52 protein-coding genes and 2 pseudogenes (1 of these 54 cut by a window edge) are annotated in these 56,643 nt (G+C 63.3%); 23 read left to right on the plus strand and 31 right to left on the minus strand.

All coding sequences use genetic code 11. The features are described from left to right. Positions 1 to 268, minus strand: partial view of a nuclear transport factor 2 family protein gene (locus tag IT775_RS14245; protein WP_212701790.1) — the 5' portion only. The gene continues 194 nt to the left of window position 1, outside the view; the window shows 268 of its 462 coding nt (coding positions 1-268); its start codon is at positions 266 to 268; the stop codon falls past the left edge of the window. 76 nt (positions 269 to 344) lie between these two features. Beyond that, the gene (locus IT775_RS14250) at positions 345 to 899 is read right to left on the minus strand and encodes a carboxymuconolactone decarboxylase family protein (protein WP_212701791.1); all 555 of its coding nucleotides are present in this window, start codon (positions 897 to 899) and stop codon (positions 345 to 347) included. A 103-nt stretch (positions 900 to 1,002) separates the two neighbouring features. On the opposite strand from IT775_RS14250, the gene IT775_RS14255 reads away from it, so the two are divergent. The 3 genes from IT775_RS14255 (at position 1,003) to acmB (ending at position 3,111) form a co-directional block, all read left to right on the plus strand. Then, positions 1,003 to 1,899: a LysR family transcriptional regulator gene (locus tag IT775_RS14255; protein ID WP_212701792.1), complete on the plus strand. Its 897-nt coding sequence runs from the start codon at positions 1,003 to 1,005 to the stop codon at positions 1,897 to 1,899. Between the two features lie 91 nt (positions 1,900 to 1,990). After that, positions 1,991 to 2,164: a hypothetical protein gene (locus tag IT775_RS14260; RefSeq protein WP_246525607.1), complete on the plus strand. Its 174-nt coding sequence runs from the start codon at positions 1,991 to 1,993 to the stop codon at positions 2,162 to 2,164. After that, positions 2,086 to 3,111: a methyl acetate hydrolase AcmB gene (acmB, locus tag IT775_RS14265; RefSeq protein ID WP_246525597.1), complete on the plus strand. Its 1,026-nt coding sequence runs from the start codon at positions 2,086 to 2,088 to the stop codon at positions 3,109 to 3,111. The genes IT775_RS14260 and acmB overlap by 79 nt, the downstream gene beginning before the upstream one ends. A gap of 115 nt (positions 3,112 to 3,226) precedes the next feature. On the opposite strand, the gene IT775_RS14270 is transcribed toward acmB, so the two are convergent. Beyond that, positions 3,227 to 3,760 carry a winged helix DNA-binding protein gene (locus tag IT775_RS14270; protein ID WP_246525599.1) on the minus strand — a complete coding sequence of 178 codons (534 nt, stop codon included), beginning with the start codon at positions 3,758 to 3,760 and terminating at the stop codon, positions 3,227 to 3,229. Positions 3,761 to 4,019: 259 nt separating this feature from the next. Between IT775_RS14270 and IT775_RS14275 the strand changes: the two genes are divergently transcribed. The 6 genes from IT775_RS14275 to IT775_RS14300 are packed head-to-tail and all read left to right on the plus strand — an operon-like array spanning position 4,020 to position 9,445. Continuing rightward, the gene (locus tag IT775_RS14275) at positions 4,020 to 4,982 is read left to right on the plus strand and encodes a TRAP transporter substrate-binding protein (protein WP_373049812.1); all 963 of its coding nucleotides are present in this window, start codon (positions 4,020 to 4,022) and stop codon (positions 4,980 to 4,982) included. A 51-nt stretch (positions 4,983 to 5,033) separates the two neighbouring features. Next, positions 5,034 to 5,582, plus strand: a complete 549-nt coding sequence (locus IT775_RS14280; protein ID WP_212701794.1) for a TRAP transporter small permease — start codon at positions 5,034 to 5,036, stop codon at positions 5,580 to 5,582. Between the two features lie 7 nt (positions 5,583 to 5,589). After that, entirely contained in the window at positions 5,590 to 6,885 is a 1,296-nt protein-coding gene (locus IT775_RS14285; protein WP_212701795.1) for a TRAP transporter large permease, read from the plus strand. Then, the gene (locus tag IT775_RS14290) at positions 6,885 to 7,649 is read left to right on the plus strand and encodes a 5-oxoprolinase subunit B family protein (RefSeq protein ID WP_246525601.1); all 765 of its coding nucleotides are present in this window, start codon (positions 6,885 to 6,887) and stop codon (positions 7,647 to 7,649) included. Before IT775_RS14285 ends, IT775_RS14290 begins: the two co-directional genes overlap by 1 nt. Further along, positions 7,646 to 8,659 carry a 5-oxoprolinase subunit C family protein gene (locus IT775_RS14295; protein WP_212701796.1) on the plus strand — a complete coding sequence of 338 codons (1,014 nt, stop codon included), beginning with the start codon at positions 7,646 to 7,648 and terminating at the stop codon, positions 8,657 to 8,659. The genes IT775_RS14290 and IT775_RS14295 overlap by 4 nt, the downstream gene beginning before the upstream one ends. Before the next feature lie 3 nt (positions 8,660 to 8,662). Further along, complete coding sequence (locus tag IT775_RS14300; RefSeq protein WP_212701797.1) at positions 8,663 to 9,445, plus strand: LamB/YcsF family protein; 783 nt, start codon at positions 8,663 to 8,665, stop codon at positions 9,443 to 9,445. Positions 9,446 to 9,586: 141 nt separating this feature from the next. Here IT775_RS14300 and IT775_RS14305 read toward each other — a convergent pair whose 3' ends face one another. Beyond that, positions 9,587 to 10,021, minus strand: coding sequence for a helix-turn-helix domain-containing protein (locus IT775_RS14305; RefSeq protein ID WP_212701798.1), 435 nt, complete (start codon positions 10,019 to 10,021; stop codon positions 9,587 to 9,589). Between the two features lie 74 nt (positions 10,022 to 10,095). Here IT775_RS14305 and IT775_RS14310 point away from each other — a divergent pair, with 74 nt between their 5' ends. Continuing rightward, a complete protein-coding gene (locus tag IT775_RS14310) occupies positions 10,096 to 10,611 on the plus strand; it encodes a DUF2938 domain-containing protein (RefSeq protein WP_212701799.1) in 516 nt (171 codons plus the stop codon). Positions 10,612 to 10,724: 113 nt separating this feature from the next. Here the strand turns inward: IT775_RS14310 and IT775_RS14315 are convergent, their stop codons facing one another. The 13 genes from IT775_RS14315 to IT775_RS14375 form a co-directional block, all read right to left on the minus strand. Then, complete coding sequence (locus IT775_RS14315) at positions 10,725 to 12,125, minus strand: amidase family protein (protein ID WP_212701800.1); 1,401 nt, start codon at positions 12,123 to 12,125, stop codon at positions 10,725 to 10,727. Between the two features lie 265 nt (positions 12,126 to 12,390). Beyond that, complete coding sequence (locus IT775_RS14320) at positions 12,391 to 13,239, minus strand: alpha/beta fold hydrolase (RefSeq protein WP_212701801.1); 849 nt, start codon at positions 13,237 to 13,239, stop codon at positions 12,391 to 12,393. Beyond that, entirely contained in the window at positions 13,236 to 14,294 is a 1,059-nt protein-coding gene (locus IT775_RS14325) for a branched-chain amino acid ABC transporter permease (protein WP_212701802.1), read from the minus strand. The genes IT775_RS14320 and IT775_RS14325 overlap by 4 nt, the downstream gene beginning before the upstream one ends. 9 nt (positions 14,295 to 14,303) lie before the next feature. Then, positions 14,304 to 15,296: a branched-chain amino acid ABC transporter permease gene (locus IT775_RS14330; RefSeq protein ID WP_212701803.1), complete on the minus strand. Its 993-nt coding sequence runs from the start codon at positions 15,294 to 15,296 to the stop codon at positions 14,304 to 14,306. Next, a complete protein-coding gene (locus IT775_RS14335) occupies positions 15,293 to 16,015 on the minus strand; it encodes an ABC transporter ATP-binding protein (protein ID WP_212701804.1) in 723 nt (240 codons plus the stop codon). The genes IT775_RS14330 and IT775_RS14335 overlap by 4 nt, the downstream gene beginning before the upstream one ends. Continuing rightward, positions 16,012 to 16,788, minus strand: coding sequence for an ABC transporter ATP-binding protein (locus tag IT775_RS14340; RefSeq protein ID WP_212701805.1), 777 nt, complete (start codon positions 16,786 to 16,788; stop codon positions 16,012 to 16,014). The genes IT775_RS14335 and IT775_RS14340 overlap by 4 nt, the downstream gene beginning before the upstream one ends. Positions 16,789 to 16,849: 61 nt before the next feature. After that, positions 16,850 to 18,052: a substrate-binding domain-containing protein gene (locus tag IT775_RS14345; protein ID WP_212701806.1), complete on the minus strand. Its 1,203-nt coding sequence runs from the start codon at positions 18,050 to 18,052 to the stop codon at positions 16,850 to 16,852. Between the two features lie 168 nt (positions 18,053 to 18,220). Continuing rightward, positions 18,221 to 19,342, minus strand: a complete 1,122-nt coding sequence (locus IT775_RS14350) for an ABC transporter permease (RefSeq protein WP_212701807.1) — start codon at positions 19,340 to 19,342, stop codon at positions 18,221 to 18,223. Then, a complete protein-coding gene (locus IT775_RS14355) occupies positions 19,339 to 20,262 on the minus strand; it encodes an ABC transporter ATP-binding protein (protein ID WP_212701808.1) in 924 nt (307 codons plus the stop codon). Before IT775_RS14355 ends, IT775_RS14350 begins: the two co-directional genes overlap by 4 nt. Further along, the gene (locus IT775_RS14360; protein ID WP_212701809.1) at positions 20,259 to 21,209 is read right to left on the minus strand and encodes an HlyD family secretion protein; all 951 of its coding nucleotides are present in this window, start codon (positions 21,207 to 21,209) and stop codon (positions 20,259 to 20,261) included. Before IT775_RS14360 ends, IT775_RS14355 begins: the two co-directional genes overlap by 4 nt. Positions 21,210 to 21,349: 140 nt before the next feature. Next, entirely contained in the window at positions 21,350 to 22,204 is an 855-nt protein-coding gene (locus tag IT775_RS14365) for a class III extradiol dioxygenase family protein (RefSeq protein WP_212701810.1), read from the minus strand. 3 nt (positions 22,205 to 22,207) lie between these two features. After that, positions 22,208 to 22,567, minus strand: coding sequence for a protocatechuate 4,5-dioxygenase subunit alpha (locus IT775_RS14370; protein ID WP_212701811.1), 360 nt, complete (start codon positions 22,565 to 22,567; stop codon positions 22,208 to 22,210). Between the two features lie 13 nt (positions 22,568 to 22,580). After that, positions 22,581 to 23,465 carry an amidohydrolase family protein gene (locus tag IT775_RS14375; RefSeq protein WP_212701812.1) on the minus strand — a complete coding sequence of 295 codons (885 nt, stop codon included), beginning with the start codon at positions 23,463 to 23,465 and terminating at the stop codon, positions 22,581 to 22,583. 142 nt (positions 23,466 to 23,607) lie between these two features. Here IT775_RS14375 and IT775_RS14380 point away from each other — a divergent pair, with 142 nt between their 5' ends. Next, a complete protein-coding gene (locus tag IT775_RS14380; RefSeq protein WP_212701813.1) occupies positions 23,608 to 24,819 on the plus strand; it encodes a LysR family transcriptional regulator in 1,212 nt (403 codons plus the stop codon). Between the two features lie 128 nt (positions 24,820 to 24,947). Further along, a complete protein-coding gene (locus IT775_RS14385; protein ID WP_212701814.1) occupies positions 24,948 to 25,892 on the plus strand; it encodes a Gfo/Idh/MocA family oxidoreductase in 945 nt (314 codons plus the stop codon). Between the two features lie 54 nt (positions 25,893 to 25,946). Here IT775_RS14385 and IT775_RS14390 read toward each other — a convergent pair whose 3' ends face one another. From IT775_RS14390 to IT775_RS14400, 3 genes are all read right to left on the minus strand, one after another. Beyond that, the gene (locus IT775_RS14390; protein ID WP_212701815.1) at positions 25,947 to 28,415 is read right to left on the minus strand and encodes an ATP-binding protein; all 2,469 of its coding nucleotides are present in this window, start codon (positions 28,413 to 28,415) and stop codon (positions 25,947 to 25,949) included. A 165-nt stretch (positions 28,416 to 28,580) separates the two neighbouring features. Continuing rightward, entirely contained in the window at positions 28,581 to 29,750 is a 1,170-nt protein-coding gene (locus IT775_RS14395) for a DUF1501 domain-containing protein (protein ID WP_212701816.1), read from the minus strand. A 3-nt stretch (positions 29,751 to 29,753) separates the two neighbouring features. Then, positions 29,754 to 31,118 carry a DUF1800 domain-containing protein gene (locus IT775_RS14400; protein WP_212701817.1) on the minus strand — a complete coding sequence of 455 codons (1,365 nt, stop codon included), beginning with the start codon at positions 31,116 to 31,118 and terminating at the stop codon, positions 29,754 to 29,756. Between the two features lie 163 nt (positions 31,119 to 31,281). On the opposite strand from IT775_RS14400, the gene IT775_RS14405 reads away from it, so the two are divergent. Beyond that, positions 31,282 to 31,794 (plus strand): acyloxyacyl hydrolase, encoded by a 513-nt coding sequence (locus IT775_RS14405; protein WP_212701818.1) that lies wholly within the window; start codon positions 31,282 to 31,284, stop codon positions 31,792 to 31,794. A 184-nt stretch (positions 31,795 to 31,978) separates the two neighbouring features. Here the strand turns inward: IT775_RS14405 and IT775_RS14410 are convergent, their stop codons facing one another. The 9 genes from IT775_RS14410 to IT775_RS14450 form a co-directional block, all read right to left on the minus strand. Then, a complete protein-coding gene (locus tag IT775_RS14410) occupies positions 31,979 to 33,052 on the minus strand; it encodes a BMP family ABC transporter substrate-binding protein (RefSeq protein WP_212701819.1) in 1,074 nt (357 codons plus the stop codon). A gap of 47 nt (positions 33,053 to 33,099) precedes the next feature. After that, positions 33,100 to 33,906, minus strand: a complete 807-nt coding sequence (locus tag IT775_RS14415; RefSeq protein ID WP_212701820.1) for an ion transporter — start codon at positions 33,904 to 33,906, stop codon at positions 33,100 to 33,102. Beyond that, a complete protein-coding gene (locus tag IT775_RS14420; RefSeq protein WP_212701821.1) occupies positions 33,893 to 34,813 on the minus strand; it encodes an ABC transporter permease in 921 nt (306 codons plus the stop codon). Before IT775_RS14420 ends, IT775_RS14415 begins: the two co-directional genes overlap by 14 nt. After that, a complete protein-coding gene (locus tag IT775_RS14425; protein ID WP_212701822.1) occupies positions 34,813 to 35,892 on the minus strand; it encodes an ABC transporter permease in 1,080 nt (359 codons plus the stop codon). The genes IT775_RS14420 and IT775_RS14425 overlap by 1 nt, the downstream gene beginning before the upstream one ends. 36 nt (positions 35,893 to 35,928) lie before the next feature. Next, positions 35,929 to 37,446, minus strand: a complete 1,518-nt coding sequence (locus tag IT775_RS14430; protein WP_212701823.1) for an ABC transporter ATP-binding protein — start codon at positions 37,444 to 37,446, stop codon at positions 35,929 to 35,931. Continuing rightward, positions 37,443 to 38,390, minus strand: coding sequence for a xanthine dehydrogenase accessory protein XdhC (gene xdhC, locus IT775_RS14435; RefSeq protein WP_212701824.1), 948 nt, complete (start codon positions 38,388 to 38,390; stop codon positions 37,443 to 37,445). Before xdhC ends, IT775_RS14430 begins: the two co-directional genes overlap by 4 nt. Then, positions 38,380 to 40,746 (minus strand): xanthine dehydrogenase molybdopterin binding subunit, encoded by a 2,367-nt coding sequence (gene xdhB, locus IT775_RS14440; protein WP_212701825.1) that lies wholly within the window; start codon positions 40,744 to 40,746, stop codon positions 38,380 to 38,382. Before xdhB ends, xdhC begins: the two co-directional genes overlap by 11 nt. Continuing rightward, positions 40,743 to 42,137: a xanthine dehydrogenase small subunit gene (gene xdhA / locus IT775_RS14445; RefSeq protein WP_212701826.1), complete on the minus strand. Its 1,395-nt coding sequence runs from the start codon at positions 42,135 to 42,137 to the stop codon at positions 40,743 to 40,745. The genes xdhB and xdhA overlap by 4 nt, the downstream gene beginning before the upstream one ends. A gap of 178 nt (positions 42,138 to 42,315) precedes the next feature. Beyond that, positions 42,316 to 42,792, minus strand: a complete 477-nt coding sequence (locus IT775_RS14450) for an SRPBCC family protein (protein WP_212701827.1) — start codon at positions 42,790 to 42,792, stop codon at positions 42,316 to 42,318. Positions 42,793 to 42,906: 114 nt separating this feature from the next. On the opposite strand from IT775_RS14450, the gene dnaE reads away from it, so the two are divergent. Further along, positions 42,907 to 46,413, plus strand: coding sequence for a DNA polymerase III subunit alpha (dnaE, locus tag IT775_RS14455; protein ID WP_212701828.1), 3,507 nt, complete (start codon positions 42,907 to 42,909; stop codon positions 46,411 to 46,413). Between the two features lie 271 nt (positions 46,414 to 46,684). Here the strand turns inward: dnaE and IT775_RS14460 are convergent, their stop codons facing one another. Continuing rightward, positions 46,685 to 46,879: a SlyX family protein gene (locus tag IT775_RS14460; RefSeq protein WP_212701829.1), complete on the minus strand. Its 195-nt coding sequence runs from the start codon at positions 46,877 to 46,879 to the stop codon at positions 46,685 to 46,687. Between the two features lie 120 nt (positions 46,880 to 46,999). Between IT775_RS14460 and IT775_RS14465 the strand changes: the two genes are divergently transcribed. The 4 genes from IT775_RS14465 (at position 47,000) to hisG (ending at position 51,293) form a co-directional block, all read left to right on the plus strand. After that, positions 47,000 to 47,800: a crotonase/enoyl-CoA hydratase family protein gene (locus IT775_RS14465; protein WP_212701830.1), complete on the plus strand. Its 801-nt coding sequence runs from the start codon at positions 47,000 to 47,002 to the stop codon at positions 47,798 to 47,800. Positions 47,801 to 47,957: 157 nt separating this feature from the next. Beyond that, positions 47,958 to 49,523 (plus strand): histidine--tRNA ligase, encoded by a 1,566-nt coding sequence (hisS, locus tag IT775_RS14470; protein WP_212701831.1) that lies wholly within the window; start codon positions 47,958 to 47,960, stop codon positions 49,521 to 49,523. After that, entirely contained in the window at positions 49,516 to 50,601 is a 1,086-nt protein-coding gene (locus IT775_RS14475; RefSeq protein WP_212701832.1) for an ATP phosphoribosyltransferase regulatory subunit, read from the plus strand. Before hisS ends, IT775_RS14475 begins: the two co-directional genes overlap by 8 nt. Next, the gene (gene hisG, locus IT775_RS14480) at positions 50,598 to 51,293 is read left to right on the plus strand and encodes an ATP phosphoribosyltransferase (protein WP_212701833.1); all 696 of its coding nucleotides are present in this window, start codon (positions 50,598 to 50,600) and stop codon (positions 51,291 to 51,293) included. The genes IT775_RS14475 and hisG overlap by 4 nt, the downstream gene beginning before the upstream one ends. Before the next feature lie 199 nt (positions 51,294 to 51,492). Here the strand turns inward: hisG and IT775_RS14485 are convergent, their stop codons facing one another. Next, positions 51,493 to 51,924, minus strand: coding sequence for a DUF1489 family protein (locus IT775_RS14485; RefSeq protein ID WP_212701834.1), 432 nt, complete (start codon positions 51,922 to 51,924; stop codon positions 51,493 to 51,495). Positions 51,925 to 52,122: 198 nt separating this feature from the next. On the opposite strand from IT775_RS14485, the gene IT775_RS14490 reads away from it, so the two are divergent. The 5 genes and pseudogenes from IT775_RS14490 (at position 52,123) to IT775_RS14510 (ending at position 56,593) form a co-directional block, all read left to right on the plus strand. Continuing rightward, the gene (locus IT775_RS14490; protein ID WP_212701835.1) at positions 52,123 to 54,387 is read left to right on the plus strand and encodes an adenosylcobalamin-dependent ribonucleoside-diphosphate reductase; all 2,265 of its coding nucleotides are present in this window, start codon (positions 52,123 to 52,125) and stop codon (positions 54,385 to 54,387) included. Positions 54,388 to 54,813: 426 nt separating this feature from the next. Then, positions 54,814 to 55,017 carry a hypothetical protein gene (locus tag IT775_RS14495; protein ID WP_212701836.1) on the plus strand — a complete coding sequence of 68 codons (204 nt, stop codon included), beginning with the start codon at positions 54,814 to 54,816 and terminating at the stop codon, positions 55,015 to 55,017. A gap of 202 nt (positions 55,018 to 55,219) precedes the next feature. Beyond that, positions 55,220 to 55,381 (plus strand): annotated as a pseudogene (locus IT775_RS14500) (transposase); the annotation flags it as partial. Next, positions 55,382 to 55,708: pseudogene (locus IT775_RS14505) on the plus strand (integrase core domain-containing protein); the annotation flags it as partial. A gap of 507 nt (positions 55,709 to 56,215) precedes the next feature. After that, complete coding sequence (locus tag IT775_RS14510) at positions 56,216 to 56,593, plus strand: thermonuclease family protein (protein WP_212701837.1); 378 nt, start codon at positions 56,216 to 56,218, stop codon at positions 56,591 to 56,593. Positions 56,594 to 56,643: the final 50 nt, after the last annotated feature.

Genomic DNA, 56,643 nt, shown 5'->3' on the forward strand with positions numbered 1-56,643 from the left:
AGGCATAGCGCACGGCGATGCGGTTGCCCCCGAACGCCCAGAGCTCCTTGATCAGGCGATAGTCAAGTTCGCGCGCCCATTTCCGGGTTAGAAAGGCCTCGATCTCGGCGCGGCCAACCGGGAATTCGATGCGGTTGCGCCAACGGCTGTCCGGCGTATAGGCCAGCGCGACCTTGGCCGGATCGCGGGAATTCCAGCCGTCCTCGGCAAGGCGGACCTTTTGCTTGGCGCTGTCTTCGGTGAACGGGGGAAGCGGGGGACGGGCCATCGGTGCCTCCTTTCTGTTTTGCTTGAGGGGTGTTGAGAGGTCCGCGGCCGGGCAAGCCCCGGCCGCGGTACAGAGATCAGGCCGCGAGTTCGTTGGCATCGACCGCGGGGAAGTCGATCTCGGTCTGGGCGAGTTCGTTCAGGTAATTAGTCCAGGTGTTCAGCGCGACGTGCTGCACGATCTCGATGATCTGGCCGTCGTCATAGCCGGCATCGCGGACCGCGCGCAGATCCTCTGCATCGACCCGGCCACGCGCGGCGGTCACCTTTGCGGCGAACCGCACGGCGGCGTCGGCCTTGGCATCATGCGAACGGCCGACGCGGTTGGCCGCGATTTCGGCGTCGTCGAGCTTGGCGAGGTTCTTGCCGAGATAGGTGTGGGCCGAAAGGCAGTAGCTGCAGCCGTTGATCTGCGCCACGGCCAGCGCCACGCGTTCGCGGGTTGCGGCCGGCAGGCGACCCTTGCCGAGCGCGCCGGACAGGCTGAGATAGCCTTCCAGTGCGACCGGGCTGACGCTGACAAGGCGGAACAGGTTCGGGACCGTGCCCAGTTGCTTTTCGACGGCCTGCAGCAGCGGCTGCGAGGCTTCGGGCGCGGTGGCGATGTTGTCGGGATAGGCGATGCGGGACATGTGAAAGCTCCTCTGCTTGCTTCGTGAGGAGGATTTACGCGCTTCCAATAATTGGCAGTAGATCATATAGTTGAGATAAAGGCTTCCAGAAATTGGAAATAAGATGACTGACCGTCTTGAAACCATGTCCATCTTCGTGCGCGTCGTGGACGAAGGCAGCCTGACCGCCGGTGCGCGCGCGTTGCGGATGCCGATCGCCACCGTCAGCCGCCGGATTTCCGAACTGGAAGCCAAGCTCGGCGCCGAGCTGTTGCTGCGCTCGCCGAGGGGACTCACACTCACCGACACGGGCAGAACCTATGTCGCGGCCTGCCGCAGAATCCTGGAAGACGTTTCGGAAGCCGAACGCAATGCGTCCGGCGAATTCACCGCACCTCGGGGAACGCTGACGATGACCGCTCCCATCGTCTTTGGCCGATTGCACGTACTGCCGGCGGTGAACGCCTTCCTGCGGGCTTTCCCGGATATCGACGTCAGGCTGGAATTGACCGACCGCCCGGTGAACCTGCACGAGGAACACCTTGACCTGGCGGTGCGTATCGGGCCGCTTGCGGACAGCATGTTCATCGCCCGCAAGGTGGGCGAGGTGCGTCGGATCGTATGCGCCAGCCCTTCCTACCTTGAGCAACGCGGAACGCCGAAGGTGCCCGAAGACCTGGCCCGTCTGGACGGCATCATCTTCCAAAGCCTCCTGTCGCCGCAGAACTGGCGGTTCGGATCGGGGCGGCAGGAAAGATCCGTTGCGGTGCGGTCGCGGTTGATCGTGAATACCGCCGAAGCGGCAATCGATGCCGCCGTTGACGGGCTGGGGTTTACCCGCGTCCTGTCGTACCAGGCGGCCACCGCGATCAAGGCGGGGCGGCTGGCGGTCCTTCTGCAGGATTTCGAACCCGATCCCTGGCCGGTCCACCTTCTCTATGAACCGCGGGCCTTGGTCCCGCAGAAGCTCCGCGCGTTCCTCGATTTCGCCGCGCCGAGGCTTGCGGCCGGTTTGGCGTGACACGGCCCGGGCAGGTGGGCTTCGCACCGTGCAATTGACCGATATTCGGTTTCGGCTAATCTGATCGCGGAGACACCGGAGGAGCAGCAAGATGCTGGAGGAGGCGCTTGCCCTGGATGCGAACGGGACGCCGATCTGCGATGATTGGCCGACCCATTCGCAGGATTGGGACGAAGTTCAGGAGTTTTGCCGGACCGTCTACATGCCCTACCGGGTGCGGCCGCTGGAGCGCTGCAATGTGTCGAGGAAGGGCTTCTCGACCTAGATGCCCCGGCCAGGGAATACGCACCTGCAATTGGCGAACTCCAGGTGATCGACGGTTTCGACGCTGCCGGCGCCCCGGTGCTGCGTGCGCCCAAGAGCGATGTCACCACCCGGCAGCTCATGCTGCACACGGCCGGGTTCGGTTATGATTTCTTTAACGAAACCTACAAGCGGTTGGCGGAAGAACACGGTCAGCCTTCGGTGGTCACCGGGTCGCGCGCGGCGATCGAAACGCCGCTGTTGTTCGATCCGGGCGAGCGTTGGGAATACGGCGCCAACATCGACTGGGTCGGTCAGGTGGTCGAAGGCATCCGCGGCAAGCGTCTTGGCGATGTGATGGCCGAACGTGTCTTTGCCCGGCTGGGCATGGACGACATTACTTTTACCCGCAGCGACGGCATGAAGGCCCGCACCGCCACCATCCATGCGCGCGATGACGACGGCAGCCTGACGCCGATGGATGATTTCGCGCTGCCTGACGACCCCGAGGTGCACATGGGCGGGCATGGGCTTTACGGTACGGTGACCGACTACATGAAATTCATCCGCATGTGGCTCAACGACGGTGCCGGACCGAATGGCCGGGTGCTGAAGCCCGAAACCGTGGACTGGGCGGTGAAGGGCGGTTTGGTGCCGCCGCAGAAAGTGACCATGCTGCCCGGCGTGATCGCGAACCTATCCAACGACGCCGAATTCTTCCCCGGCCAGCAAAAGGATTGGTCCTACACCTTCATGATCAATTCGGAAGAGGCGCCGACAGGTCGGCCCGCGGGATCCATCGGTTGGGCGGGGCTGGCAAACAGCTACTACTGGATCGATCGCGAAACGGGCGTCGGCGGCTACTGGGCGACGCAAATCCTGCCCTTTGCCGACCCTATCTCCTTCACCGGGTACATGGATTTCGAAACCGCGGTCTACGCGGCGTTGAAAACCGCACGCGCGGCATGACCTGAGCTTCAGCGACTTTTCCGGGCGGGCCGGTTGGGGCCGCCCGGCGGGGCACACCGCGTGCCCGGCACGTCCGTTCCGCCCTTTGGCGTTCGGCTTGCGTCCGATAGAGGGATCACAACGATGCGGCGGCCCGGCTGGCCTGGTCGTACTGGCCGGACAGCGTTCTCAGGCTGCGGGCGATTTCGCGCAGTTCGGAGCCTTTGAAATCGGTGGGGCCGACCGCTTCGAGAAGGCACTGACGGCGGACGTCGCGATAGGCCCGGCACAGGTCGGCGCCGGTGGGCGAGGTCGAGTAGAACACTTCCTTGCCGCGCTTTTCCGATATCACCAGCCCCGCCTTGAGCAGCTTTCGCAGCGCGTAGTTAACGGTGTGCGTATCTTCGATGTTGAGCAGGAAGCAGATGTCCGAAAGCCGCTTTTCACGGTCGCGGTGGTTCACGTTGTGCAGGATCAGGATATCCAGAGGATTGAGCTCGGGCTGTCCGGCGGCGGTCATGCAACGGGTCATCCAGCGGCTGAAGGCGTTATAGGCGATGATCAGGCCGAATTCGTATTCCGACACTTCCCAGCCTTCACCCTCGGCAAGGTGGCGTGAGGAAACGATTCTACGGTCATCCTGCGATCCGGTCATCTTCAGCTCCTGCATAAACTTTGCGATTTATTGATAAATTATGCAGGAAAATTGTCCCAAACAAGGGGCTGTTTGTGTCTCAAGGCATGGTCTCGTTGCCGGTGTTTTCGCGTAAGCTACTGATAATTATTAGTTTACTTTGCGGCTGTCGGAAAAGGAAGCCGGAGAGAGATTGAGAGCATTATGATAAAACGTTGACAAATCGTCATCGTTTGGATGAGCATGACGTCACCAATAAAGTCTGAAGTCCAACGGAGTGAGAGAAATGACCTTCATGAAAAAGATCGGCGCCGCCGCATTGGCCGTCGCCTGTGCCACTTTACCGGTTCATGCCGAAACCTGGGATATGCCGACGCCCTATCCGGACGCGACCTTCCACACCGCGAACATCCATGACTTCGCCAAGGACGTCGCCGACAAGACCGGCGGTGCGCTTGATATCAAGGTGCATTCGGCGGGGTCGCTGTTCAAGCATCCGGAAATCAGCAAGGCCGTTCGCAGCGGTCAGGTTCCGATCGGCGAATTCTTCCTGTCGCTGCTGAACAACGACAACCCTGCATTCGGCGCGGATTCCCTGCCGTTCCTCGCGACCAGCTATGGCGACGCGGAAAAGCTCTGGGCCGCCCAGAAAGACACCATCGACGCGCTTCTCGACAAGCAGGGCCTGATGGCGCTTTACGCCGTGCCGTGGCCGCCGCAGGGCCTTTACACGACCAAGGAAATCAAGACGGTCGACGACCTGAAGGGCATGAAGTTCCGCACCTATAACGCGACCCTCGAACAGTTCGCAACGCTTGCCGGTGCCGCTCCGACGCAGGTCGAGGTGCCGGATATCCCGCAGGCCTTCACCACCGGCCGGGTGGAAGCGATGATCACTTCGCCCTCGACCGGTGCGAACTCGAAAGCGTGGGATTTCCTGTCGCATTACACCGACATTCAGGCGTGGCTCCCCAAGAACATCGTCGTCGTGAACAAACGTTCGTTCCGCCGTCTGGATGACGCGACCCAGAAAGCCGTTCTCGAAGCGGCGGCCGCCGCAGAGGCGCGCGGCTGGGAAATGAGCAAGGCCGAGACCGCCGCGAAAGTCGCCGTGCTGAAGGAAAACGGCATCACCGTGGTCGAACCTTCGGCCGAACTGATGGACGGTCTGAAGGCAATCGGCGCGCAGATGCTGGCGGACTGGAACGCCTCGGCTGGCGCAGAGGGCGAAACCCTGCTCAACGCGTATCAGAACTGAATGAAGACCGCGGGCGGCACTGCCGCCCGCACCCTTGCGGAGGATGGAAACATGCGCCCGATTTTGACGGCACTCTACAGACTGAGCGGCATCGTGGCGGCGCTTTGTATTCTTTCGATAACCGGCCTCGTCTTCGCGCAGGTATGCCTCAACCTCATTGACAAGGTTGCGGCCGCGATGACCGGGCAGGCGATCGGCCTGACCATTCCGTCCTATTCGGATTTCACCGGTTTCCTTCTGGCCGCCTCCACCTTCCTCGGACTGGCCTACACGCTGCGCGAAGGCGGGCATATCCGGGTGACGCTGGTCACCGGGCTGCTGCGCAACAAGGCCCGGCGCCGGGTCGAAACCGTGGTCATTGCCCTTGCGCTGGCGATGGTCGCCTATGCCACGGTCTACATGGGGCTGCTCGTCGCCGAAAGCCATGAATACGGCGACCGGACCTCGGGCATGATTTCGCTGCCGCTTTGGGCGGTGCAGCTGCCGGTTGCCGTGGGGCTTGGCGTTCTGACCATCGCCCTGCTGGACGAATTGATCTGTAACCTGATGGGTCTGCCCGCCTCGTACGAAGGCAAGGGCGAGAACCTGCTGAACGAATGAGCCGGCCATGAGCGTTCTGACCCTTTCTATCATCCTTTTCGTGCTGCTTTTCGTCTTCCTCGGCTCGGGGCTTTGGGTGGCGCTTTCGCTGCTGGCCGTGGGCATGTCGGCGATGATGCTGTTTTCCGATGCGCCGCTGGGGCTTGTCATGGCCACGACGATCTGGGGCCACGGCAATTCCTGGGCGCTGGCCGCGTTGCCGCTGTTCATCTGGATGGGTGAAATCCTGTTTCGCTCGCGCCTGAGCGAAGACATGTTCACCGGATTGGCGCCGTGGATGAACCGGCTTCCGGGGCAGCTCCTGCACGTGAATATCTTCGGCTGCGGGATCTTCGCGGCGGTGTCGGGATCGTCCGCGGCAACGGCTGCGACGATCGGGAAACTGTCGATCCCCGAACTTTCCAAGCGCGGATATCCCGAAAAGATGGTGATCGGTACGCTGGCGGGATCGGCGACGCTGGGCCTTCTGATCCCGCCGTCGATCATTCTCATCGTTTACGGCGTGGCGACCGAGCAATCCATCGCGCGCCTGTTCGTGGCAGGTATCCTGCCGGGGCTTTTGCTGGTGTCGCTGTTCGTTGGATATGTCGCGCTCTGGGGGGTGATGAACCGAGGCAGCCTTCCGGCCGAAGGCACGCGCTATACCTTGCGCGAAAAGCTCTATCATTCCCGCCGCCTGCTGCCGGTGATCGGCCTGATCGCCGGGGTGATCGGGTCGATCTACGCAGGGATCGCATCGCCGACGGATGCAGCCGCCGTTGGGGTGGTTCTGGCACTGGTCATGTCCTGGTCGTCCGGATCGCTGACCCGGCAGAGCTTTTTCGAAGGCCTGATGGGCGCGATGGTCACGTCGTGCATGATCGCCTTCATCCTTGCCGGGGCGTCGTTCCTGACCGTCGCGATGGGTTTTACCGGCATTCCGCGCCTGCTGGCCGAATGGATCGGCGGGATGGGGCTGTCGACCTATACGCTGCTGGCGGCGCTGACCGTGTTCTTCGTGATCATGGGCTGTTTCCTTGACGGGATTTCGGTTGTCGTCCTGACCACGTCGGTGATCATGCCGATGGTACTGAAGGTCGGGATCGATCCGCTGTGGTTCGGCATTTTCGTGGTGATCGTGGTGGAGATGTCGCAGATCACGCCGCCGGTCGGTTTCAACCTGTTCGTGCTGCAATCGCTGACCGGCCGCAATATCCTGACGGTGGCGCGGGCGGCGTTGCCGTTCTTCCTTCTGATGCTCGTGGCGCTGGCGATTATCGTGGCCGTGCCCGAAATCGTAACCTTCCTGCCGGAAAACATGTGATGGCCGATACGGCGACGAAAAACACGATGGAGCGGGGCCTTTGGCCGCGCATCCGGACCGTCGGGTTCGACGGCATGCTGGTGAGCTTCGGCGACCGGCTGAGCGAACCGGCGAACCGCGCGGCGTTGGCCTTCCGCGCGGCGGTGGAGAAGGAAAACTGGGAAGGTGTCGAGGAAAGCTCGACCTCCTTGCTGTCGTGTTTCCTGCGTTTCGATCCGCTGGCGCGCAGTCATGCGGAGATCGAAGCCCAGTTGCGCCAGCTTCTTGGCCGCACCGACTGGTACGCCGAAGCCCTGCCCAAAGGGCGCCGCTTGTGGCGGATACCGACCGTTTACGGCGGCGATTTGGCGCCGCAGCTTGACGAGGCCGCCGCGGTGGCCGGGATCACGCGCGACGAAGCGATCCGTTCGCTGTCGCAGGCGCGGGTGCGGGTGCAGACGATCGGTTTCGCGGCCGGGCAGCCCTATCTTGGCGAATTGCCGGAACGCTGGGACATCCCGCGGCAGCAGGCGCTGACCCCGCAGGTGCCCGAGGGCGCGCTGGCAGTGGCGATCCGGCAGCTTGTCCTGTTCTCGGTCACCACCCCGACGGGATGGCGCCATGTCGGTCAGACCGCGATCCGCCTGTTCCGTCCCGAAAGCGAAACGCCCTTCGTCTTGCGCCCGGGGGACGAGGTGATGTTCCCGTCGGTGTCGCGAGAGGTTTACGAAAACATGCGTACCTCGGGGCCGGATGGCGGCGCAGAGTTCGAGGCGTTGAAATGACCGGAAAACTGACCATACGCAGGGCGGGTCCGGTGTTGACCGTGCAGGACCGGGGGCGGGGCGGTTACCTCGCCTACGGGCTGTCGCGCGGCGGCGCGGCGGACCTCACGGCGCTTGCCGAGGGCGCGGCCCTGATGGGGCAGTCGGCCGATCTGGCGGCGCTTGAAATGGCGGGGTTCGGAGGCGAATTCGTGACGGACGTCGATACGCGTATCGCGCTGACCGGGGCCGAGATGAGCGCGAGAATCGACGGCACGCCGGTGGCCTGGAACGTCAGCCACCTGTTGCCGGCGGGGGCCGTTTTGTCGATCGGCGCGGCCAGAACCGGCATCTACGGATACCTTCATGTCGGCGGCGGCTTTGATCTTGATCCGCGTTTGGGGTCGCGCGCGACGCATGTGTCGGCGGGGATCGGGGGGATCTTGCAGTCGGGCGATACGCTGCGGATCGGGGCCGACAGGTCCGACGAGGTGGGCAAGCTGCTGGTGCCCGAGGACCGCTTCGGCGGTGGCGAGGTACGGGTGCTGCCCAGCCTGCAAACCGACCTGTTCTCGGAAGACATCCGCGCCGCCTTCGAAAGCACCGCCTTCCACCGGGACATGCGCGGCAACCGCATGGGCGTCAGGATGAATTTCGACGGCCCCGGTTTCCTTGTCGAGGGCGGCTTGAGCGTGTTGTCCGAGGTGATCGTGCCCGGCGACATCCAGATCACCGGCGACGGCGCGCCGTTTGTCCTGATGGCGGAATGCCAGACCACCGGCGGCTATCCGAGGATCGGCACCGTCCTGCCCTGCGATCTTGCCCGGGTGGCGCAGGCCCAGCCGCAAGCGGTTCTTCGGTTCCGTTTCGTGACGATGGCCGAAGCGGTCGAAGCCGAACGCCGCCACGATGCCAATCTGCGTGCTCTCAGGGGCAGGCTGACGCCATTGGTGCGCGACCCGCGCGACATGCATGATTTGCTATCCTATCAACTGATCAGCGGCGTCATCGCCGGCAACGAAGAGGACTGAGCCATGACACTTTCTGTCGATTTGAATGCCGATATGGGCGAAAGCTTCGGACCGTGGGTCATGGGCAACGACGCGGCGCTTCTCGAAGTGGTCAGTTCGGCCAATGTCGCCTGCGGCATGCATGCGGGCGATTGGGATACGATGGGCCCGACCATGTCTCTGGCGGCGAAGAACAACGTGGGTATCGGCGCGCATCCCGGATTTCCCGATCTGCAGGGGTTCGGCCGCAACCGGATGACCATGCCACTCGACAGCCTTGCCAACCTCGTGCGCTACCAGCTGGGCGCGGCGCAGGCGATCGCGCGCTCGGTGGGGGCAAAGGTGCGCCATCTCAAGCTGCACGGCGCGCTTGCCAACATGGCGTCCGAGGACAAGGACATGGCGCTGGCCTGTTACCGGGCGGCGCTCGATGTCGACCCTGACCTGATCATCATGGTTCTGGCCGGAACGCAGCAGAACGCGGCGGTCGAGGAATTGCAATGCCGCGCCGCCTGCGAAATCTTTGCCGACCGGGCCTATAACGACGACGCGACGCTGGTGGATCGCAGCCAGCCCGGCGCCGTCATCCACGATCCCGACCGCGCGGGGCAAAGGATGCTGGAAATGGTGAAGGCGGGCGCGATCATCACCGAAAGCGGCAAGCATATCCCGACCCGGATCGATACGATCTGCCTGCATGGCGACACGCCGACCGCGGTCAAGATCGCGCAAAGCGTGCGCGGCAACCTTGAAGCCAACGGCATCAAGATCGGGCAATTCGCGGGGCATCCTTTCACGGCGGATTGAGGGCAACACCAGTGTGCTGGTGCCGGGGGAACGTCGATTCCTCGGTTCCAAGACCTTTCCGCAGTGATGTCAGGCCCGCTCTGGCCGGTTGCGCGCTGTCGGCGGGCCCCAGTTGCGATAAGCCCCAGGTGCCGTCTTGGGTCAGATGGCGGATCGGCCGGGCACCCGCGATGTTCTCCGGCGTTTCGCATAGCGCGCCAGGGCGGTGCGCATCAAGCGGCGGAAGCTCGGGCATTCAAGATGGCTCGGCGCTGTGCAATTCGCCACGTGACGCAGACCATCGCGCAGCGCCGTCAGTTCCTTGATGCGCAGGTCAAGCTGATCGGCCTTCTCGCTCAATTTGCGGTGTTCGATCCTCGGCTTGTCTTCGTAGCGCAGCATCTCGGCGATTTCCGAGAGCGTGAAACCCGCGATCTGTCCGAGTGAGATCAGGGACAGGCGGGTCAGGATATCGGGTTCGAAAATGCGCCGCAGCCCCCGTCGCCCGGCCGCCTGTATCAACCCCTTTTCTTCGTAATACCGTAGTGTCGAGGCGGGGATGCCGCTTTTCCTTGCGACCTCGGCGATGTCCATCATCAGGCTTGACCTCAAGTTGACTTGAACTGGCATACGACCGGGCATTACTTGATTCTACAAGGGAAACCGATGCGATGATCCTGACTGACCCCGATCGATATCCGATGCTTCTGCAGGCTGTGATTCTTGGCATGGGGGCGACCCTGTTCATGGATCTCGTCGCCAGTGCCCGGCGCCGTTTTTTCAACACGCCCTCGCTTGACTACGCGTTGGTGGGGCGTTGGATCGGGTACTTGCCGCGGGGCGTGTTCATTCACCGTCCCATCGTCAAGACCGCGCCGGTCACGGGCGAAAAGGCCCTTGGCTGGGGCACGCATTACCTGATCGGAATTGTTTTCGCCGCGTTGTTCCTGATGATCGAAACGCCGGATTGGCCGGGCAGGCCCGAACTGCTGCCATCGCTGGGGTTTGGCCTGCTGACCGTCGCCGCCCCGTTTTTCCTGCTTCAGCCCTGCCTGGGCGCCGGGATCGCGGCAAGAAACACACCGCATCCATGGCTGGCAAGGTTGAACAGCGCCACCGCCCATTTGTCCTTCGGGCTGGGGCTATGGGTCACCGGCTGGGTCATGGCCCTCGCGGTATGGGGCTGAATGAACGGATCGCGTTGCCGCGATGCTCGGCCGGGTTCTGAACGCGACCTCCCTCAAGGCATGCCGCAGGGAACACACCAGCGACCGATCCACTAGACTTGCCCAGCGGGGCTTCAATCCCAGTCCGGATCCGCCACCGCAACGGGCCTACCTGCGTTTTCGATATCGGTACCCGCTGCCAGCAGGATGTCTTCGCGGAAGCGCGGCCCGACCAGTTGAACGCCCACCGGCCTGTGGTCCGCTTCACCGGTATCGACGGCAAGCGATGGAACGCCGATCGCCGGGAGCGCCCGTTGCGTCAGCTGGGCCTCGAACACTGCCGCGAAAGCGTCTTGCGAACTGACATCCTGTTGCTGGGTGAAGGGTAATTCTCCCGATACCGGGCAAATGAGGATCGGGTAGTCCTGAAGGAACAATTCCCACTGCCGCACCAACGTGGCCCGGGTTTGCAGCGCCTTCATCAATTCGTCGAATCCGACTTCGCCGATATCCTTGGACATTTGCTCGAAGACGAACCTGGCATCGGGATCCGCCTCGCGGTCGATCATGTCCCGTGCCCCGAATTGGGTATCGGCCATCCACAGGCGCGCGTTGATCTCGGCGGCGGGCTGCATCGGGGGGCAGTCGATTTCTTCGACCGTCCAGCCGGCGGCCCTCAGTTTGTCCGCCGCATCGTACAGGGCCGCACGGACTTCGTCCGCGACGGGCATGCCGTCCGGCGCGACCGTCAACGCCGCACGTTTGGGGAAATTCCCGCCTGTCATCGGTGCGGAGACGTACCACGGATCGCGTAGATCCGGCGCCGTCATGGCGGCCATCGACAGCCGGATGTCGGAAATGCTGCGGGCGATCGGCCCGGAAACCGCCATCAGCTGCGCTCCGATGAACCGGTCCGGCGCGCTGGCATTGTAGGCCGGAATTCTGCCAATCGTCGGGCGCAAGCCGTGCAGACCGCAGGCATAGGCCGGGTAGCGGATCGAACCCGCGATATCCGTGCCGTGACCTATGGCGCAAAGGCCGGCGGCCACCGCCGCTGCCGCGCCGCCAGAGGAACCGCCGGGGGTGACCGCCTTGTTGCGCGGATTGAGCGTCTGGCCATGCAGTTCGTTCTTGGTGAACCAGCGCAACGAAAAGGCCGGCGTGTTGGTGCGTCCGACGATCACACCGCCTGCCTTGCGCAGGTTGGAAACCACCGGGCTGTCATGTTCTGCCACCAGGTTTTCCTGCAGCCTGAGCCCGTTGGTGGTCGCATGTCCCTGCTGATCGACATTCACCTTGATCGTCAAAGGGACCCCGCACAGAACGCCCGGGTCTTCGCCGCGCGAAATCGCGTCATCGACTTCTCGTGCCGCCTGCAACGCTTCTTCGGGGAATTCCTGCACCACCGCGTTTATCTTCGCATTCACATCGGCGATGCGCTGCAGATGCGCCTTGGTCACTTCCGTCGCCGACAGTTTCTTCGTTCGGACCGCTGCCGCGATTTCGGTCGCCGTAAGTTTCCAGACTTGTTCCATCCCACATCTCCTTTGCCTGCACCGGCGAAGATTGCACGTATCGTTTCTTTTGGACAGAGACAGAAACGAGAAGCCGGTCCGCGAACCGCTCCGCAGCAGTTTCTCGAACATGCGAACCGCGGCGGCCGTTCCGCTGGACACCCGGTCCGGGCAAACAGGCCGCTGGATTTTACGAACGGCCCGCCCGCCGATCCTCTGCATGCCCAGCGGATAAACGAAAAAGCCGCCCCACGAAGGGGCGGCCCGTCCTGGCTTTGTCTTCGGCTCAGCTTGTCAGCTTTTTCAGCAAGCCGGCGATCAGTTCAGCGTCTTCCGGATTGGCCAGGTTCGGCGCGTGGCCGCAGGCGGGGAACAGGCTGGCTTCGGGGTGCGGGCCGGTGGCCATCATCTTGGCCAGCAATTCGTCGGTCAGAAGATCCGACTGCGTCCCTTGAAGGATATGGGTCGGCGCGGTGATCCGCTCATAGAACGGCCAATTTCGGATCTGGTCGGGAATGGCTTCGAACGCGTCGATGATCCGGGGATCGTAATGCAGGGTCAGCTTGCCGTCGCCGCGCCGCCGGACCGAGGTTTCCGCCATACGCTGCCAGAATCCGTCCGGCGCCGGACCGAACGGGGCATAGACACTGCGCAGCCAGGTTTCGGCCTCGGCCATGCTGAAAAATTCGGGCAACGCACGGGCATAGGTGATGATCCTCGCCAATGCGTCATCGGGGATTTCCGGCGCGATGTCGTTGATGATGAAGGCGGTGATCCGGTCAGCATACGCGCCCGAGGCCACATGCATCCCGATCAGCGCCCCCATCGACGTGCCGATCCACGCGGTTTTTTCGATACCGTAGTGGTCCAGCATCGCTTCGGCGATCCGGGCATAGTAGCTGGTGACGTATTGTTCGTAGGGCTTTTCGGCCCAGCTCGACAATCCACGCCCGAGCGTGTCGGGGCAGATCACGAAATAGTCCCCCGACAACGCCAGCGCGAGTTCGTCGAAATCGCGGCCGTTGCGTGCCAGTCCGTGCCACATGATCAGCGGCGGCGAAGACGGATCGCCCCATTCCATCACGTGAATGTCGTGCCCCATCAGAGGCAGGAATACCGAGCGCGGGGTGTTCATTTCGCGTCTCCCTTGTTGATGATGGTCCCGGCAATCCCGGAGGGGAAGAAATAGACCAGCAGGATGAAGATGATGCCGAGCCACAACAGCCAGCGTTCGGGGGTCAGAAGTTCGGGCAGGACCGGCACGGCGGCCACGGCTCCGGCGGCGGCCTCCATCAGATCGCGCAGGTAGTATTGCGCCAGCACCAGGGCGCTTGCGCCGATCACCGCGCCCCACATCGTGCCCATGCCGCCGATCACCACCATCAGCAGGATGTCGATCATGATCGCGAAGCTGAGCGCGGTGTCAGGCCCGGTATATTTCAGCCACACCGCATAGACCGATCCGGCCAGCGACGCGGTGACGGCGGCGATGCAGAACACGGCGGTGCGGTAGGCCACGACCTTGTAGCCGATGCCCTCGGCGCGCGCTTCGTTCTCGCGGATCGCCTTGAGCACGGTGCCGAGCGGCGATCCGGTGATCCGCAGCATCATCCAGAACATCAAAGCGGCGGTCACGAAGACGAAGTAGTAAGCGGCCAGCTTGCCGTTGAGCTTGACGCCAAGCAGCCGGATGACTTTGCCGTCGTCGTCGACCATCAGCTTGGTGGCGGTCTTGAAGATCGCCGGGGTCTTGTAGGTGATCCCGTCCTCGCCGCCGGTGAGCCCCGACAGTTGCTGTGCCAGCACCAGCACGACCGAAGCCGCCGCCAGCGTGATCATCGCGAAGAAGATCGCCTTCACCCGCAGGCTGAGCATGCCGATCAGCACTGCGACCACCAGCGACACCACAACGCCCGCCAGCGCGCCGAGTCCCAGGGCGCCCCAGCCCGCGCCGATATGTTTCAGCGAGATCGCCGCGCCATAGGCGCCGAAGCCGAAGAACATGGTATGGGCGAAGGAGACGATGCCGGTATAGCCGATCAGCAGGTCGTAGCTTGCCACCAGCGCGATGAACACGGCGATGCGCGCGGCGACTTCCAGCGATCGCACGTCCTGAAACAGGAACGGCGCGAACAAAAGCACGGCCCAGATCAGGAGCGATGCGGTTTTAACGGTAAGAGTGCCTTTCATCGCAACCTCCTATTTCACTGCCGGGGCCAGCCCGGAGGGCCGCCACAGCAGGATCAGCATCATCAGGATCATGGTCGAGGCGAGCGCCAGTTTCGGCGCCAGGAAGCCGACGTAATTGTCGGCCAGCCCGACCATGATCGCGCCCAGAAGCGTGCCCTGGATCGATCCCAGCCCGCCAATGATCACCACGATGAACACCACCACCATCAGCTCCGCCCCAAGCGAGGGCGTGATCAGCGTCTCGTATCCGGCCCACATCGCGCCGCCCAAGGCGGCCAGCGCCGAGCCGACCATGAAGACACCGATGAACAGCCGGTCGACCTTGAAGCCAAGCGCCTCGACCATTTCGCGGTTTTCGACGCCCGCGCGGATCAGCAGCCCGATCCGGGTGCGGTTCAAGAGCAGGTGCAGCCCGACATAGACCAGCGCGCCAAGGGCGAAGGCGAACAGCCGGTACAGATCGACCGAGGCGTCGCCGATCAAGAGCGACCCTTCCAGGAAGGCCGGGCGCGGCACGTTCAGCGGCGATCCGCCCCAGCTGGCCAGTATGATCTGTTCGGCGACGATCAGCGCCCCCATGGTGATCAGAATCTGGCGCAGGTGGTCGCTGTAGACGGGTTTGACGATGACGCGTTCGAAGAACCAGCCCCCCGCCAGGCCGAAGGCCAGTGCTGCGGCCAGCGCGCAGATCAACGCCAGCAGGTTCAACAGCACGCTGTCGGCCCCCAGCCAGCCGCCAAGCGCGGCCAGGACCGAGGCGGCGACGAAGGCACCGAAGGAAATGAAGGCCGAATGGCCGAAGTTCAGAACGTCCATCAGCCCGAAGACGAGGCTGAGCCCTGAGGCCATCAGGAAAATCATCATCCCCATCGACAGCCCCGCCACCGTCAGGGTCAGCCAGCTTGACGGTGCGCCGATCAGGATGAAGGCGACAAGCGCCATGGCGACGGGCAGCAGGAACACCCCGCCTGCGCGTGAAATAAGCTCGGACAGCCCGGTCATTTGGCTTCCTCCTCGAACATGGACAGGCTGAGCAACCGGTCCTGCAATGCCTTGTCGGCGACGAAATCGGTCATGGTGCCGCGATGCACCACGCGGCCATCATCGATCACCGCCATGTCGCGCCCGAGCGAGCGGGCGAATTCGAAATTCTGTTCCACCAGCAGGATCGTGGTGTGTTCGGAAATTTCCCGGAACGCCTCGGCCATCGCGTTGACGATGGCGGGGGCCAGCCCCTTGGTCGGTTCGTCGATCAGGATCAGTTCGCGCGGCTCGATAATGGCGCGCGACACGGCGAGCATCTGTTTCTGCCCACCCGACAATGTGCCCGCCTGCTTGTCCCAGAACTTCTTCAGCGCCGGGAACAGGTCGTAGATGCGTTCCAGCCGGGTCTGGTCGAACTTGCCGTTGGCGGTGGCCAGGACCATGTTTTCGGCCACCGTCAGCCCGCCGAAGATGCCCATGTTTTCGGGCACGAAGGCGATGCCGTGCTTGGCGATATCCGACGGGTGCAGCCCGGTGATGTCCTCGCCGCGGAACCGCACCGAGCCGGGATTGGGCTTCCACAGCCCCATGATCGAGCGCAAGGTCGTCGTCTTGCCCGCGCCATTGCGGCCCAGCAGCACGAAAACGCCGCCTTCGGGCACGTCGAGAGTTACATCATGCAGGACCGAATACTGTTCGATCTTGGTCTGCATGTTCTGAAGACTGAGAAGGGTCATGTGGTGGCGTCCTCCGTGGCGCCTGCGGTGCCGAGATAGACATCGCGCACGATCTGGCTCGACATCACTTCGTCGGGCGCGCCGTCGGCGACCAGCCGGCCGTTGTGCAGCACGATGATCCGGTCGGCCAGCGCGCGCACCACGTCCATCTTGTGTTCGACCAGCAGAACGGTTTTCGACTTGTCGTGCTTGATCTCGGCGATCAGGTCCAAAACGTCCGGCGCATGGTCGAGGCTCATGCCCGCCGTGGGTTCGTCGAACATGTAGATATCGGGTTCCATCGCCATCAGCAGTGCCACTTCCAGCTTGCGTTGATCGCCGTGGGGCAGGGACGAGGCCGGTTGATTTGCCACCGCCTGCAGCTTGGTGGCCTCAAGATAACGTTCGGCGCGCGCAGTCAGTTCGGTGAACCGCCCGACGGGGCGGAAGAACCGCGCGCCTTCGCCGGCCTGCGCCTGCACGGCGAGGCGGATGTTTTCAAGAACGCTGAGCTGCGGAAACAGGTTGGTCAGCTGAAAGGCCCGCCCGATCCCGTGGCGGGCGCGTTTCGAGGCGGGGAACCGGGTCATGTCGATCCCGTCCTTCACCACCCGCCCGGCGGTCGGCATCAGCTGCCCCGAGATCATGTTGAAGAAGGTTGTCTTGCCGGCCCCGTTCGGGCCGACGATCACCGTCAGTTCGCCCGGGTTGAAAGCGCAGGATACCGCATCGACGGCAACGTGCCCGCCGAACCGGATCGTCAGATCCTCGGTGAGAAGCGATGGATGTGTCATAATAAGAAGTCCAGGGTGCCCCGGCCCGCCGAAGCGGGCAGGGGTTGTGATGGAAACGGGCTCAGTTGTTGCGGCCGACCGGAATGTCCATCTCGCTCGCCTCGATGATGCGGACGCGCTCGGGGATCGCCCAGTCGACTTCGGGATCTACCTTGATCTTGAAGTGGATCATCGACTGCAGCGCCTGGTGGTCTTCGGGGCGGAAGGTCATTTCGCCCTTGGGCGTGTCCCAGGTCATGCCTTCCATCGCGGCGATCAGGCCCTCGGCGTCGATGGTTTCGGCGGTTTCGATCGCCTTGACCACGGCCAGCGCCGCAGCCATGCCACCTGCGGTGAAGAAATCGGGCGGGGTGTCGAAGCGTTCCTGATGGGTCTTCACCAGCCACTCATTCACCGGGTTGTCATAGGCTTCGTAGTAGTAATAGATCGCGCCTTCCATGCCGGGCACGCGCTTGTAGGTGGTCAGCGCGGGCAGGATGTTGCCGCCGGTGGAAATCTTGATGTCGAAGCGTTCAGGCTGCATCGCCAGGATCTTTCCCATCGGGTCTGACGCGCCGGCGACGTAGATATAGATGATCTTGCGGCCCGGCTTGTCCTTCAGCGCGTTGAACATGCGTTCGGTGGCGGCGGTGAAATCGGTGGCGTCGGTGGGCACGTATTCTTCGGTCACCACGTGGGAGCCACGGCTTTCAAGCGCCGATTTGAACGCCGCGATCCCGTCACGGCCGAAGGCGTAATCCTGTGCCAGCGTCGCCACGTAAAGGTCGTCGCCGGGGTTCAGCGCCAGCGCCTGAGCCTGCGCGTCCATCGACGAATTGCGCGAGGTCTTGAACACGTAGCGGTTCGAATCCGGCCCGGTCAGGCTGTCGGCCACCGCCGGTTCCACGATCAGGATGCGTTCGTATTCCTCGGCGATCGGCAGCATGCCGACGGTCACGCCCGACGAGGTACCGCCGACCGCGATCAGCGCGTCGTCATCGCCATAGGCCTCGGCCAGCAGGGTGCGGGCGATGTCGGGCTTGAACTGGGTGTCCTTGTGGATGATCTCGATCGGGTGGCCTTTGACCTCCATCGTGCCGCCGGTGGCGTATTCCAGCCCCAGCTCGAAACCGGTTTCGCTTTGCCCGGAATAGACTTCGAAGCTCGATCCCGAGGTGCCGTGGATCAGCGCGATCTTGATCGGATCCTTGTCTGCCGCCTGTGCCGGCACGGCAAGGGCAAGCGTTGCCCCCAATGTGGACAGCACTTTGGTTAATCTGTTCATTTGACTTCCTCCCGTTGACGTCCCACAGCCCACTTGGCGCGGGACAAAAAGCGTCTGCGGCGAGCATTCCAAACCGGTCTTTCGAAAACAAGTTGGTGAAAACACGCAATGGTATTCACCTACTTGGGCAGGCGTCGCGGGGGGGCGGGGCACGATGCGGGGGCGTTGCTAGTCCAGCGTCCGGCGGAACCGCAGCAGGGCCACGATCGCCAGGATCAAGGTGAACAGGCCAAGCGCCGCGAACGGGCCGGCGACCGTCGCCGGTTCCGCCCCTTTCAGCATCACCGCGCGGATCAGGCGCAGGAAATGGGTCAGCGGGAATACCTCGCCCAGCACCTGCGCCCATTGCGGCATGCCGCGATAGGGGAACATGAAGCCCGATATCAGCAGCGACGGCAGGAAGAAGAAAAAGGTCAGCTGCATTGCCTGCATCTGGGTGCGCGACAGGGTTGAAATCAGGTAGCCGAGGATCACCAGCGCCAGCACGAAGACAAAGACCCCGGCCAGAACCAGCGGCAGCGAGCCGACAAAGGGCACGTCGAAGACCAGCTTGGCGGCGATCAGAACCACCGCCACCTGAACCGCGCCGACGGCCAGGAGCGGCATGATCTTGCCCAGCATGATTTCCAGCGCGGTGGCGGGCATGGCCAGCAGGTTTTCCATCGTGCCGCGTTCGATTTCGCGGGTCAGCGCCATCGCGGTCATCATCACCATGGTCAGTTGCAGGATCACCCCCAACAGGCCCGGCACGATATTGTACTGGGTGATGCCTTCGGGATTGTAGCGGCGATGCACGAGGATTTCGACCGGCGGCGCCGGTGGCGAAAATCCCGCTTCGCGCTGCAGCGCGGACCGGGCCACGGTGGACAGCGTCGATATCGCGCCCGATGCGACCGAAGGGTCGGTTGCGTCGGCCTCGATCAGGATCGTCGCGCCGTCACCCCGTTCGACCCGGCGCCCGAAATCCGACGGCACCGTCACCACGAAGGACACGTCGCCCCGGGTGATCATTTCCTCGGCCTCGGCCATGGTGGTGCCGATGGCGGTGAACCTGTAGTAGCCGGTCAGTTCCAGCGCCGACACGATGGCACGGGTGAACCTGTCCTGCGTCGGCGCGACCAGCGCGGCGGGCAATTCCTTGGGATCGGTGTTGATGGCGAAACCGAACAGCATCAGCTGCATCAGCGGCACGCCTAGCATCATTGCGAACGTCACCCGGTCACGGCGCATCTGGATGGTTTCCTTGGCCAGAAGCGCGCGCAGGCGCATGAGGGAAAAGAACCGGTTCATTGCATGTTGTCCTCGGACCCGCCCATCAGCTGAATGAAGACATCCTCAAGGCTGGTCTCCGCCGGCCCCGCGATGCAGCCGGTCCGTTTCGCCGCCGCCTCCACCGAGGTCTTCAGCGCCACCGCGTCGCGCCCCACCACATGCAGGGTGGCGCCGAACGGGGCGATCTGGTCGACACCCGGCGCGTTTTTCAGCGCCTTTGCCGCTTCGCTCACCTGGTCGCCGGTGACGATCATCGTTGTCAGGTTGGCATTGCGCAACACCTCGGCCACGGTGCCCTGGGCGATCAGATGACCATAGGAGATATAGGCGATCCGGTGACAGCGTTCGGCCTCGTCCATGTAATGGGTCGACACCAGCACCGTCAGCCCGTCATTGGCGAGGGTGTGAATCTCGTCCCAGAATTCGCGCCGCGCCTTGGGATCGACCCCCGCGGTGGGTTCGTCCAGCATCAGAAGGTCGGGTTTATGCATGATGCAGGCCGCCAGGGCGAGCCGCTGTTTCCAGCCGCCCGACAGCTTGCCGGCCAGTTGATCCTTGCGGCTGCTCAGCCCCAGGTCCTCAAGCGTGTCGCGCACCACCTGCCGTTTCGGTTTCATGCCGTAAAGCCCGGCGACAAAGTGCAGGTTTTCGGCGATAGTGAGGTCTTCGTAGAAGGAAAACCGCTGTGTCATGTAACCCACCCGGCGCTTGATCGCGCGGCGGTTTCGGCGAATGTCCTGGCCCAGAACCGAACCATCACCCGCGTCGGGTTCCAGCAACCCGCACATCATCCGGATCGTGGTGGTCTTGCCCGACCCGTTGGGGCCGAGGAACCCCATGATTTCACCCTTGCGCACCGACAGCGACACGTCGTTGACGACGGTCTTGTCTCCGAACCGCTTGGTCAGCCCGGTCACGGTGATGGCATTGCCGTTCATTCGTCCGCCCCGGGCAGGGCGACATCGACGATCTGGCCCGGTTTCAGGTCGCTGTTGCCTTCGGGGCGCGCCTCGACCAGGAAAACGAGCTTCTGGCGGTTCTGCACCGAATAAAGCTCCGGCGGGGTGAATTCCGGTTCGTCCGAAATATAGCTGATCCGCGCCTGCGGGCGGTCGGTGCAGCCATCGCAGTTGACCTGCAGCAGGTCGCCCACCGCGATCTGCGAATAAAACGCCTCGGGCACGTAAAAGCGCAGTTTCACCGCCCCGTCCGCCAGCACCGACAGCACCGGGGCAGAGGGCCCGGCGATTTCGCCTTCCCGGCGGATGACGTCGACCACGGTGATCGGTTCGGACAGCGACAGGCTGCGCTGTTCCAGCCGCCACGACACCTGATCGCGCGCCGCCTTGGCCGCGGCGACGGCGGCTTCGGCCTGCGCGATGGCCTGGGGCCGGGCGGGCAGGCGGGCCACGGCCAGTTCGGCCGACACCTGCGCGACGCGGGCCTCGGCCACCTGCGCGGCGGTGACGGCATCGTCACGCTGGGCATCGGTGACGACGCCGCGTTCGGCCAGCTGGATCATCCGTTCGCGCGCCCGCTCCGCTTCTTCCGCCTGTAACCGGGCGGAGGCGAGCGTCGCCTCGATCACCTCGATTTCCTCGCGGCGGGCGCCTTCCAGCAGGTTGGCGAGCTGCGATCGGGCCTGCGCCAGATTGGCATCTGCCTGGGCCAGGGCGATCTCGGCGTCGCGTCGTTCCATTTCGACCAGCACCTGACCAGGTTCCACCCTGTCGCCGCGCGCCACCGCGATGTCGCTGATCTGGGCCGTTTCCACCGGGGCGACAAGGGTGAATTCGCCTTCGACATAGCCCGAGGCATAGGGCGCTTGCGGCTCACATGCGGCGAACAGCAGCGTCATGAAGGGTATGGCGCAAAGCAGGCTCATCTGCGGGTCCTTTCGATCATGGGCCGAGGGTGCCGGTGAACCGCTTGGCGATCAAGGCCGTATTCGCCCGTCCGGGGGCGGCAAACAAAAACGGCGGACCAAAGGCCCGCCGTTTCCGGTGTTCGGTGATCGCGAAGAGATCAGTCGACACCGTCGCATTCCAGCAGCATCGTACCGGCCCCGGTGTTCGAGATCGGGATGTGATAGTTCTTGTGCAATGCCTTGACGTTGTCGCCAAGTGCGCCGCGCATCATCATCCACATCAGGAATTCGGTGCCCTGCGCGCCGGCCTTTTCGACCAGCTCCATCCGGGTGATCTTGGTCAGCTCTTCCGGATCGTCGATGATCTTTTCCATGCAGTAGGTGTCGAATTCCTTGTTGATGAATCCGGCCCGTTCGCCGTCGAGCTGGTGGCTCAGACCGCCGGTGCCAAGGATCACGACCTTGATGTCCTCGGGGTAGGATTCGATCGACGCACGCAGCGCCTTGCCGAAGTCCAGCGCCCGTTTCAGGGTCGGGATCGGGTGCTGCACGGTGTTGGCGCTGACCGGGATCGCGCGCGGCATGTTCGGGTTGGCATGCGCACCGCGCCAGAACAGCTGCATCGGCACGGTGAAGCCGTGGTCGACGGGCAGTTCCTGGCACGAGGTGATGTCGAATTCGCGCGCCACCATGCCTTCGATGATGTGCCAGCTCAGCTTCGCGTCACCGGGGAAGGGCGGCAGCTGCGGGATGCCCCAGCCTTCGTCCTCGTTCACGTATTCATGCGCGGCGCCGATCGCGAAGGTCGGCATCTTGTCGAGGAAGAAGCCAAGCCCGTGGTCGTTGTAGATGTTGATCGCGACGTCCGGCTTGTGCTTGTCGAGCCATTCCCAGACCGGCGGGTAGCCGTCGAAGAAAGGTTTCCAGTACGGATCGTCGTACATTTCGTTGGCAATCGCGTTGCCGACGGCGGGAATGTGGCTGGTTGTCAGCCCTCCGATAATCTTGGCCATGGATCAGTCCCCTTGCCTCAGCAGTTTTTCCTTGAATTCTTCGGTGGTCATGCCGGTCTGCTGCGCGCCCACGTCCTGCACGCTCAGCTTGTAGATGCCGGCCAGCTTGGCGAGGTAGTAGATGTTGCCCCCCGCCGCGATCATCGCCAGCACGTTCTTGTCACGCACCGCTTGCTTCTGTTCGTCGTTCAGCCCGAATTTTTCCATGTAGGCTTCGGGGTCGGCGACGAAGGCGTCGCGGGCATCGGCCCGGTTGAAGGAAAAGCACATCTTGTTCAGCGCATATCCCTTCATCGCCATTTCACCATCGAAAATGGTGGTGCCTTCGATGTGGACGTGATGATCGAGTTCATCCAGTTCCATTTGGCGTCTCCTTTCAGGTGTTCGTTTCTTCGGGCCAGTAAAGCCGCATCGGGTTGTCGATCAGCAGCTTGCGGCGGGCCTCTTCGGTCGTTGCGATCTGCGGGATCACGTCTACCAGCTGGCCGTCATCCGGCATGTGCGATTTCATGTTCGGGTGGGGCCAGTCGGTGCCCCACAGAACGCGGTCGGGGAAGGAATCGACCAGGCGCTTGGCAAAGGGCACGACGTCTTCGTAGGGCGGCCCGGCGACTGTCAGACGCTCGGGGCAGCTGACCTTGACCCAGATGTTTTCGTTGTCCGCCATCAGGTCGGCGAAGCGGTCGAAATCGGGGTGGTCGGCGCCCTTGGACACGTCGGGGCGGCCCATGTGATCGACCACGATGATGCCCGGCAGGCTGGTCAGGAACGGCGTCAGTTCCTCCAAGTCGGGGGCTTCGAAATAGACCACGATATGCCAGCCCAGCTTGGCGATCCGTTCGGCGATGCCGGTGAACACCTCCTTGGGGGTGGCATCGACCAGCCGCTTGACGAAGTTGAACCGCACGGCGCGCACGCCGGCCTTGTCCATCGCGTCGAGTTCTTCGTCGGTGACGTCGGGCGACACCACGGCCACGCCGCGCGCCAGATCACCGGCGGTTTCCAGCGCGTCGACCAATGCGGCGTTGTCGGTGCCATGGCACGACGCCTGCACGATCACGTTGCGGCTGAAGCCCAAGTGGTCGCGCAGGGCGAAGAGTTTTTCCTTAGGCGCGTCGCAGGGAGTGTACTTCCGCTTCGGCGAATAAGGAAATGTATCGGCAGGTCCGAACACGTGGCAATGCGCGTCTACCGCGCCTGCGGGCGGGGTGTAATCCGGCACCTTCGGACTGGGGTGGAAGGGACGATAGTCTGCGTCCATGGGTTGAAGTCCTCGCTATTCGTCGTCGGGGCGTTTGCCCGGCCTGTGGCGAACATAGGTATCCGGGCACCGGAACCCCAGTTCATTCCTTGTTGGTTGCGATTTGAAAATGTTATAGGAGTTTGGAAAAAGGGGAAATGGCATGGATGCGACGCTGCCGAATGTCCGGCATCTTCTGGCGGTGCACGAAGTCGCCGCCCATCACCGGATCAAGGATGCCGCCAAGCAGGTGCACCTGTCGCAGCCGGCGGTGACCCAGGCGGTGGCAAAGCTGGAACGCGACCTCTCTGAGACGCTGTTCGACCGTCGCCCCGAAGGCATGTTCGCGACCGAGGCGGGCAAGCTGTTCCTGCACCGGGTCGAACGGGCGCTGGATCTGCTGAAGGAAGGTGAACGGCAGGCAAGGCGCAAGTCGCCCGAACCGGGGCGGCGCGATTTCCACCGGCTGACCACGGCGACCCAGCTTCGGGCGCTGACGGCGGTGGCGCAGACCGAAAACTTCAGTCATGCCGCCCGCCAGATCGGCGTGTCGCAACCCGCCGTGCACCGTGCCGCAAAGGATCTCGAACGGCTGTCCGGCATCACCTTCTTCGATCCGGTCCGGCGTGGCGTGCAACTGACCCCCGCGGCCGAGGCGTTTGCCTATTACGTCCGGCTGGCGGCGGCGGAAATGCGTCAGGGCCGCTATGAGATCAGCGCCCTGCAGGGGCAGGATTCGACCCGGATCGTGGTCGGGTCGCTGCCGCTGTCGCGGCCCTCGCTGCTGCCGGCGGCGATGGACCGGCTGCTCAGCGGTTCGGAAGGCCGGGTGCAGCTGCATTGCGTCGATGCCCCTTACGAAACGCTGTTGCGCGACCTGCGCTTCGGCGAATTGGATTTCCTTGTCGGCGCGCTGCGCAAGGCCGCACCGGCCGAGGACGTGGTGCAGGAACCGCTGTTCGAGGACCGGCTTTACGTGGTCGCGGGGCGGGGGCATCCGCTGACCCGGCAATCGCGGCTGAGCCTTGAGGACACCCTGAGCTACCCCTGGATCGCGCCGCCCAAGACGACGCCCAGCGGCAGCTACCTGTTCGAAATCCTGAAGATTCCGCAACTGCCCAACACGCCGGTACGGGTGGTCGCCAGTTCGCTGGCGCTGGTCCGCGGGTTGATGATGCGGGGCGATTACCTGACCATCATGTCGCGCCGGCAGGCGGAAATAGAAGTGGAAACCGGCACCGTGGTGACCCTGCCCATCGATCTGAAGGACAGTGCCCGTGCCATCGGCCTGACCTACCGCGCCGGATGGGAACCGACGCCGACCCAGACCCGCTTCATGGACTTGATCCGCGACGAGGGCCAAAAGTGGCAATAACAGCCGGTCTATAACAAAAATGAATTTTGCTGGTCGTTGTTTCAAATTCCACCCCGGCACGTCACTGTGGTAGCTGCAGGGATGACCGAAGCTGCGGCAAAGGCCGCACTGATGACGGAGAGATTGGCATGAGAATTTGCGTTGCGGGCGCCTATGGCGCCTTTGGCATGAAACACCTGGAAGCGCTGGATGCGATCGAGGACGTGACTGTGACCTCGGTGATGGGGCCGACCGCGGAAAAGATCGAAGCCCTGGCCAAGGACCGCGGCATCGGTCACTGGGCGACCACGCTGGAAGAATGCATCGCACGCGATGACGTGGATGCGGTGATCCTGGCAACGCCGACACAGTTGCACGCTGAACAGGCGATTATGACGATGCGGGCGGGCAAGCCGGTCTTCATCGAAATCCCGATGTCGGATTCTCTCGAGGATGCGCGCCGCATCGCCGAGGTGCAGAAGGAAACCGGCCTGACCTGCATGGCCGGCCAGGTGCGCCGCTTCAATCCCAGCCACCAGTGGATCAAGAACAAGATCGACGCCGGCGAATTGAAGATCCAGCAGATGGACGTGCAGACCTATTTCTTCCGCCGTTCCAACATGAACGCCAAGGGCGAGCCGCGCAGCTGGACGGATCACCTGCTGTGGCACCACGCCTGCCACACCGTCGACCTGTTCCAGTATCAGACCGGCGAAGTGGCGTCGGAAGCCTATGGCCTGCAGGGTCCGAAACATCGCGAACTGGGCATCGCAATGGACATGTCGATCGGGATGAAAACGGAATCGGGCGCGATCTGCACCCTGTCGCTGAGCTTCAACAATGACGGGCCGCTGGGCACGTTCTTCCGCTATATCTGTGACAACGGCACCTATATCGCGCGCTACGACGACCTGTATGACGGGTATGAAAACCAGATCGACCTGTCCGATGTGGCGGTATCCAACAACGGGATCGAGTTGATCGACCGAGAATTCATCGCCGCGATCCAGGAAGGCCGCAAGCCCAATGGCGATTGCCACGATGTCCTGGCGGCGATGGAAACGCTGGACCGGATCGAACGCAGCATGAGCTGAGGAAGTGTTCCAGGACAATTCAGGGGCCGGTGCATTGCGCCGGCCTTTTCTTTTTCAGGACACGCTGCCCCACCGGGCCTTCCGCGCCGCCAGCGCGCGCTCGATCGCTTCGGCCAGCACCTTGCGGCGGACAGGCTTCATCAGGCGGATTTCCATGGGGTCCACTTCGCCTCCGATCGCATCGGCATCGCGGGCATAGCCGGACAGGAAAATCACCGGCAGGGTCTTGTCTATCTGGCGGATTTCCCGCGCCAGGTCGGTGCCCTGCAAGTCGCCGGGCATCACGATATCGGTGATCAGCAGATCGAAACCGGGGTCTTTCCCGAACAACTCCAGCGCCGTGTCGCCGTTGCGCGCGGCCGCGACCTTGTGGTTCAGCCGCTCCAGCGTCGCGGTCAGGATGGTGCGCACGCCTTCATCGTCTTCGGCAAGCAGGATCCGTAGCCCTGGAACCGGACCGGAAACGCGCGATCCGTCCGCCCGGCCCGACGTGGCTTTTTTCCCGTCCAGTGCCTTGAAGTACAACTTGAACGTCGTGCCCTTTCCCGGTTCCGACGTGACCCGGATGGTGCCGCCCGATTGCTTGACGAAGCCCTGAACCATCGACAGGCCAAGCCCCGATCCCTTGCCAGGATGCTTGGTCGAAAAGAACGGTTCGAAAATGCGGTCCATATTGGCCTTGGAAATCCCTTCCCCGCTGTCGGAGATGGTCAGAACCACGTAGGCGCCGGGATCGATGTCGTCGCCGTGCCGTTTCAGGGCCTGGGCATCCAGCTTTTCAAGCGCCGTGGAGATCGTCAGTTGGCCGCCCTTGGGCAACGCGTCGCGGGCGTTCACGATCAGGTTCAGAAGCGCCGAGGCGGTCGATCCGCGATCGACCCAGATCCGCGGCAACAGCATGGCCAGGTCGACCCGGACATCAATCGTCGCCGGCAGCGTCCGCCCGGCCCAGGCCTTGGTTTCCTGCACGACTTCGTTGAGGTCGACAACCTCGGGATTGAGCCGCGCCCGGCGGGCGAAGCTCAGCATGCTCTTGGTCAGGTCGGAACCCCGGTCCGCGGCCTGGATCGCGGTGGCGACGAGGCTCAGCCGGTCGTCGTCTTCGACGTCTTCGTCCTCGAGATCGTCGCGCAGCAGTTCCAGGCTGCCACGCACCACGGCCAGCAGGTTGTTGAAGTCATGCGCCACGCCACCGGTCATGAGGCCGATGCTTTCCTGCTTTTGCGCCTGGCGCACCAGTTCGGCCTGCCGTTCGAATTCCTCGTCGCGCTTGTGCTGCTCGGTGATGTCGACGACGAAACTGTCGCGTCGCATGGTGCCGTCGGGCTGGGCGGTCAGGCTGCCGCGGCCTTCGAGCCATTTCTCTTCGCCCGCCGGGGTGGTGATCCGCCATTTGAAATGCCAAGGCGTCAACGTCTTGGCCGCGCGATCTATTTCCGCCTGCAACCCGGGCAGGTCGTCGCGGTTGATGGTGTCCCAGATCGTCGTCTGTTCCTTCATCACCGTGTCCCTGTCGAGCCCCCAAATCTCGATGCACCTGTCCGAGATGAAGTCGATGATCTGGCTGCCGTCCGGGAACATTTTATACGTGATATAGGCGCCGGGGACGTTTTCCATCACGCCCTTCAGGTGGCGGGCGGTGGTATCCATCTTCTGGATCGTCGCCTTCCTGGATACTGCCAGCGCATTCGCCGTCACCATCGGAACGAGGATCAGCAGGCAGACGACGATCAACAGCAAGAGATCGGTAAGCGGCGGGCGCTGCGCCGCCTTCCATCCGCCGGCGGGGCGGGCAAAGAGCGTCCAGTTGCCGCCGGGAACCAGAACCTGTTCCACGATGGACGTGTCCGTCGCCAGGTCAAGCGGGCCATGGATCATGTCCACCGGGCCGAACCTGCCATGATCGACCGCCATCGCCACCTCGATCCCGATCCCGGGATCGCTCATGCCGGATTTCGCGAGGAAAGCATTCATGTCGAAGACCAGCGACAACAGCCCCTTGAAACGCACGGTATCTTCGCCGGAGGCATAGACCGGAACCCGGAAAATGAATCCTTTGCCGCCCTGGACAAGATCGACCGGACCGACCAGCACGATCTGTCCGGTGTCGCGCGCCTTCACCACCGCGTCGAACTGGTCCGGCACCGTCCGAAAATCCAGCCCGATCGCCTGTTCATTGCCTTTGACCGGGTGCACCCGAGTGATCACCATATCGGGCGCCCAGGCGATATTCACGACCTCGGGCAGGTCAGTGAATATTTCCGAAACGATGCGGCTGAATTCGGCCTGGGTGATGTCCTGGGTGCGGCTCAGGATCGAAGCCAGCCCGCGGCTCAGATGAATGCCGCCATCAATCTGGCTTTGCAGCCGCGCCCGCAGGGTGTCGGCCCTGTCGACCACCTGTGACTTGACGTCGTGTTGGGCCTGGACGCGGGATTGATGTTCGAAAACGGAGGCCAGAAGTCCGACGGCGATGATGGCTACAAGAGACGGAAGATAACTCAGTAAACTGTTTTTTTGCATCTGCTGCCTTTTTCAACCGCCTCACGATGTGCAGCCGTGCGGTAGGTACCAACGCATTTTTAGCTAAATCAGTTCCGCTGTGCATGCAAAGATTCTCTTGATCTTCCCGCATGGGTTGCGGCCGGGCCGTGGCGCTTGAAGGGCCGTTTACCTGCTTGGCCGGTGTCAGCTGAAATGAAGCAATCCCTTGTGGGGCAGAACACCGCTGCTGTTGGGGAATACCTTGTCCTCGACGAAATGGCGTTCCAGATCGAGATGGTCGATCAGAACTGCCTTGAACATGCTTTCATACGCGTTTTGCGAGCGCGCGGCGCGTTCGTCGAGCAGCGAGGTTTCGTTCAGGCCGGGCCAGTGGCCGACGATCCGTCCGCCGCGCACGGCACCGCCCGCCATGATGGCAAGCCCGCCACTGCCGTGATCAGTGCCCTGGCGATCGTTTTCCTCTGCGGTGCGGCCGAATTCGGACACCACCACCACCGCGGTGCGGCGCCAGATCCGTTGGCCCAGACCTTGCTTCAGCGTGATGATGCCCTCGGCCAGCTGCCCCAACAGCAGGTTCAGCCGCCGGGCCTGATCGAAATGGGTATCCCAGCCCTGCATTTCCATCACCGCGATGCGCGGCCCGTCATTGCGCGACAGTTGTTCCGCGGTCACCGTGGCGGCATCTGTGAAATTTTCCGTGTCGGGCCGGGTTTTCGGATCGATCAGCGCCGCCGCATCGGGGGCGCCGGTCTGCAGCGCGTCCAGAAACAGCGGGTCGCTGCGGTACATCTGCCCGATCTGGAACAGGAAATCTTCGTCCAGTGATGCCGGTTCGCTTTCGTCCCAGCTCTGGACCGGCGCTTCGCCCCGAAGGATCAGCGGGATCGACGGGCCGAGCGACAGGGCCAGTTTCCGCTGCCCCGGTTGCAACCCGAGGATGGCGCGGTTCAACCATCCGTCGCGCGCGCCATAGGGTTTGCCGCTGCCGTTTTCCAGCATGTTCTGGGCTTCGCTGTGCGACTGGTCGCGATAGTGGCGCGCGGCGGCAGGCATGAACAGAAGCTCGCCCTCGCTGTACAGCGGCCTAAGCGGTTTCAGCGCCGGATGCATGCCGAAATAGCCGTCCAGATCCACCACCTTGTCGGCCATCGTCAGCGCCAGCGTGGGGCGCAGTCTGCGGTATTCGCTGTCGGCATAGGGCGGCAGGGCGTGCAACCCGTCGAGCCCGCCACGCAACAGGATCATGATCAGCCTGCTTTCGATGCGGGGCGCGGCAGTGGCACCGCGTCCGGCGGCAATGGCCGTCATCATGCCGGCGCCGGACCCTTTGAGAAAGAAACGTCGGTCGAACATCGATTACCTCCGTTGGAATTCGGGACTGGCAAGGATCATGGCGATCGCCCTGTCGCCCGAGGGCGCCTGATCGATCCAATCGCGGGTCGCCTGCTGCGCCACCGGGCCGATGGTGTTGCGCAGCACGGTTTCGGGATAAAGCGTCGCGGGCAGGCCCGAGGCGAGACCGCGCAGCCATTCGATGCGCTGCATCAGGGCCTCGGGGCCAATCCAGTCCGCGCTGCGGTCGCTCCATCCTGCCGGGCTGGGCGCGGTGAACGGGACCTGCCCGAACAGGTGCAGCGGTTCCATGACTTCCTGCGCGCGGGGGCGGGTTCGGCCGGTGGCGCGAAAGGTGGCGATCACCAGTTCATAATGGGTCTTCACTTTGGGAATGGCGTTTTCCCATACTTCTTCCAGATCGATCAGCGCGGCGGCGACGGCGGCAAGGTCGCCCTCGGTCCTCTGGAACACCGCGGCGATCCTGTCGACCGCACCCGAGGGCGGATCGTCATGTACGAAATGGCGCACCAGTTTGGTCGCGATGGTGCGCGCGGTGGCGGGATGGTGGGCCAGCATGTCGAGGAGCGCGACACCTTCCTGCAGACCGTTTTCGGCATAGGTCCTGCCCAGCACCTGCTTCGGTCCGGGCTGATGGAAATCATGCTTGAACTCGAACCGGCCATGCACCGAGCGGGTGTCGCCATCGGGGCGCAGGCCGCCATGGCTCCAGCCGCTGAGCGCCTGTGCCAACCCGGTCACATCCTGAGCGGTAAAGCCTGCTTCGGACCCCAGCGTGTGCCGTTCCAGGATGGTGCGGGCCAGGGTTTCGTTCAGCGGCGACTGGTCCTGCGCCGCGCGGTCTCCTTGCCGGCCGGCACGCGATTGCGGCCCTATCGATCCGGTGTTGCCAAGATAGCTGATCATGCACGAATGACTACAGACCGCCTTGAGCATGTCGGAAAACCTGCCGAATACGTGCGGCCGGATCGCTTCGCGTTCATAGGCGGGGATCGCCGGGCCGACGATCCGGTTGCTGCTTGAGACGCTGAAATGGTTTGACCAGAACATCACCATCCGTTCGACGAAGGGCGTGTTCGACCCGATCATCACCTGTGTCCGGGTAGCGATTTCGGGGGTGGAATACCTGCGATAGGCCGCGTCGAGCGTGGTTTCCAGCGCTTTCGGGCCGGTGCGCCTGGCGCGGTGGATCTCGGTCATGATGCTGTCGGAATCGCGGAACCGCGCCAGCGCGCGGGGCAGGGGCGGGCGCCGCTTGATTTGCGACCTGAGCCAACCGCGCGGATTGCCGGCCATCCGGCCGGCATCTCCCGGCGCGGCGCCCAGCCCGAAACGGTTCAGGGCGATGAAACTGGCGATGTCCTTCATAAACGGTTTCCCATTTGTCTCGGCGCGGGAAGTGCGCTTTTTACACAACGCCCCGCGCCAAAATTCCGGTTTCGCATGCGACATGCACAAATCGGGCCGTTTGCGCGGGTGACATTCAGATTTCCCTGATCTACCCCTAGGGGGATCGAAAAGGAGCGCATCGATGGACGGGACTTTTGCTGTTCTATTCCTGCTGGCCGGGCTGGGGGATATGAAGATGAACCATTGTGACGACGGTTGCCTGGCGCAAAACCCGCTGCCTGCGCGGATCGCGGTTTCCGGCGGCGATGTGCAGTTCCAGAACGATAGTATCGGGCAGGAGCTTTATCTCCGCTACGACATGAAGACCGCTTATGGCCCGTTCCAGCCCGCCTTCGGTGCCTCGGTCACCGATGGCGGCGACGCCTGGGTCGGTTTCGGCGCCGTTTGGACCGGACATTTCGCGCGCGAACGCGGCTATGTTCAGCTGCATCTGATGCCGGGGCTTTACGCCCAGGGCAGCGGCCCCGACCTCGGCTACCCGGTCGAATTCCGTTCCGGCGCCGAGATCGGTTACGAGACCCGCAACAGGCTGCGCATCGGGCTGAGCTACGATCACCGCTCGAACGCCGATATCAAGGCCGTCAATCCGGGGCTGGAAACGGTGCAGTTGCGGGTCAGCATCCCGCTGCGATAGCGCCCTGCTTTCGGGACAGTCCGTTCAATCGAAGCTGTGATCGCCCGCATCGTGTCCGGCGACCCTGCCGGACTGATCCAAACATGGGCATGAGGCTGCGCGGCATCGGCTTTATGCGTTGCATCCCGAAACAGAAAAGCCCCGCCTGCGGGCGGGGCTTTCCGAAACCAAAGGGCCGAAGCGCTTATTGCGGGATCGTGCCTTCGATGCCTTCGACGAAGAAGTTCATGCCGGCGAGGGTGCCGTCATCGGCGGTTTCGCCTTCGGCCAGCCAAACGCTGCCGTCCTGCTTGTTCAGCGGGCCGGTGAACGGGGCGTATTCGCCGCTGCTGAGCGCTTCCTTCAGCGCCAGCGCCTCGGCCTTCACATCGTCCGGCACTGCCGAGGAAATCTCGCCGATCTTGACCATGCCCTTTCCGATGCCGTTCCAGGTGTTCACGGTTTCCCAGCTGCCGTCCATCACCGCCTGGGTGCGCTCGATGTAATAGGGCGCCCAGTTGTCGATGATCGAGGAAACGCGCGGCGACGGAGCGTATTCGGCCATGTCGGATGCCTGGCCGAAGGTGATCACGTTGCCGGCGGCCTGCGCGGCGGCCTGCGGTGCGGTCGAATCGGTGTGTTGCAGGATCACGTCGGCGCCCTGTTCGATCAGCGCCTTGGCCGCGTCGGCTTCTTTCGCCGGATCGAACCAGGTGTAGGCCCAGATGATCTTGAACTGGACGTCCGGGTTCACCTTCTTGGCGTGGATATAGGCCGAGTTAATGCCGCGGATCACTTCGGGGATCGGGAAGGAGGCGATGTAGCCGATGGTGTTCGACTTGGTCATGCGGCCTGCAATGGTGCCCTGCACGGCGCGACCTTCATAGAAACGGGCCGAATAGACCGACACGTTCGGCGCGGTCTTGTAACCGGTGGCGTGTTCGAATTTCACGTTGGGGAATTTCTTCGCCACGTTGATGGTCTGGTCCATGTAACCAAACGAGGTGGTGAAAATCAGGTCGGCGCCTTCCAGCGCCATCTGGGTCATCACGCGTTCGGCATCGGGGCCTTCGGGCACGCTTTCGACGAACACGGTTTCGACCTTGTCGCCGAAATGTTCTTCCACGGCAAGGCGGCCTTGGTTGTGTTCATAGGTCCAGCCGCCATCGCCCACCGGACCGACAAAGACGAAACCGACCTTGGTCTTGTCTTCCGCGATACCGGCAGTGGCCAGGCCCATCGCCATGGCCGCGCTTGCAAGCAGTGTTCTTCTTTTCATGTTGGATTCTCCTTTGTCAAACTCAGTTGTTTCTTTTCAAATCGTGATCAGCTTTTCGAAATCGGCATCTTCTTCTTGCGCGCCTTTTCATCGCTGCTTTCCATTTTTTCCAGGCTTTCCTCGATTTCTTCGATGTCGCGCCCGACAAGGGCCGAGGTGATGACACCGGCCGGCACCGCGAACACCCCCATCCCCATGAACAGGATGAGCGAGGTGAACAGCTTGCCGCCGATCGTCACCGGGATGGCGTCGCCGTAGCCCACCGTGGTCAGGGTGACGATCGCCCACCACAGGCTGGCCGGGACGGAGCTGAACGCCTCGGGTTGGGTGTCGTGTTCAAAGAAATAGATGCCAACAGCGCTGATATAGACGAGGAAAAGCGCGATGACATAGAACAGCGCCAATTCCGCCCGGACGCTGTTGAAGGCCCGGGCGAGGCGCCGCAGGGCGCGGCTGTAGCGGATGATCTTGAGAATCCGCACCATCTGCATCAGCCGCAGCAGCCGGATCGCGGCGGTGCCGCCTACGGTCATGAACAGGCTGGGCATCCAGGCCAGCAGGTCGATGATGCCCCAGAAGGACAGGATATAGCGGAACGGGCGTTCCGCCGCGAAAATCCGCAGCAGGTATTCGACCATGAAGATCGTGACGGCGGTGCGTTCGAACCAGAGCAGGATGATCCGCGCATGATCCGGCAGGTCCGGCATGGTCGAGGCGGCAAAGGCCAGCGCCGTCATCACGATCAGCGTATGCAGCGCCACGGCCACGCGGTGGCCGAAGGCCTTGTCCTGCCCGTCGAGGATATCGCGTATCCGCCGCCGGGTGGCGCTGTCATGTGCCTTAAGACCCAGCATGGAATCCTTTCCCGAGCGACGCCGGAGCGCGCGACCGGTCCGCCGACATGATCACCAGCACCAGGATGGTGATCAGGTAGGGCGACATCGCCAGGTATTCCACCGGGATGGCAACGCCCGCCGCCTGCAGGTTCAGCTGCAAAACGCTGACCCCGCCGAACAGGCAGGCGCCCAGCAACACGCGCCACGGCTTCCAGCTTGCGAAGACCACCAGCGCCAGCGCGATCCAGCCGATCCCGGCGGTCATTCCTTCGGTCCATTGCGGCACCCGGATCAGGCTGATGTAGGCGCCACCCAGACCGGCGCAGGCGCCACCGAACAGGATCGCCAGCACCCGGATACGCACCACCTTGTAGCCAAGCGCATGCGCCGCGTCGTGGTTTTCGCCCACCGCCCGCAGGATCAGCCCGGCGCGGCTGTATTTCAGCATCGCCCAAACCCCCAGCGTCAGGAAGAACGCCATGTAGACCACGAAATCCTGGCTGAACAGGATCGGACCCAGCACCGGGATGTCGGACAAGATCGGGATGTCGCCCTTGGGAAAGGCCGGCGGCTTGACCCCTTGGTAGTCCTGACCGATCAGCGCCGACAGGCCAAGGCCGAACAGCGTCAGCGACAGGCCCGAGGCCACCTGGTTGGCCATCGCGAACTGTGTCAGCAGGGCGAACAGCAGCGACAGCACGGCGCCGCCCCCCGCCGCCGCGATCAGCCCCACAACGGGCGACCCGGTATTGACCGCGATGGCGAAACCGCAGATCGCGCCGGTGATCATCATCCCCTCCACGCCGAGGTTTAGCACGCCCGCCTTTTCCACCACCAGTTCGCCGATGGCGGCCAGCAGCAGCGGGGTCGCGGCCACGATGAGCGAGGCCAGAAGCAGGATCGGATTGATCGAAGACAGGTCCATCACGCCACCTCTTTCTGGCCGAGCCGGATGCGGAAATTGGTCAGCATGTCCACCGCCAGCAGGAAGAACAGCAGCATCCCCTGGAACAGCTGGATCGCCGCCGCCGGCAGGCCCAGCTTGGACTGGGCGATATCGCCGCCGATATAGGTTAGCGCCATCAGCGCGCCCGCCAGCAGGATGCCGATCGGGTTCAGCCGGCCCAGGAAGGCCACGATGATCGCGGTGAAACCGTAGCCGGCGTTGAAATCGATGCTGATCTGGCCTGAGGGACCGGCGACTTCGAACAGCCCCGCCAGCCCGGCCAGCGCGCCCGAGGTGCCAAGGCAGATCAGGATCAGACGGTTCGGGTTCACCCCGGCGAAACGGGCCGCGCGCGGCGCCTCGCCGGTCAGCCGGATCTGGAATCCCAGCATGTGCCGGTTCAGCAGCACATAGGCGAAGATCACCGCGATGAAGGCCGCGACCACGCCCCAATGCATGCCCGCGTTCTGGTGAATCCAGCTGTTGGCGCTGGCATAGTCGTTCAGGTTGCGCGATCCGGGAAAGCCAAACCCTTCGGGATTTTTCAGCAATCCCAGCGACATCGACGCCAGCAATTGCTCGGCCACATAGACAAGCATCAGCGACACGAGGATTTCATTGGTGCCGAATTTGACCTTCAACAGCGCCGGGATCATCGACCAGGCCCAGCCGCCAAGCGCCCCCGCGATCACCATCAGCGGGAAGATGTACCACGCTTCCATCGGGTAGAAGGCCAGACCCACACCGGCACCGGTGATGGCGCCGATGATATATTGACCCTCGGCACCGATATTCCAGATCCCGGCCCTGAAACCAAGGCTCAGACCGATGGCGATCAGCACCAGCGGCGCGCCTTTGACCAGAAGTTGCGGCCGGTAATAGAAGGCGAATTCGGAAAACAGCGGATCCCAGAAAATTGTCCGGATCGCGACGATCGGATCCTTGCCGAGAAAGGCAAACAGGACGCCGCCCGCGATCATCGTCAGTGCCACCGCCAGCAGCGGGGTCAGATAGGTCCAGAATTGCGACGGCTGGGGCCGTTTTTCAAGCTTCAGCACGCCATTGCCCTTTCGTCTTTCATTCGGTGCAAGAGGTCAAACATGCGCGACCTCCATCCCGTGGGCCCCGCCCATCATCAGCCCGATCTCGTCCACGCTCAGATCCTTGGCCAGCCGGATGTCCGACAGGCGGCCTTCGTTCAGAGCGCCGAAATGGTCCGAGATTTCCATCAGTTCGTCGAGGTCCTGGCTGATCACCACCACCGCGGCACCGCCCGCGGCCAGGTCCAGCAAGGCCTGCCGGATCGCCGCCGCCGCCGCGGCATCGACGCCCCAGGTCGGCTGGTTCACCACCAACACCTCGGGGCGCTGCATCACTTCGCGGCCGATGACGAATTTCTGCAGGTTGCCGCCCGACAGTGACCGGGCGGCATTGTCGGGCCCCGGCGTACGCACGTCGAACCGTTCGATGATCGCCTCGGCGAAGCTTTTCGCCTTGCCCCATTTCAGGAAACCGCGGTTTTCCAGCCCTTCGCGCACCGACCCGGTCAGCAGCGCGTTCTCGATCAGACTCATGTCGGGGGCGGCGGCATGGCCCAGCCGTTCCTCGGGCGCGGTCAGCAATCCCAGCCGCCGCCGCGCCACCGGGCCCAGCCCGCCGATCGGTTTGCCGTCCAGTTCGACCGCGCCGGGCGCGGTCGGGATTTCGCCCGACAGCGCGGCCAGCAATTCGTCCTGTCCGTTGCCGGCAACGCCGCCAAGGCCCAGAATTTCGCCTGCGCGCACTTCCAGGCTGATATTCTTCAGCGAGGTGCCGAAGGCCGAGGGCGAGGCGACCGACAGGTCATTGATCTTCAGCAGAACCGGACCGACCGTGCCGCCGGCGCGCTCGGGGACGAGCAGGCTCGACCCGACCATCATTTCGGCCATGTCGCGCGCCGTGGTGTCGCGTGGGACGCAGTCGCCCACCACCTGTCCCAGCCGCAGGATGGTTGCGTTGTCGCAAAGCGTTCGGATTTCTTCCAGCTTGTGGCTGATGTACAGGATCGCGGTGCCTTCGGCCGACAGCTTGCGCAGGGTTTCGAACAGGATATCGACCTCCTGCGGGGTCAGGACGCTGGTCGGTTCGTCCATGATCAGCAGCTTGGGGTCCTGCAGCAGGCAGCGGATGATCTCGACCCGTTGGCGTTCGCCCGCGGACAGATCGCCGACGATGCGGTCCGGGTCCAGCGGCAGCCCGTACATTTCCGACACCTCCCGGATCCGCGCGGCAAGGTCGCGCATCCCGGGCGGGTTTTCCATGCCAAGCGCGACGTTCTCGGCCACGTTCAGCGCTTCGAATAGCGAAAAATGCTGGAACACCATGGCCACCCCTGCCGCGCGCGCGGCGCTCGGTTCGGCCGGCGCATAGGCATCGCCACGCAACTGCATCGTGCCGCGGTCGGGTTTGACCAGCCCGTAGATCATCTTGACCAGCGTCGATTTGCCGGCGCCGTTTTCACCCAGCAGGGCGTGCACCTCGCCTTCGCCGATCTCGAAGGATACGTTGTCATTGGCGACAACGCCCGGATAGGCCTTGGTCAGCCCGTTTATCGATAAAAGCGTCCCCGTCACGCCGTTCTGTCCCCTTGTTGGACGGTGTACCCCGCCTTGGTTCCTAGTAGCCTGCCGGCCACGCCGACGGCAATGGCCTGCGGATGTTTCCCCAACGTCGGGTCGCCAATCGGGCAGGTGATACTGCCTACCGATTGGGCGGAATGCCCGAGTTCCCCCAGACGTTTGCGGAACCGCGCCCATTTCGTTGCCGATCCGATCAGCCCGGCGCTGGCAAAGCCGCGGTTCAGCGCAGCATGGCACAACGTCAGGTCGAGCGCATGGGAATATGTCAGGATCAGGTGATGCGCATCGCGCGGCGCATGGGCCATCAGCGTTTCGGGCCGGGCGGCGGGCAATACCGTTACCCGTTCCGGCACATCTTCCGGAAACCGTTCGGCGGCGGTGTCGATCCAGGTGATGTCGACATCGGGCAGCGGGGCCAGTACCGACACCAGCGCCCGCCCGACATGGCCGGCGCCCCAGATCCAGACCGGCAGCGCGGGCGCCTGCACCGGTTCCACCATCCAGCCCTGCACAAGGCCCGGCACCGGCATGATGCCTTCGCCGCGCGCTTGCGCCAGCAGTCGCTTGACCGCCAGCGGCATGTCCGACCCGTCGGTGGGCCGGGCAATGACCGACCGGTTTTCCAACCGCGACAGCCGGTCGGCGTCGAAGATTTCGCGCCACAGCATCACGCGGCCGCCGCAGCATTGGCCCAAATCCGGGCCAAGCGCATGGCTGCTCAGCCGGTCGCCGCCCCCCTGCAGGGCCGCGCGCGCCGCTTCCGTCGCCTGGAATTCCAGCGCCCCGCCGCCGATGGTGCCGGATTGCCCGGTGTCCCAGACCAGCATCGCCGCCCCCGCCTCGCGCGGCGAGGACCCCTTGATACCGGCGATAACCACCCGCGCCACGCGGCCATGGGCGGCCACCGTCCGCCTCAGTCCGTCCAGGTCAAACCCCATCGCGAATCCTCTGAACCGCCTGCAGCAACCGTTCCGGCGTCGCCGGTGCGTCGAGCATGGGATAGACCGTGCCGCAGGACGCCACCGCATCGGACAGCGCCAGGAAGGCCGATATGCCCAGCATCAAGGGCGGTTCTCCCACCGCCTTGGACCGGTAAATCGTGTCCTCGCGGTTCCGCCCGTCCCAAAGCGCCACGTTGAACGTTTCCGGCTGATCGGAAAATGCCGGGATCTTGTAGGTCGACGGCGCATGCGTGCGCAGCCGCCCGGTGTCGTCCCAGACCAGTTCCTCGCATGTCAGCCATCCGGCGCCCTGCACGTAGCCGCCCTCGACCTGGCCCTTGTCCAGTGCCGGGTTCAGCGAGGCGCCCGCGTCATGCAGGATATCGGCGCGCAGGATGCGGTTTTCGCCCGTGAGCGTGTCCAACGCCACCTCGGTCACCGCCGCGCCGTAGGCGAAATAGAAAAACGGCCGGCCGTTGCCGTTGATCCGGTCCCAGGCCAGTTTCGGGGTCTTGTAGAACCCGGTGGCCGACAGGCTGACGCGGTTTTCATAGGCCAACTTCGCGGCCTCCGCGAAACGCATCTCGGCGGTGCCGACCCGGACGAGGCCCGCCTCAAACCGCACATCTTCGGGCTTCGCCTGATACCGTTCGGCCAAGAACGCCGCCATCCGGCCGCGGATCGTATCGCAGGCCGCCTTCACCGCCATGCCGTTCAGGTCCGACCCGGACGATGCCGCCGTGGCCGATGTATTGGGCACCTTGCCGGTATCGGTGGCGGTGATCTTCACCGTTTCCAGCGCGATCCCGAAGCGGGTCGCCGCCACCTGCGCCACCTTCTGGAACAATCCCTGTCCCATCTCGGTTCCGCCATGGTTCAGGTGGACCGACCCGTCCTGATAGACATGCACCAATGCACCCGCCTGGTTCAGATGGGTCAGCGTGAAGGAAATGCCAAATTTCACCGGGCTGAAGGCCAGCCCCTTCTTGATCACCGGGTTCGACGCATTCCACTCCGCCACCGCCCGCTTGCGTGCGGCATAATCGGAGGAGGCCAGCAGCGCCTCGGTCATCTCCCACAGCTCGAAATCCTCGACCACCTGACCGTAGGGCGTGCAATTGTCCTTCTTCTGTTCGGAAATATCCCGGGGGGTCGATCCGGGAACGCCATCGGTTCGAGTGACCGGTTCGAAGGGGGCAGAGCCCCCCGCCGGTGGATCGTAATAATTCCGCCGCCGCACCTCGACCGGGTCGAGGCCCAGCTCATGCGCGATGTGATCCATCACCCGTTCGATCCCGACCATCCCCTGCGGCCCGCCGAAACCGCGGAAGGCGGTGGCGCTTTGGGTGTTGGTCTTCAGCCGGTGGCTTTCGATGCGGATATCGGGCAGCCAGTAGGCATTGTCGGCATGAAGCATGGCGCGGTCGGCGACCGGCAGCGACAGGTCCTGGGCCCAGCCGCAGCGGGCCAGTTGCAGGAACTCGACGCCCAGCACGCGGCCATTATCGTCGAACCCGGCGCGATAGCTTATGCGGAAATCGTGCCGCTTGCCGGTGATCACCATGTCGTCGTCGCGGTCGTAGCGCATCTTGCACGGTTTGCCGGTCAACCGCGCCGCCACCGCGCAGGCCACCGCCAGCGCGTTGCCCTGGCTTTCCTTGCCGCCGAAGCCGCCGCCCATGCGGCGGGTTTCCACCCGCACTGAATGCATCGGCACGCCAAGCGCCTCGGCCACCTTGTGCTGAATCTCGGTCGGGTGCTGGGTGGAACTGTGCACCACCATGTCGCCGCCTTCCTGCGGCAGTGCCAAAGCGGCCTGACCTTCGAGATAGAAATGTTCCTGCGCGCCCAGTTCCAGTGCGCCCTCGACCGTGTGCGGGGCGTCGGCAAGCGCCGCCGCGGCGTCGCCGCGCTGGTAGATGCGCGGGCCTTCTTCGAAGCGGCTGTCCGCGGCGAGCGCTTCGTCGATTGTCAGGATCGGGGTGTCTTTCTCATAGCTGACCTTGCCGCGCCTTGCTGCGCGTCTCGCCTCCGCGTGGCTGTCGGCGATCACAAGAAAGAGCGTCTGTCCGAGGTAATGCACATGGCCGTCGCTCAGCAGCGGTTCGTCGTGGACCGAGGGCGACACGTCATTGGCGAAGGGCAGATCAGTGGCGGTCAGCACCGCGATCACGCCCGGCGCGGCGCGCACCGCATCCAGGTCCATCGCTGTGATCCGGCCCTTGGCGATCCCGCTCAGCCCGAAGGCCAGGTGCAGCGTGCCCCGGGGCGTGGGGATGTCATCGACGTAGCGCGCCGCGCCGGTCACGTGCAGCCGGGCTGCGTCATGGGGCAGGGGGGAAGAAACGCTCATGCCCGCACCTCCTTCACCGAGGTCGCAAGGCCTTGGCTTTCCATGAAGTACCGCGTCAGCATGTTGCGCGCCGCATCGAGCCGGTAGCGGGCCGAGGCCCGCATGTCCGACATCGGGGTGAAATCGCGCGTCCAGGCGTCATCGGCGGCTTTGATCGTGTCTGCGTTCCAGGGCCGGCCGACCAGCGCGGCCTCCACGTGGGCGGCGCGTTTCGGGATGCCCGCCATGCCGCCGAAGGCGATGCGGACCTCGGTCGCGACGCCGTCTTCCACCGCGATGTCGAAGCATCCGCAGACGGCGGAAATGTCCTGATCGAAGCGTTTCGACAGCTTGTAGCATTTCAGCCGGTCGGGGGCCTTGGCGAAGCTGACCGCCTCGACGAATTCCCCCGGGTGCCGGTCCTGCTTGCCGTAATCAAGGAAGAAGTTTTCCAGCGGAATTTCGCGCCGGTCACCCCCCCGGCGCAGATGCAGCGTCGCGCCGAGCGCGATCAGCGCGGGCGGGCCGTCGCCGATGGGCGATCCGTTGGCGATATTGCCGCCGATCGTGGCCGCGCCACGCACCTGCGCCGAGCCATAGCGGCGCAGCATTGCCCCGAAAGACGGGTGCAGCCGGTCCATCAGCGGAATCAGCCGCGCGATGGTGACGCCCGCGCCGAGGGTGACGCGGGTGTCGGTTTCCTCGATCCGCTGCAGATCGCGGCAGCGGTTCAGGAAGGCGACCGGTCCGAGATCGCGCAACTGCTTGGTGACCCAGAGCCCCACATCTGTGGCGCCCGCGATCAGCGTGGCGTCGGGATGGGCCTCATACCAGCGGGCCAGCTCGATTATGGTTTCCGGCCGCACCGCGGCGCCGGTGAGGGGCTGGTCACCGGCCATTGCCGCCGCGGGCAATTCGGCCAGGTCGAAATCGCTCAGCCAGTCGGGAACGGGTTGTTCTCCCGCGGCCTCGGCCGCGCGCAGGATCGGGGCATAGCCGGTGCAGCGGCACAGGTTGCCGGCCAGGGCGGTGGCGTGATCGCTGTCGCCGTTGATATGCGCGGTGGCCATCGAGGTGATGAAACCGGGCGTGCAGAAGCCACATTGGCTGCCGTGCTGGTCGATCATCGCCTGTTGCACCGGGTGCAGCTGGCCATCGGGGCCGGAAATGCCTTCGACGGTGCGGACCGATTTGCCGTTGATCTGCGGCATGAACAGGATGCAGGCATTGAGCGCCCGTGCCCCGTCTTCGTCCTGCACCATCACCGTGCAGGCGCCGCAATCGCCTTCGTTGCAGCCCTCCTTGGTGCCGGTCAGCCCGCGCGTGTCGCGCAACCAATCGAGCAGCGTCGCCGTGGCGGGCACGTCGCGCAGCTCCACGCTCTCTCCATTGAGAAGAAAGGTGATATCCATTTGAATAAACCTGCCGCCTTACCGGTTTAATTACCCTTTTGGCACGTCTTCGATGCGGCGTAGAAAACGCGCGGGCTCCCTGTTTCGGGGATCAGGAAAGCCTGTTTTTGATCATTTGGCAAGAAAAAGCAGGTTCTGCCGCGTGATTGCGCGACAAATGCCCGGCAAAACATCGGTTCTAGCGGTCGATCTGCCGCGCCAGTTCGCCCAGTTGCGTGATCACCCGGCCCCAGCCGTCCTGGAAGCCCATGTCTTCGTGTTTCTTCTTCTGCTCCGGCGTGGCGTGCAGTGCGCGGGCGATATAGCGGGTGCCGACCGGGTCGGCCGACATCATGATGACGGTGGTCAGGAACCCCTTGCCGCGCGGGTGAAATCCGGGACCGAGCGTATCGGTATAGGCGATCAGCCGTCCCGGGCTGAGCGCCAGGAAACAGCCGGTGCTTTCCACTACCTTGCCCTTGGGGCTGCGCATCCGGGTGAAGAACTCACCGCCCGGCTGCAGGTCGAGCCGGACCTCGTCAACCACGGCCGGTTTCGGGCTGAACCACTGCTTGAACAAGGCCGGATCGCTCCAGCAGCGCCAAACCGCTTCGGGGGAGGCGATCAGCACCCGGTCGATTTCCAGATCCGTTTCTTCCGAAAAGGAAAAGAACACCGCATATCCCCGTGATTGCCGACCGTCAGGCCGCGATTGTCGACCACCGGCGGCCGGGGCTGTCAAGCGATATCGCGGCTTTCCGGCGCCTGCGCTCTGGCTTAGAATGACCCGATGAGCAGCCAACCCCGATTCATCCATCTTCGAACCCATACCGAATATTCCCTGCTGGAAGGCGCGGTGCGCCTGAAGAAACTGCCGGGCATGTGCGAAGCGGCGGGCATGCCTGCCGTGGCGGTGACCGACACCAACGCGCTGTTCTCGGCGCTGGAATTTTCGGTCACGGCGCAGGGGGCGGGGATCCAGCCGATCGTCGGTTGCCAGGTCGATGTGGCCTTCGATCATGCCGCGCCCGGCGAACAGCCCAAACCGCCCGCGCCGGTGGTTCTGTTGTCGCAGACCGAGGAAGGCTATGAGAACCTGATGCGGCTGTCGTCCTGCCTTTACGTCGATAAGGGCGGGCAGGAACCTCAGGTCACGCTGGAGGAGCTGGAGGAATTTTCCGGTGGCCTCATCTGCCTGTCGGGCGGGGCGGACGGGCCGGTGGGCCAGTTCTTGCAGGCGGGCGCGCGCGACAAGGCCGAGGCGCTGATGCGCCGCCTCGCCGCGATCTATCCGCAGCGGCTGTATGTCGAGCTGCAGCGCCATCCGGGCGAGGACGGGCTGCCGCTCAATGAGAAGAAGACCGAACGCGGCTTCGTCGAAATGGCCTATGACATGGGGCTGCCTCTGGTCGCCACCAACGACGTCTATTTCCCCAAGGCGGACATGTATGAGGCGCATGACGCGCTTATCTGTATCGCCGAGGGCGCCTATGTCGATCAGGCCGAACCGCGCCGCCGGTTGACGCCGCAGCATTATTTCAAGTCGCAGGAAGAAATGATCGCGCTTTTCGCGGACCTTCCGGAAGCGATTGAAAATACGGTGGAAATTGCGCGGCGTTGTGCTTTCGCGACCTATCGGCGCGACCCGATCCTGCCGAAATTCGCCGATGACGAGGTGGTGGAACTGCGGCGCCAGGCCAATGAGGGCCTGCAGAGGCGGCTGGCGGTGATCCCGCATGCGGTGTCGGTCGAGGAATACCAGGAACGGCTGGATTTCGAGCTGGGCATCATCGAGGGCATGGGCTTCCCCGGCTACTTCCTGATCGTGGCCGACTTCATCAAGTGGTCCAAGGATAACGGCATCCCGATCGGCCCTGGCCGGGGGTCGGGCGCGGGGTCCTTGGTGGCCTATGCGTTGACCATCACCGACCTCGATCCGCTGCGCTATTCGCTGCTGTTCGAACGCTTCCTGAACCCCGAACGTGTGTCGATGCCCGACTTCGACATCGACTTCTGCATGGATCGGCGCGAAGAAACGATCCGCTACGTGCAGCAGAAATACGGCCGCGACAAGGTGGGGCAGATCATCACCTTCGGTGCGCTGCTGTCCAAGGCTGCCGTGCGCGATATCGGGCGGGTGTTGCAGATGCCCTATGGCCAGGTCGACCGGTTGTCCAAGCTGATCCCGGTGGAAGGGGTCAAGCCGCTGTCGATCGCCGAGGCGCTGAAGCAGGAAGAGCGCCTGCGCGAGGAGGCGCGCAACGAGGAAGTCGTCGACCGGCTGCTGAATTACGGCATGCAGGTCGAAGGGTTGCTCAGGAACGCCTCGACCCACGCGGCGGGTGTGGTGATCGGCGATAGGCCCCTGGACCGGCTGGTGCCGCTGTATCAGGACCCGCGTTCGGACATGCCGGCGACCCAGTTCAACATGAAATGGGTGGAACAGGCCGGGCTGGTGAAATTCGACTTCCTCGGCCTGAAGACACTGACCGTGGTGCAGAACGCCGTCGACCTGATCAAGAAGAACGGGCGGCACCTGCATATCGGGCCGGACGGCACCCAGCTTTACGATCCGCCCGAGGGCGCGGTGGACGACATCGGGCATATCCCGCTGGACGACGAAGCCACCTACAAGCTCTATTCCAGCGCCAAGACCGTTGCGGTGTTCCAGGTGGAAAGCTCGGGCATGATGGACGCGCTGCGTCAGATGAAGCCCAACTGCATCGAGGATATCGTGGCGCTGGTGGCGCTCTATCGTCCCGGCCCGATGGAAAACATCCCCACCTATTGCCAGGTGAAGAACGGGACGAAAGAACGCGAATCCGTCCATCCGCTGATCGACCATATCCTTGAAGAAACCCAAGGCATCATCGTTTACCAGGAACAGGTGATGCAGATTGCCCAGGTGATGGCGGGCTACAGCCTTGGCGGCGCCGACCTGTTGCGCCGGGCGATGGGTAAGAAGATCAAGGAAGCGATGGATGCCGAGCGGCCCAAGTTCGAAGCCGGTGCGGCCGAGAACGGGGTCGACAAGAAGAAGGCGAACGAGGTCTTCGACCTGCTGGAAAAATTCGCCAACTACGGCTTCAACAAATCGCACGCGGCGGCCTATGCGGTGGTCAGCTACCAGACCGGCTGGCTGAAGGCGAACCACCCGGCGGAATTCATGGCGGGCGTCATGAACTGCGATATCCACCTGACCGACAAGCTGTCGATCTATGCCGAGGAAGTGCGGCGGGGGCTGGAGATCGAAATCGTGCCGCCCTGCGTCAACCGTTCGCTGCCCACCTTCGATGTGGTCGATGGCAAGCTGATTTACGGCCTTGGCGCGCTGAAGAATGTCGGGATCGAGGCGGTGAAGCAGATTTCCGACGCACGCGGCGACAAGCCTTTCGTCAACCTGTTCGATTTCGCTCGCCGGGTCGATTTGAAAAAGGTCGGCAAAAGGCCTTTGGAAATGCTGGCCCGCGCCGGGGCGTTCGATCAGCTCGACAATAACCGCCGCCGGGTGTTCGGGGCACTGGATCAGCTGGTCGCCTATTCGGCGGCGATCCATGAGCAGCGGGCGTCTTCGCAGGTGTCGCTGTTCGGCGAAGCGGGCGACGACCTGCCCGAACCGCGTATCCAGCGGACCGAGGATTGGCTGCCCGCCGAACGTCTGGCCGAGGAACACAAGGCGATCGGTTTCTACCTGACCGGCCACCCGCTGGACGATTACCTGCCGGCGCTGAAGCGCAAGAAGATCCTGACACTGGACCAGTTGCTGCAGAAGGCCGAAGAAAACGGTGCCGCGATCGAACGGGTCGGGGTTCTGGTGTCGGGGCTGCAGGAACGCAAATCCGGCCGCGGCACGCGGTTTTTCCGCATGAACATCTCGGATCCGACCGGGCAGGTCAGCGGCATGGTGATGTTCCCGGAAGATTTCGACCGGGTGCGGGCGGTGTTCGACCAGACCAACCAGGTGGTGATGACGCTGGAAGCGCGGTTCAACGAGGGCCAGTTCGACCCGATGGGCCGGTCGGTCGCGCCGATGGATGCGATCGTGGCCGAAGCCGGGTCGACGGGTCTTCGGATTTTCGTCGAGGACGAGGCCGCCATTCCCACCGTTGCCTCGGTCCTGGGCAGCGCGGCGCAATCGGCGCCGGGTGCCGGGCGCGGCCCGATCTATTTCTGCCTGATGAACCACGACCTGCCGGGCGAGGTGGAAATCGACGCCGGTCAGGAATTCCCGCTGAACCCGCAGATCAAGGGCGCGATCAAGAGCCTCGAAGGCGTGATGGAAGTCGAAGAGGTCTGATCCTTCGGGGCCTCGCGACGGAATTGAAAATATCCACAGAGGCCCGAGGGGCGTTTCGTCTAGACAGGCGCTTTTTTAGGGCGTTTCTGCAGATTTGGAGAGTGCTTTTAGGCTGTGGATAAGTCTGTGGAGAGCATTTGAAAATCGATTTTAGTCAATGGTTTGTTGTCAGTCTGGGGTGATCGTGTATGCGTGACTTATCCACAGGGGCTTTCGGCAGCCGAAATCTCCGGGCAGGCCTGTGGATAACCTGCCCTGCCGGCCCGCGCCCCTAGTAATGCGGCGGGCGTTCCTGACCGGTATAGATATGCGATCCGGCATCGGCTTCGCGTTCGGCCTCGCGCCGCATCAGCATTTCCACCCGGCGGTTCAGCACATCGATATCTTTTTGCTGCGCGGCAACCACGTCGGACAGGTCCTCCACCGTCCGGATCAGATGCGCCAGTTTTTCCTCGATTTCCTGCATGACGGGCCTTTCTTGCTGAGCGGGTCAAACTAGCACGGTAGGGCGGGGCGTGAAATCCCCCGTGAAATCTCTTGTCTGACCCGGGCCCCATCGGCCAGCATGGGGCAGGGAGGATCGGACATGACGGTAACAATTTCTGACACGAACGGCGTGCGGGTGATCACCATCGCCCGCCCCGAGGCGCGCAATGCGGTCGATCCAGAAACAGCGCGGGCGCTTTTCGACGCCTTCATGGACGTCGACGGGGACCCGACCATCGAGGCGGTGATCCTCACCGGCGAAGGCGGCAATTTCTGTTCCGGCTTCGATCTGAAATCCGCCGCCAGCGGCGCGGGCGAGGCCTGGTTGCAGGCCATCGACATTCCGAACGATTGGGACGCGCGCCGCGATCCCCGGCCCGGCCCGATGGGCCCGACCCGGCTGATGCTGTCGAAACCGGTGATCGCGGCGGTCGAAGGATTTGCCGTGGCCGGCGGGTTGGAACTGGCGGCGTGGTGCGACATGCGGGTGGTGTCGGAAAGCGCGACCTTCGGCGTGTTCTGCCGCCGCTGGGGCGTGCCCTTGATCGATGGCGGCACCGTGCGGCTGCCGCGGATCGTCGGGCAGGGGCGGGCCAACGACATGATCCTGACCGGCCGCCCGGTGAGCGCAGAGGAAGCGCATCGCATCGGGCTGGCCGACCGGGTGGTGCCCGAGGGACAAGCGCTGGAGGCCGCGCTGGCGCTGGCCGCCGATCTGGCGCGGTTCCCGCAACGCTGCCTGCGCGCCGATCACCTGTCGGCACGGATGAGTGGGGCCGAGCTGGGCGCGGCGCTGCGCCGCGAATGGCGCTCGGCCTCGGTGTTCCTGGAAGAGGGGCAGGCGGGGGCCGCGCGTTTCGCCGGTGGGGCCGGGCGCGGCGGCGCGTTCGGGGAGGAGTGAGGGGGCGCTGCCCCCTTTTGGCCTGCGGCCAATTCACCCCCGGAGTATTTTGACCAAGAAGAAAGCGGGATTTGTCCGCGCCTTCAGGCAGTGCTTGCTTGCCCCTAAGCCTCGCATCCGCTAGAGCCGTGCGCGAGTTGAAGGCAAGGACCGCGAGATGGCCAAGCAGAAGAAATCCCCCCGTCCCAAGGCAGAAGCGCCGAAGGGTTTCCGCGATTATTTCGGCGCCGAGGTGACCGAGCGCGCAGAGATGCTGCAGAAAATCGCCGGGGTCTATCATCGCTACGGCTTCGACGCGCTGGAAAGTAGCGCGGTGGAAACGGTCGAGGCCTTGGGCAAATACCTGCCCGATGTCGACCGGCCGAACGAGGGCGTCTTTGCCTGGCAGGAAGCCGATGACGAAAAATGGCTGGCGCTGCGCTATGACCTGACCGCGCCCTTGGCCCGGGTCTATGCCGAGCACCGCAACGATCTGCCCACGCCTTACCGCCGTTATGCGATGGGGCCGGTGTGGCGCAACGAAAAACCGGGGCCGGGGCGCTTCCGCCAGTTCTATCAATGCGATGCCGATACGGTGGGCGCGGCCAGCGTGGCCGCCGATGCCGAGATCTGTTCGATGCTGTCGGATACGCTGGAAGAGGTCGGCATCCCGCGTGGCGATTACATCATCCGGGTCAACAACCGCAAAGTGCTGAACGGCGTGCTGGAAAACGTGTTCAAGATGCCGCTTGAACAGATCCAGGCTGGGGTGACCGAGCAGAACATGCAGTTCTGGGTTCAGGCCAAGGTCGTGACCAACCTGACCAAGGACCGGCAGGTACATCTGGACGTGCTGCGCACCATCGACAAGTTCGACAAGGTCGGCGAAGAGGGCGTGCGCGAATTGCTGACCAAGGGGCGGCTCGATGCCTCGGGCGCCTTTATCGACGGGGTCGGGCTGAACGAGGAACAGGCCGAGCCGGTGATTGCCTTCCTGACCTCGAAAGGGACCAATTCCGAGGAAACGCTGGAAAACCTGCGCAAGGCCGTGGGCGACAGCCAGATCGGCGCGGAAGGCATCGCCGAGCTGGAACAGATCGCAGCGCTGCTTGAGGCGCAGGGATACGGCAGCGAGCGGATCGAGATCGACCCCTCGGTGGTGCGCGGTCTTGGGTATTACACCGGGCCGGTGTTTGAGGCCGAACTGACCTTCGAGATTTTCGACGAAAAGGGCCGCAAGCGGCAGTTCGGATCGGTCGCGGGCGGCGGGCGCTACGACGACCTGGTGAAACGCTTCACCGGGCAGGCGGTGCCTGCGACGGGTGTTTCCATCGGGGTCGACCGCCTGCTGGCGGCGCTGCGTGAAAAGGGCCGCATTAAGAGCCACGCCACCGGGCCGGTGGTCGTGACGGTGATGGATCGCGACCGGATGGCGGATTATCAGGCGATGGTGGCCGAGCTGCGCAATGCCGGTATCCGCGCCGAGGTCTACCTGGGCAATCCGAAGAATTTCGGCAACCAGCTGAAATACGCCGACAAGCGCCAATCGCCCGTGGCGGTGATCGAAGGCGGCGATGAGAAGGCCAACGGCGTGGTGCAGATCAAGGACCTGGTGCTGGGCGCCAAGATCGCCGAGAACGCCACGCTGGAAGAATGGAAGGAACGGCCGAGCCAGTTCGAGGTTCCCCGGTCCGACCTGGTCGCCAAGGTGCGCGAGATCCTGGAAGGGCAGAAAGATGCCTGAGAAAGCCAGGGTCAGGGCCGAGGCCGCGCGTCTGCGCGCGCTGTTCGAGGCCGAGGGTGCGCAGGGGTTCGAGACCTCCATACTGCAGCCCGCCGAGGTCCTGCTGGACCTTTACGGCGAGGACATCCGGGCGCGCGCCTATGTGACCTCGGACGCTTTGCGCGGCGAACAGATGCTGCGGCCCGATTTCACCGTGCCGGTGGTGCAGGCGCATATGGCCTATGGCGCCGAACCCGCGCGCTATACCTATGCCGGTGAAGTGTTCCGCCGCCAGGAAGACGATCCCGACCGGGAAAACGAATTCATGCAGGTCGGATACGAGGTGTTCGACCGCGAAAACCCCATCGATTCCGATGCCGAGGTGTTTTCGGTTATCCAGTCGGCCCTTGGGGGCGCGCGCCTGCGCGCCGCGACCGGCGATATCGGCATCCTGATGGCCGCGGTCGCGGGGCTGCAGACCACGGACGCGCGCAAGAAGGCGCTGCGCCGCCATATCTGGCATCCGCGCCGGTTCCGCGCGCTTCTGGACCGCTATTCCGGGCGCAGCCCGGTGCCCGCGGCGCGCAAGGCGCTGCTGGCCGCCGCCGATCCCTTCGCCGGTGGCGCGCCCGAGATCGGGCTGCGCTCGCGCGCAGAGGTCGAGGCGCGGATCGAGGCGCTGAAGGCCGATGCCGCCGCCGCGCCGATTTCCGAGCGCGAGGTCAAGCTGCTGGATGCGCTGCTGCAGGTGCGTGAAACCCTGCCCAACGCGTTGGAACATCTGCGCGATATCGCGGTGGACATGCCCGCGATCGGCAAGGCGGTGGACCGACTGGCGCGCCGGATGAAGGCGCTGGAAAAGCGCGGCATCGACGTGGCAGCGCTGGATTTCGAGGCCTCCTATGGCCGTACCTCGATGGAATATTACGATGGGTTCGTCTTCGGCTTCTACGCCGAAGGCCGTCCCGACCTGCCGGCGGTGGCCACCGGCGGGCGCTATGACGCGCTGACCCGGGTGCTGGGGCAGGGCAGGGAAATCCCGGCCGTGGGCGGCGTTGTGCGCCCGGGGCTGCTGCTGCAACTGGAGGCAGGGCAATGAGCGTGAAGCTGGGCGTGCCCTCCAAGGGGCGGCTGATGGAAAAGACCTTCGAATGGTTCGGCGCCCGCGGCGTGACCCTGTCGCGGACCGGGTCGGACCGCGAGTATGCCGGCCGGGTCGAGGGCGTCGAGGGCGTGGAACTGGTGCTGCTGTCGGCGGGGGAAATCCCGCGCGAACTGGCCGCCGGACGCATCCATCTGGGCGTCACCGGTACCGACCTGGTGCGCGAAAAGCTGGGCCAGTGGGACCAGGTGGTGGAACCGCTAGCGGAACTGGGGTTCGGCCATGCCGACCTGATCATCGCGGTGCCCGCCTGCTGGGTCGATGTCGATACGCTGGATGATCTCGATGCCGCCGCCACCGCGTTCCGCGAACGACACGGGTTCCGGATGCGCGTGGCGACCAAGTATCACCGGCTGGTGCGGGAATTCCTGCGCGATCACGGCGTTGCGGATTACCAGCTGGTCGACAGCCAGGGCGCGACCGAGGGCACGGTGAAGAACGAAACCGCCGAGGCGGTAGCCGATATCACCTCGACCGGCGACACGCTGCGGGCCAACCACCTGAAGATCCTGAGCGACGGATTGGTTCTGAAATCCCAGGCCACGCTGTTCCGCTCCCGAGTCGCGCCGATGGATGCCGGCGAACGCGACACGATCAAGCAACTCTGCCGTATTCTTCGCGTCGACTGAAAATCGCCCCGCGCGGGCGCCCGCCCGCCCACCCTGTCCGCCCTTGCGGGGCGATGCCCCCTGGCAGGCGCAAGGCATGATCGGCGCCGTCCGGACATGGGTATTTGGGCCAAGAAAAAGCCCTTCTTCTTTTCAGAAATATCCCGGGGGAGGCGCGGCTTGCCGCGACGGGGGGCAGCGCCCCCCTGCAACGGCGGCCTCAAAGTACGCCGATTTCGGCCAGCGCGGCGGACAGGTCCGCCGGCAGCGGGTCCTCGGCATCGCGGGTTGCCGGCAGGTCGGCGGGACTGTCTTCGGGTTTCAGGTAACGCCAGCCCTGGAACGGTCGCCGCAGCGCCTGATTGGTGCGGTGCAATTCCGGGTCGAGAACGATGGCGCAGCGGCGGATGCCGTCTTGGCCGATCACCTGGTCCAGTCGCAGCACCCGCTGGCGGCACTGGATCACGCCCTTGATCACCCAGTAGATCGATCCGCCGTTCAGGATTTCGGCTTCCCGCTTGGGCCACATCCGGGTGACGTGGCGCGGCAAACCGTCCGCGGTCTGGGCCTGCGGCAGCCGCTGCCAGTCGATCAGATTCTCGACATCATCGGTGCCGACGCTCAGCTTGATCAGGTTGATATGCTTATCCACAGCTTGCCCACAGAGTCGTCCAGTGTTTCAACCTCATATTGTAGCTCGAGGATAGGCGCGGGCAAGGTGTTGTGGTAGGATTGCAATATATTTCCCGGGACAACCGGATTTTACGTTGAGACTTCCGTTCTGCCTGTAGTATCGAAGCCGTCTCGAAAACGCCGCTCCGATTCACGCTTGATTTGAAGGACCCGAAATATGACCCGTTTCGCCGCGCCCATTTCCGAACAGATCTGGGATATGAAATACCGCCTGAAAGAGGCCGACGGCACCCCGGTGGACCGCACTGTGGAAGACAGCTGGCGGCGTATCGCGCGGTCGCTGGCGCAGGTGGAAAAGGATCCCGCGCATTGGGAAGAACGGTTCTACGCGGCGCTGGAGGATTTCAAGTACCTGCCCGCCGGGCGGATCACCGCGGGCGCGGGCACCGGGCGCAACGTGACCCTGTTCAACTGCTTCGTCATGGGCACCATCCCCGACAGCATGTCGGGCATCTTCGACATGCTGAAGGAAGCCGCATTGACCATGCAGCAGGGCGGCGGCATCGGGTACGATTTTTCCACCATCCGGCCGCGCGGCGCGGATGTTCTGGGCGTGGCGGCGGATGCCTCGGGGCCGCTTTCGTTCATGGATGTCTGGGATGCGATGTGCCGCACCATCATGAGCGCGGGGTCGCGTCGCGGCGCGATGATGGCGACGATGCGCTGCGATCACCCCGATATCGAGGATTTCATCACCGCCAAGTCGGATTCGGCGCGGCTGCGCATGTTCAACCTCAGCGTTCTGGTCACCGACGATTTCATGGAAGCGGTCAAGGCCGACGGCCCGTGGGAGCTCAAGTTCGGCGACAAGGTCTATCACACACTACAGGCGCGCGACCTGTGGAACAAGATCATGCAGTCGACCTATGATTTCGCCGAACCGGGCGTGATCTTCATCGACCGGATCAACAAGGCCAACAACCTTTCCTATTGCGAAACCATCGCCGCCACCAACCCCTGCGGCGAACAGCCTTTGCCGCCATATGGCGCTTGCCTGCTGGGATCGATCAACCTGGCGCGGCTGGTCGCCGATCCGTTCGAAAAGAACGCCAAGCTCGACCAGGACAAGCTCGACGACCTGGTGCGCGTCGCGGTGCGGATGATGGACAACGTCGTGGACGCGTCGCAGTTCCCGCTGCACGAACAGGCGCAGGAGGCGCAGAACAAGCGCCGGATCGGCCTGGGCGTGACCGGGTTGGCCGATGCTCTGCTGATGCTGGGGCTGCGCTACGGCAGCGATGATGCGGCGCGGCAGACCGAGGACTGGCTGCACCAGATCGCGCGCTCGGCCTACCTCGCTTCGGTCGAACTGGCCAAGGAAAAGGGCGCCTTCCCGCTGTTCGACGCGGAAAAATACCTCGCCTCGGGCACCATGGAGCAAATGGACGAGGATGTGCGCGCCGAGATCGCCGAACACGGCATCCGCAACGCGCTGCTGACCTCGATCGCGCCGACCGGCACGATTTCGCTTTATGCCGGCAACGTCAGTTCCGGGATCGAGCCGGTCTTCGCCTATGCCTATACCCGCAAGGTGCTGCAGAAGGACGGTAGCCGGACCGAGGAGGAAGTGGTCGATTACGCGGTACAGTTGTGGCGCGACAAGTTCGGCGACAGGGAACTGCCCGACTATTTCGTCAACGCCCAGACGCTGGAACCGCTCGATCACGTGCGGATGCAGGCGGCGGCGCAGAAATGGGTCGATTCCAGCATTTCCAAGACGATCAACTGCCCCGAGGACATCAGCTTCGAAGGCTTCAAGGACGTCTACATGGAAGCCTATGAAACCGGCTGCAAGGGCTGCACCACCTACCGCCCGAACGACGTGACCGGATCGGTTCTGAGCGTCAGCGAGGAAAGCGAAAAGGCGCCCGAGGTGGATGCCGGCGCCGACGTGATCTACATGGCAGAACCGCTGGACCGGCCGCAGGCGCTGGAAGGCCATACCTACAAGCTGAAATGGCCCGACAGCGAGCACGCGATCTACCTGACCATCAACGACATCCTGATCGGCGGCCACCGCCGCCCGTTCGAGGTCTTCATCAACTCCAAGAACATGGAGCATTACGCCTGGACGCTGGCGCTGACCCGGATGATTTCAGCGGTGTTCAGGCGCGGCGGCGACGTGTCCTTCGTGGTCGAGGAGCTGAAGGCGGTGTTCGACCCGCGCGGCGGCGCCTGGATGCAGGGCAAATACATTCCCTCGATCCTCGCGGCGATCGGCGGGGTGATCGAACAGCACCTCATTCGCATCGGTTTCATCGAAGGCGAAGGGATGGGGCTGAAAACCGATCCCAAGGCCGAGGTCGTGGCCGTGGGCGAAACCCCGCGCGGCAAGCCCTGCCCCAGCTGCGGCCAGTTTGAAATGCGGATGGTCGAGGGCTGCATGACCTGCATGAGCTGCGGCCATTCGAAATGTGGCTGATCTGACCGGGTGAAAGCGAGTCAGAAAAAGCAGATGAGTGCGCAAAAGAAACCATAAGCGTGCGCATCGGGCGTCAAGACAAAATTAAGGCCTTTAGGCGCTTACTTCGGAGGCTGTTTTTTTGAACTGAACCATGAGGGCGGCGGGGCCATTTGTAGGACCCACTAAAAAATGTCCATTTTGGCAGTTTTTGGGCCACTTTGACCAACAACAAATGACCACCGAGCGCACTGCGTTCGGTGGTTTTTATTTTACTTCATGCACTTGCTCCAAGCTCACCATGCTCTGCTTATTGGTTGCCGTTTGTCTTCAGGTTCCGGAGTAAGGTGGTTGACTGATCGATGTGTCTTGTGCGCACACGCAAACTTTTTTTTTTGAGTATCGCACAACCCAAATGATTCAAAGCTACGGTAAGGAGGACAAGACATGGCAATCACATCTCATGCGTTCGGTCGCGTCACGCTTACCGGCGACGACGCTGCCAAGTTCAAACGGCAGGTGAAGTACGGCCGTCCGAGCGAAGCCGCCAAGCAGAGCGTTAAGTCAGGTTTGGCCTTGGCGCGCGAAATGAAAGCGAAGGGTAACGTGACGCTTAAGCTGAGTCGGAAGCAACAGGCCGTTAGTGGCTGACGAAGACGTAGAATTCAGGTTTACCGAGATTGGCCCGGTGTAGGATCCACCATAAAATGTCCATTCCCGGAATAATTTGACCATTCCGGTACACATCAAATGACCACTGGCCGCCATGCGGTCAGTGGTTTTCTTTTAGGGTCAGGCCCCATTGATTTTGGCCACATGACGTGATGCAAAGACCGAAAACCGAGCGGTGAACATGTCTGATCTCTTCTGGCCGACCGACGCGCAGATGGCGCGTCTTGAGCCATATTTCCCGAATTCTCGCGGTAAGCCGCGCGTCGATGACCGGCGTGTGCTGAACGGGATTATCTTCATCAATCGCAATGGGTTGCGTTGGCGCGACGCGCCTGCGGAATATCCCTGCATGGTGGTCTCGGACAATGGCACCGAACTGACCAGCAATGCGATCCTGAAATGGCAGGAGGACCGGCAGGTCGAATGGCACTACATCGCACCGGGCAAACCGATGCAGAACGGCTTCGTGGAAAGTTTAAATGGCCGATTGCGCGACGAGTGCCTGAACGAGCACTTGTTCTCAAATCTGCGCCATGCCCGCCATCTGATCCACGCCTGGCGCGACGACTATAACCATCACCGCCCCCATACGAGCCTCGACGGGCTCACCCCGTGGGAGTATCACCAACGGTCAGAAGAGGACCAAACCCTGAACAGAGCTAACTTATGAATGCGGCCTCTAAGGGGAGCAGGTCACATGCCGCCCTCGGGCGGTGTTTTTTTCGAACTTTCTATGGCCATTTTCTCTTGGTGAAATGGACAAGCTGCGGCCTCGGGGCGAGTGTTCGCGATTTCGGTCCTTAATTAACGGTCACTTAAGTTGGCCGAAAAGTCGCCGATGGACAATGTTGCATGGGGTCCGCACTATTGGTCCTGCCGCCCTTGTGTTTTCGGTCGCCGACAATCGAGAGGGCGGGCTCGTTTTGAGTTTTAGAATCTTGCTGATGCAAGTCAGTGTACGGATGCGAGATGGCGCGCGATAGTGACAGTTTCAGGGATAGAGAGATACGAATTGACTATCTGTGAGCATGAAGCCCGATCTGAGCGTTGTCATACCCGCAGAAATCGAACTGACTTCAATATACGTCGAATTTCCTACACTGCCGTGACTTGGGCAAGATGTTGCCAGTAAAGCTTAAGTCCGGAACTATTGATATAGTCGAGGGCCAGTACAAGCATGTCCAAGCGTCGCCACGCCTTCTTGTTAATGATCTCGTTGTGCGCTTCTTATGGCGCGCCAATAGCTGCGCAGAATTTAATCAGCGGAACAGCAAGCGTGATTGACGGAGACACTATAGAAATACACGGGACGCGGATCAGGCTACATGCCATTGATGCGATCGAGAGCCGCCAGAAATGTCTCTTGCCCAATAAGAGCGAATGGCGCTGCGGAGCCGACGCGGCCAATGCACTGGCGAATAAAATTGGCCGCGCGCCGGTCGAATGCCGTGTGATCGACAAAGACAGGTATGGCCGTTTAGTCGCTAAGTGCTATCAGGAGGGTGTCGATATCAACGGGTGGCTAGTGGCTAGGGTCAGGACTCATAGCCAATAGATGACGGTTGCAGCGAGCGCGATTGCGGAGAGGAAGACCTTCGGGCACCT

The sequence above is a fragment of the Thalassovita aquimarina genome, assembly GCF_018219815.1.
GTDB lineage: Bacteria > Pseudomonadota > Alphaproteobacteria > Rhodobacterales > Rhodobacteraceae > Thalassobius > Thalassobius aquimarinus.

Coding starts and splice junctions, on each gene's coding strand:
- IT775_RS14490 (WP_212701835.1), top strand. CDS start 52,123: ATGACCCGTTTCGCCGCGCCCATTTCCGAACAGATCTGGGATATGAAA.
- IT775_RS14310 (WP_212701799.1), top strand. CDS start 10,096: ATGATCCTGACTGACCCCGATCGATATCCGATGCTTCTGCAGGCTGTG.
- IT775_RS14350 (WP_212701807.1), bottom strand. CDS start 19,342: ATGAACCGGTTCTTTTCCCTCATGCGCCTGCGCGCGCTTCTGGCCAAG.
- IT775_RS14465 (WP_212701830.1), top strand. CDS start 47,000: ATGACGGTAACAATTTCTGACACGAACGGCGTGCGGGTGATCACCATC.
- xdhC (WP_212701824.1), bottom strand. CDS start 38,390: ATGGGGTTTGACCTGGACGGACTGAGGCGGACGGTGGCCGCCCATGGC.
- dnaE (WP_212701828.1), top strand. CDS start 42,907: ATGAGCAGCCAACCCCGATTCATCCATCTTCGAACCCATACCGAATAT.
- IT775_RS14475 (WP_212701832.1), top strand. CDS start 49,516: ATGCCTGAGAAAGCCAGGGTCAGGGCCGAGGCCGCGCGTCTGCGCGCG.
- IT775_RS14270 (WP_246525599.1), bottom strand. CDS start 3,760: ATGCAGGAGCTGAAGATGACCGGATCGCAGGATGACCGTAGAATCGTT.
- IT775_RS14335 (WP_212701804.1), bottom strand. CDS start 16,015: ATGACCCTTCTCAGTCTTCAGAACATGCAGACCAAGATCGAACAGTAT.
- IT775_RS14255 (WP_212701792.1), top strand. CDS start 1,003: ATGACTGACCGTCTTGAAACCATGTCCATCTTCGTGCGCGTCGTGGAC.
- IT775_RS14395 (WP_212701816.1), bottom strand. CDS start 29,750: ATGTTCGACCGACGTTTCTTTCTCAAAGGGTCCGGCGCCGGCATGATG.
- IT775_RS14385 (WP_212701814.1), top strand. CDS start 24,948: ATGAGAATTTGCGTTGCGGGCGCCTATGGCGCCTTTGGCATGAAACAC.
- IT775_RS14320 (WP_212701801.1), bottom strand. CDS start 13,239: ATGAACACCCCGCGCTCGGTATTCCTGCCTCTGATGGGGCACGACATT.
- IT775_RS14400 (WP_212701817.1), bottom strand. CDS start 31,118: ATGAAGGACATCGCCAGTTTCATCGCCCTGAACCGTTTCGGGCTGGGC.
- IT775_RS14290 (WP_246525601.1), top strand. CDS start 6,885: ATGGCCGATACGGCGACGAAAAACACGATGGAGCGGGGCCTTTGGCCG.
- IT775_RS14460 (WP_212701829.1), bottom strand. CDS start 46,879: ATGCAGGAAATCGAGGAAAAACTGGCGCATCTGATCCGGACGGTGGAG.
- IT775_RS14390 (WP_212701815.1), bottom strand. CDS start 28,415: ATGCAAAAAAACAGTTTACTGAGTTATCTTCCGTCTCTTGTAGCCATC.
- IT775_RS14360 (WP_212701809.1), bottom strand. CDS start 21,209: ATGAGCCTGCTTTGCGCCATACCCTTCATGACGCTGCTGTTCGCCGCA.
- xdhB (WP_212701825.1), bottom strand. CDS start 40,746: ATGAGCGTTTCTTCCCCCCTGCCCCATGACGCAGCCCGGCTGCACGTG.
- IT775_RS14300 (WP_212701797.1), top strand. CDS start 8,663: ATGACACTTTCTGTCGATTTGAATGCCGATATGGGCGAAAGCTTCGGA.
- hisG (WP_212701833.1), top strand. CDS start 50,598: ATGAGCGTGAAGCTGGGCGTGCCCTCCAAGGGGCGGCTGATGGAAAAG.
- IT775_RS14405 (WP_212701818.1), top strand. CDS start 31,282: ATGGACGGGACTTTTGCTGTTCTATTCCTGCTGGCCGGGCTGGGGGAT.
- IT775_RS14305 (WP_212701798.1), bottom strand. CDS start 10,021: ATGATGGACATCGCCGAGGTCGCAAGGAAAAGCGGCATCCCCGCCTCG.
- IT775_RS14340 (WP_212701805.1), bottom strand. CDS start 16,788: ATGACACATCCATCGCTTCTCACCGAGGATCTGACGATCCGGTTCGGC.
- IT775_RS14250 (WP_212701791.1), bottom strand. CDS start 899: ATGTCCCGCATCGCCTATCCCGACAACATCGCCACCGCGCCCGAAGCC.
- IT775_RS14355 (WP_212701808.1), bottom strand. CDS start 20,262: ATGAACGGCAATGCCATCACCGTGACCGGGCTGACCAAGCGGTTCGGA.
- IT775_RS14325 (WP_212701802.1), bottom strand. CDS start 14,294: ATGAAAGGCACTCTTACCGTTAAAACCGCATCGCTCCTGATCTGGGCC.
- IT775_RS14345 (WP_212701806.1), bottom strand. CDS start 18,052: ATGAACAGATTAACCAAAGTGCTGTCCACATTGGGGGCAACGCTTGCC.
- IT775_RS14415 (WP_212701820.1), bottom strand. CDS start 33,906: ATGCTGGGTCTTAAGGCACATGACAGCGCCACCCGGCGGCGGATACGC.
- IT775_RS14315 (WP_212701800.1), bottom strand. CDS start 12,125: ATGGAACAAGTCTGGAAACTTACGGCGACCGAAATCGCGGCAGCGGTC.
- IT775_RS14275 (WP_373049812.1), top strand. CDS start 4,020: ATGAAAAAGATCGGCGCCGCCGCATTGGCCGTCGCCTGTGCCACTTTA.
- hisS (WP_212701831.1), top strand. CDS start 47,958: ATGGCCAAGCAGAAGAAATCCCCCCGTCCCAAGGCAGAAGCGCCGAAG.
- IT775_RS14375 (WP_212701812.1), bottom strand. CDS start 23,465: ATGGACGCAGACTATCGTCCCTTCCACCCCAGTCCGAAGGTGCCGGAT.
- IT775_RS14495 (WP_212701836.1), top strand. CDS start 54,814: ATGGCAATCACATCTCATGCGTTCGGTCGCGTCACGCTTACCGGCGAC.
- IT775_RS14330 (WP_212701803.1), bottom strand. CDS start 15,296: ATGACCGGGCTGTCCGAGCTTATTTCACGCGCAGGCGGGGTGTTCCTG.
- IT775_RS14285 (WP_212701795.1), top strand. CDS start 5,590: ATGAGCGTTCTGACCCTTTCTATCATCCTTTTCGTGCTGCTTTTCGTC.
- IT775_RS14420 (WP_212701821.1), bottom strand. CDS start 34,813: ATGGACCTGTCTTCGATCAATCCGATCCTGCTTCTGGCCTCGCTCATC.
- IT775_RS14510 (WP_212701837.1), top strand. CDS start 56,216: ATGTCCAAGCGTCGCCACGCCTTCTTGTTAATGATCTCGTTGTGCGCT.
- IT775_RS14280 (WP_212701794.1), top strand. CDS start 5,034: ATGCGCCCGATTTTGACGGCACTCTACAGACTGAGCGGCATCGTGGCG.
- IT775_RS14365 (WP_212701810.1), bottom strand. CDS start 22,204: ATGGCCAAGATTATCGGAGGGCTGACAACCAGCCACATTCCCGCCGTC.
- IT775_RS14260 (WP_246525607.1), top strand. CDS start 1,991: ATGCTGGAGGAGGCGCTTGCCCTGGATGCGAACGGGACGCCGATCTGC.
- IT775_RS14370 (WP_212701811.1), bottom strand. CDS start 22,567: ATGGAACTGGATGAACTCGATCATCACGTCCACATCGAAGGCACCACC.
- IT775_RS14410 (WP_212701819.1), bottom strand. CDS start 33,052: ATGAAAAGAAGAACACTGCTTGCAAGCGCGGCCATGGCGATGGGCCTG.
- xdhA (WP_212701826.1), bottom strand. CDS start 42,137: ATGGATATCACCTTTCTTCTCAATGGAGAGAGCGTGGAGCTGCGCGAC.
- IT775_RS14380 (WP_212701813.1), top strand. CDS start 23,608: ATGGATGCGACGCTGCCGAATGTCCGGCATCTTCTGGCGGTGCACGAA.
- IT775_RS14295 (WP_212701796.1), top strand. CDS start 7,646: ATGACCGGAAAACTGACCATACGCAGGGCGGGTCCGGTGTTGACCGTG.